General features: G+C 65.2%; 38 protein-coding genes (1 of these 38 running past the window's edge). 7 read left to right on the top strand and 31 right to left on the bottom strand.

What is annotated here, in order from left to right:
* The 16 genes from QRM89_RS03195 to QRM89_RS03120 form a co-directional block, all read right to left on the bottom strand.
* Positions 1-1,239, bottom strand: partial view of a methyl-accepting chemotaxis protein gene (locus QRM89_RS03195; protein WP_285447271.1) — the 5' portion only. 1,236 nt of this gene lie to the left of the window's left edge; 1,239 of the gene's 2,475 nt are visible here — the first part of the coding sequence; its start codon is at positions 1,237-1,239; its stop codon lies beyond the left edge, outside the window.
* Positions 1,240-1,327: 88 nt separating this feature from the next.
* Complete coding sequence (locus QRM89_RS03190) at positions 1,328-3,574, bottom strand: methyl-accepting chemotaxis protein (protein ID WP_115004621.1); 2,247 nt, start codon at positions 3,572-3,574, stop codon at positions 1,328-1,330.
* Positions 3,575-3,980: 406 nt separating this feature from the next.
* Complete coding sequence (locus tag QRM89_RS03185; protein WP_285447270.1) at positions 3,981-6,245, bottom strand: methyl-accepting chemotaxis protein; 2,265 nt, start codon at positions 6,243-6,245, stop codon at positions 3,981-3,983.
* Between the two features lie 229 nt (positions 6,246-6,474).
* Positions 6,475-8,847 (bottom strand): methyl-accepting chemotaxis protein, encoded by a 2,373-nt coding sequence (locus QRM89_RS03180; protein ID WP_343237667.1) that lies wholly within the window; start codon positions 8,845-8,847, stop codon positions 6,475-6,477.
* Between the two features lie 12 nt (positions 8,848-8,859).
* A complete protein-coding gene (locus tag QRM89_RS03175; RefSeq protein ID WP_274348838.1) occupies positions 8,860-9,621 on the bottom strand; it encodes a transporter in 762 nt (253 codons plus the stop codon).
* A 293-nt stretch (positions 9,622-9,914) separates the two neighbouring features.
* Positions 9,915-12,701 carry a methyl-accepting chemotaxis protein gene (locus tag QRM89_RS03170; protein WP_285447269.1) on the bottom strand — a complete coding sequence of 929 codons (2,787 nt, stop codon included), beginning with the start codon at positions 12,699-12,701 and terminating at the stop codon, positions 9,915-9,917.
* A 58-nt stretch (positions 12,702-12,759) separates the two neighbouring features.
* On the bottom strand, positions 12,760-14,931 hold the full coding sequence (locus QRM89_RS03165) for a methyl-accepting chemotaxis protein (protein ID WP_285447268.1): 2,172 nt from the start codon (positions 14,929-14,931) through the stop codon (positions 12,760-12,762).
* 740 nt (positions 14,932-15,671) lie between these two features.
* The gene (locus QRM89_RS03160) at positions 15,672-16,205 is read right to left on the bottom strand and encodes a hypothetical protein (RefSeq protein WP_285447267.1); all 534 of its coding nucleotides are present in this window, start codon (positions 16,203-16,205) and stop codon (positions 15,672-15,674) included.
* A gap of 237 nt (positions 16,206-16,442) precedes the next feature.
* Positions 16,443-18,713, bottom strand: coding sequence for a methyl-accepting chemotaxis protein (locus QRM89_RS03155; RefSeq protein ID WP_285447266.1), 2,271 nt, complete (start codon positions 18,711-18,713; stop codon positions 16,443-16,445).
* 228 nt (positions 18,714-18,941) lie between these two features.
* On the bottom strand, positions 18,942-20,954 hold the full coding sequence (locus QRM89_RS03150; protein ID WP_076036891.1) for a chemotaxis protein CheA: 2,013 nt from the start codon (positions 20,952-20,954) through the stop codon (positions 18,942-18,944).
* 33 nt (positions 20,955-20,987) lie between these two features.
* Complete coding sequence (locus QRM89_RS03145) at positions 20,988-21,353, bottom strand: response regulator (protein WP_002806565.1); 366 nt, start codon at positions 21,351-21,353, stop codon at positions 20,988-20,990.
* Positions 21,350-21,658, bottom strand: coding sequence for an STAS domain-containing protein (locus QRM89_RS03140; protein WP_011037055.1), 309 nt, complete (start codon positions 21,656-21,658; stop codon positions 21,350-21,352). Before QRM89_RS03140 ends, QRM89_RS03145 begins: the two co-directional genes overlap by 4 nt.
* A gap of 97 nt (positions 21,659-21,755) precedes the next feature.
* Positions 21,756-22,985: a chemotaxis protein CheW gene (locus QRM89_RS03135; protein ID WP_285447265.1), complete on the bottom strand. Its 1,230-nt coding sequence runs from the start codon at positions 22,983-22,985 to the stop codon at positions 21,756-21,758.
* The gene (locus tag QRM89_RS03130) at positions 22,982-23,764 is read right to left on the bottom strand and encodes a ParA family protein (RefSeq protein ID WP_011269794.1); all 783 of its coding nucleotides are present in this window, start codon (positions 23,762-23,764) and stop codon (positions 22,982-22,984) included. Before QRM89_RS03130 ends, QRM89_RS03135 begins: the two co-directional genes overlap by 4 nt.
* A 1-nt stretch (position 23,765) precedes the next feature.
* Positions 23,766-24,740: a flagellar motor protein MotD gene (gene motD / locus QRM89_RS03125; protein ID WP_012438310.1), complete on the bottom strand. Its 975-nt coding sequence runs from the start codon at positions 24,738-24,740 to the stop codon at positions 23,766-23,768.
* A gap of 7 nt (positions 24,741-24,747) precedes the next feature.
* Positions 24,748-25,488: a flagellar motor protein gene (locus QRM89_RS03120; protein WP_228427326.1), complete on the bottom strand. Its 741-nt coding sequence runs from the start codon at positions 25,486-25,488 to the stop codon at positions 24,748-24,750.
* Between the two features lie 859 nt (positions 25,489-26,347).
* Between QRM89_RS03120 and QRM89_RS03115 the strand changes: the two genes are divergently transcribed.
* On the top strand, positions 26,348-29,449 hold the full coding sequence (locus QRM89_RS03115) for a TonB-dependent receptor (RefSeq protein ID WP_285447264.1): 3,102 nt from the start codon (positions 26,348-26,350) through the stop codon (positions 29,447-29,449).
* 296 nt (positions 29,450-29,745) lie between these two features.
* A complete protein-coding gene (locus QRM89_RS03110; RefSeq protein ID WP_046345927.1) occupies positions 29,746-31,065 on the top strand; it encodes a hypothetical protein in 1,320 nt (439 codons plus the stop codon).
* A 54-nt stretch (positions 31,066-31,119) separates the two neighbouring features.
* Here QRM89_RS03110 and QRM89_RS03105 read toward each other — a convergent pair whose 3' ends face one another.
* Positions 31,120-31,899, bottom strand: coding sequence for a hypothetical protein (locus tag QRM89_RS03105; RefSeq protein ID WP_285447263.1), 780 nt, complete (start codon positions 31,897-31,899; stop codon positions 31,120-31,122).
* 452 nt (positions 31,900-32,351) lie between these two features.
* Here QRM89_RS03105 and QRM89_RS03100 point away from each other — a divergent pair, with 452 nt between their 5' ends.
* The 4 genes from QRM89_RS03100 (at position 32,352) to QRM89_RS03085 (ending at position 35,307) form a co-directional block, all read left to right on the top strand.
* The gene (locus QRM89_RS03100; protein ID WP_285447262.1) at positions 32,352-32,696 is read left to right on the top strand and encodes a hypothetical protein; all 345 of its coding nucleotides are present in this window, start codon (positions 32,352-32,354) and stop codon (positions 32,694-32,696) included.
* Positions 32,693-33,109, top strand: coding sequence for a SymE family type I addiction module toxin (locus QRM89_RS03095; protein WP_104564616.1), 417 nt, complete (start codon positions 32,693-32,695; stop codon positions 33,107-33,109). The genes QRM89_RS03100 and QRM89_RS03095 overlap by 4 nt, the downstream gene beginning before the upstream one ends.
* A gap of 86 nt (positions 33,110-33,195) precedes the next feature.
* The gene (locus QRM89_RS03090) at positions 33,196-33,813 is read left to right on the top strand and encodes a hypothetical protein (protein ID WP_285447261.1); all 618 of its coding nucleotides are present in this window, start codon (positions 33,196-33,198) and stop codon (positions 33,811-33,813) included.
* A 15-nt stretch (positions 33,814-33,828) separates the two neighbouring features.
* A complete protein-coding gene (locus QRM89_RS03085; protein ID WP_285447260.1) occupies positions 33,829-35,307 on the top strand; it encodes an XVIPCD domain-containing protein in 1,479 nt (492 codons plus the stop codon).
* A gap of 227 nt (positions 35,308-35,534) precedes the next feature.
* On the opposite strand, the gene QRM89_RS03080 is transcribed toward QRM89_RS03085, so the two are convergent.
* Complete coding sequence (locus tag QRM89_RS03080) at positions 35,535-35,657, bottom strand: hypothetical protein (RefSeq protein ID WP_285447565.1); 123 nt, start codon at positions 35,655-35,657, stop codon at positions 35,535-35,537.
* Between the two features lie 213 nt (positions 35,658-35,870).
* On the opposite strand from QRM89_RS03080, the gene QRM89_RS03075 reads away from it, so the two are divergent.
* Complete coding sequence (locus tag QRM89_RS03075; RefSeq protein ID WP_285447259.1) at positions 35,871-36,980, top strand: serine hydrolase domain-containing protein; 1,110 nt, start codon at positions 35,871-35,873, stop codon at positions 36,978-36,980.
* A 285-nt stretch (positions 36,981-37,265) separates the two neighbouring features.
* On the opposite strand, the gene QRM89_RS03070 is transcribed toward QRM89_RS03075, so the two are convergent.
* The 13 genes from QRM89_RS03070 to QRM89_RS03010 form a co-directional block, all read right to left on the bottom strand.
* Positions 37,266-38,921 (bottom strand): chemotaxis protein CheA, encoded by a 1,656-nt coding sequence (locus QRM89_RS03070; protein WP_012438327.1) that lies wholly within the window; start codon positions 38,919-38,921, stop codon positions 37,266-37,268.
* 2 nt (positions 38,922-38,923) lie between these two features.
* Positions 38,924-39,550: a protein phosphatase CheZ gene (locus tag QRM89_RS03065; RefSeq protein ID WP_042599019.1), complete on the bottom strand. Its 627-nt coding sequence runs from the start codon at positions 39,548-39,550 to the stop codon at positions 38,924-38,926.
* Positions 39,550-39,942 carry a chemotaxis response regulator CheY gene (cheY, locus tag QRM89_RS03060; RefSeq protein WP_014507662.1) on the bottom strand — a complete coding sequence of 131 codons (393 nt, stop codon included), beginning with the start codon at positions 39,940-39,942 and terminating at the stop codon, positions 39,550-39,552. The genes QRM89_RS03065 and cheY overlap by 1 nt, the downstream gene beginning before the upstream one ends.
* Positions 39,943-39,975: 33 nt before the next feature.
* Positions 39,976-40,743: an RNA polymerase sigma factor FliA gene (locus QRM89_RS03055; RefSeq protein ID WP_011037072.1), complete on the bottom strand. Its 768-nt coding sequence runs from the start codon at positions 40,741-40,743 to the stop codon at positions 39,976-39,978.
* Positions 40,740-41,624 carry a MinD/ParA family protein gene (locus QRM89_RS03050; protein WP_010374294.1) on the bottom strand — a complete coding sequence of 295 codons (885 nt, stop codon included), beginning with the start codon at positions 41,622-41,624 and terminating at the stop codon, positions 40,740-40,742. Before QRM89_RS03050 ends, QRM89_RS03055 begins: the two co-directional genes overlap by 4 nt.
* Entirely contained in the window at positions 41,611-43,278 is a 1,668-nt protein-coding gene (gene flhF / locus QRM89_RS03045) for a flagellar biosynthesis protein FlhF (protein ID WP_042599020.1), read from the bottom strand. Before flhF ends, QRM89_RS03050 begins: the two co-directional genes overlap by 14 nt.
* Before the next feature lie 1,014 nt (positions 43,279-44,292).
* Positions 44,293-46,365, bottom strand: a complete 2,073-nt coding sequence (gene flhA, locus QRM89_RS03040) for a flagellar biosynthesis protein FlhA (RefSeq protein ID WP_016945277.1) — start codon at positions 46,363-46,365, stop codon at positions 44,293-44,295.
* A 17-nt stretch (positions 46,366-46,382) separates the two neighbouring features.
* The gene (gene flhB, locus QRM89_RS03035) at positions 46,383-47,513 is read right to left on the bottom strand and encodes a flagellar biosynthesis protein FlhB (protein WP_012438331.1); all 1,131 of its coding nucleotides are present in this window, start codon (positions 47,511-47,513) and stop codon (positions 46,383-46,385) included.
* Positions 47,514-47,970: 457 nt separating this feature from the next.
* Positions 47,971-50,067 (bottom strand): EAL domain-containing protein, encoded by a 2,097-nt coding sequence (locus tag QRM89_RS03030; protein WP_285447258.1) that lies wholly within the window; start codon positions 50,065-50,067, stop codon positions 47,971-47,973.
* An 87-nt stretch (positions 50,068-50,154) separates the two neighbouring features.
* Positions 50,155-53,082: a ligand-binding sensor domain-containing diguanylate cyclase gene (locus QRM89_RS03025; protein ID WP_285447552.1), complete on the bottom strand. Its 2,928-nt coding sequence runs from the start codon at positions 53,080-53,082 to the stop codon at positions 50,155-50,157.
* A 130-nt stretch (positions 53,083-53,212) separates the two neighbouring features.
* Entirely contained in the window at positions 53,213-56,203 is a 2,991-nt protein-coding gene (locus tag QRM89_RS03020) for a ligand-binding sensor domain-containing diguanylate cyclase (RefSeq protein WP_285447257.1), read from the bottom strand.
* Positions 56,204-56,307: 104 nt separating this feature from the next.
* Positions 56,308-57,099 carry a flagellar biosynthetic protein FliR gene (gene fliR, locus QRM89_RS03015; RefSeq protein WP_011037080.1) on the bottom strand — a complete coding sequence of 264 codons (792 nt, stop codon included), beginning with the start codon at positions 57,097-57,099 and terminating at the stop codon, positions 56,308-56,310.
* Positions 57,100-57,111: 12 nt separating this feature from the next.
* On the bottom strand, positions 57,112-57,381 hold the full coding sequence (locus QRM89_RS03010) for a flagellar biosynthetic protein FliQ (protein WP_011037081.1): 270 nt from the start codon (positions 57,379-57,381) through the stop codon (positions 57,112-57,114).
* Between the last annotated feature and the right edge of the window lie 290 nt (positions 57,382-57,671).

Here is a 57,671-nt window from a genome sequence, read left to right as displayed (position 1 = left end):
GCGCACCATGGTGCCGTAGTCGCCGGGGAAGCTGTCGGCGTCCATGCGGTAGCTGATCTGGCCGGCGTCGTGGCGCTGCGCCATCTCCGATTGCGCTGCCAGCACGCGCTGCAGCTGCTCCTGCATCTTGCGCATGTTGTCCAGCAGCTGGCCGGTTTCATCCTGACTGGGCGGCACGATGTGTTCGTCCAGCTGGCCGCGGGCAATCTGCGCAGCCACGCTGGCGGCGCGCCGCACATTGCGGGTGAGGGCGGAGAGCGTGTACCAGCACAGGCCGGCGATCAGCAAGGCCAGCACCGACAAGCCGGCAATGGCTTGCCACATCGCATTGCGGGCGTCCTCCAGATGACGCTCGGATTGCCGCTGAAGGGCTTGCAGCGAAACGCTGCTGAGTTGCTGCAGCGCTTGGCCCACCGTATCCAGTGCCGCATTCCATTGCACATCGGCCTGGGCATCGTTGCCGTCCAGGGCAGCGCTCAATGCGGCGAGTGCAGTCTTGGCCTGGCTTGCCTCGGCCTGCGCTGCGGCTGCCAGCGCGGGGTCGGGTTGTTCCAGCAAGCCCATCGCCTTTTCCAGCTCATGGCGGAAACGGGCATGGTTGCGTTGCAGCTGGCCCAGCTGCTCACGCAGCATGGCGGTGCTTTCGCCGGCCTGCGACGGGTCGCTGGCGGCATCCAGGCGGGTCAGCGACTCGGTCGCGTCCGGGCTGTAGATCAGGGTGGCCACCACCAGGTGGTAGCTCTCGATATAGGGGGTGTAAACCAACTGGCTGTCATCGCGCATCGCATCCAGTGCGGCGAAGGCGTGTTCGCTCAGGCCGGTGTAGGCCGCTGCATCCTTGCCGGCGCTGCGCTGCTGCTGCAAGGCGGTGAGTGCCTTCTGGCTGCGCTCGAACCCTTCCAGCGTGGCGGTGGTGGTCAGCAAGGCCTGCAGATCGTTGTCTGCGCGTGTTGCGGCCGCGGTGGCGGCGTCGCCGCTGTCGACATGTTCGGCGTGCAGGTCGGTGATCAGCCCCAGCATCCTGGCCAATGGGCCATAGCTGCGCAGTTCGTTGCTGCTGATGGCGACGCTCTCATTGAGCTTGCCGCTATACAGCACTACCGGGATGACCAGACCGACCAGGGCCAGCACCCCGATCAAGCCGAGTTTGCGGCTGATGCCCAGGTCGTCCCATCGGTGCGTCCAGCGACGTGGGGATGAGAGAGCGGGCTTGGACGACAGCGCGGGCGACGTGGTCATGAAGAATTCTCGTAGGCGTACGCAGCGTATCGGCGGCGCCCGGTTGCCCTTGAGCCAGCCGGCCTGGAGGCCGGCTGGCTTCGTTCAGTCAGAATTCCTGCCAGCTGCCTTCGTTGCTGGCAGTGGTGACGACGGCGCGCGGCTTGGACGCCGGCGTGCGGCCGGCAGCGACGACTTTCGCCTTGACCGCCGAGGTGACCGCCGGGCGTGACGCCTGCGGCAGCGGTGCGGCCACATAGCCGGCGTCGGTCTTGAACACGGCCACTGCTTCGGTGAGCTGCACGGCCTGTTCTTCCAGCGAGCGCGCGGCGGCAGTGGCTTCTTCCACCAGCGCGGCGTTCTGTTGAGTGGTCTCGTCCATCTGGGTGATGGTCTGGTTGACCTGTTCGATACCTGCGGACTGCTCCTGCGAGGCCGCGGAGATCTCACCCATGATGTCGGTGACGCGCTGCACGCTGGCCACGACTTCGCCCATGGTCTTGCCGGCGGTGTGCACCAGTGCGGAGCCTTCGGCCACGCGTTGCACCGAGTCGTCGATGAGGTCCTTGATCTCCTTGGCGGCGCCCGAGGAGCGCTGCGCGAGCGTGCGCACTTCCGAGGCGACCACGGCAAAACCGCGACCTTGCTCGCCGGCACGCGCCGCTTCCACCGCAGCGTTCAACGCCAGGATGTTGGTCTGGAAGGCAATGCCGTCGATGACGGAAATGATGTCGGCGATCTTCTTCGACGAGGCTTCGATACCGGACATGGTCTCGACGACCTTGCCGACCACTTCGCCGCCCTGCACAGCCACGCTGGCCGCACCGATGGCCAGCTGATTAGCCTGGCGCGCACCTTCGGCATTCTGCTTGACGGTGGAGGTGAGCTCTTCCATCGAGGCCGCGGTTTCTTCCAGATTGGCGGCCTGCTGCTCGGTCCGCTGCGACAGGTCCTGGTTGCCGGCGGCGATTTCGCTGGCGGCGCCCTTGATCGACACGGCCGACTGCTTGATGCCGGTGACGATTTCGGCCAATTGGGTGGCGGTGGCATTGGCGTCGTCGCGCATCTGAGCGAACACGCCACGGAACTCGCCGCTCATCCGCGCGGTGAGATCGCCGGCGGCGATCGACTGCAACAAGCCCGACAGCGCCTGCAGATTGCCGTCGGCAGTGGACATCAGGTTGTTGAGGCTTTCGACCATCAGGCGGAAGTCGTACTGGAAGCGCTCTGCCTCGCCGCGGGCGCTGAAGTCGCCGTTGGCGGCGGCCTGTGCCAACTGTTTGATCTGGGTGTTCATTTCACCGAGGTTGACCTTGACCTGGGCCATGGTGTCGCTGAGCACGGCCTTTTCGCCGGGCAGCTTCTCCATATCCTCGGACAGGTCGCCGATCGCGTAGCGGCCCATGATCTGCGCCAGACGCATCTTTACCGCGATATGCGAGCCGACCAGAGTGTTGGTGTCGTGCGCCATGCGACCGTAGTCGCCGGGAAACGCCGCCGCGTCGATACGGAAGCTGATCTGACCTTCGTCGTGGCGCCTGGCCATGTCGGTCTGCGCGGCGAGCAGGTTGCGCAGCTGCAGCTGCATCTTGCTCATCGCCTTGAGCAGGCGGCCGGTTTCGTCGTTGAACGACGTATCGACATCGTTATCCAGCTTGCCGCCGGCAATCGCCTCGGCGGCGCGGGTGGCGCGGCCGAGCGGCTGGGTGAGGCTGCGCGTGATCAACAGGCCCAGTGCGGCGCTCAGCAGGACTACCAACACGGTGCCGGCCAGCAGCAGCTTGCGCGAATCGGCCATCGACTTCAGTGCGACGGCCGATGCATCGGCTGCCATCTTGTCCTGCAGTGTGATGTTTTCGGCAATCTTGTCCTGCCAGCCCTGCATCGCCGGCGCGGCCTTGGTGAGCAGCAAGGGCAGGGCCTCGTCGCTATGACCGGTCATCACCAGATCGATGACCTTGTCGTTCAACACCTTGACCTCGGCACGGCGGGCATCGATGTCCGCGCGCAGCGCCTTGCCCTGTTCCGACGGCGGCATGGCATACAGCGCTTCGCGGGCTTTTGTATAGTCGGCGCGCGCGGACTGGATCTGCGCGATGAACTTGCGATTTTCCTCGTCGGTGGTAGGCAGCACGACATTGCGCAACTGCATGCCAATGATGAAGTTGGCATTGATCATGTCGTTGGACAGGCGGATCTTGACCATATTCTGGTGCACGATGTCGTCGACCAGGGCGCGTGCCGAACTCAAGCCGCGATAGCCGATAAAAGCAATGCAACCGGACAACACGATCAGCACGGCGAAAGCCGCTGCCAAGCGCGGGCCGACGTTATAGCGTTGGAGAAGTGCGGTCATGACCGAATCCTGGAAGGCGTTATGCAGTGGAAGGGAGCGACGAAGGCAGCGCCAACCAGCTGCTGCGTCAGGTGTCGCTATGCGCAGTAACGGCTCATGACAGGTATCACTGAATACCCCGATATCAAAAAATATATAACTCGAGTCAGGCTTGTGAAACATATTGATAATAAATCTTGTCTGCCTGTTTCCATTCTTGCTCTTCTAATTGCTCGAGTCCGGTTTGTAGATAACAGGCTCATCAATACATAAAATAATACAAAAATAAAATATGATGTTTAAGTTGTTTTATCTTGAGTGTTATCGATAGTTTTCCTTGCGGAAACGATCAGTCCAAAAAAAAACCGCGCCCCCCGAAGGAGCGCGGTTTCGATGGCATCGGTCGCAGGGCGACCGATCGGGTCGCTCAGAACTCTGCCCAGTCCGATTCGTTGGACGACGCCGACGCCACCGCAGCGCGTGCGGCCGGCCTGGCGGCAGCTTGCCTGGGTTTGGTCGCCGGCGTGCTCGGCGCGGCGGGCCGCTTGGCAGCGATCTGGCGCACCACCGGCGTGGGCCGCGTCACCGCTTCCAGTTCTGCCGACAGGCGGAACAGCGCCACCGCTTCGGTCAATTGCTGGGCCTGATCTTCCATCGAGCGTGCGGCGGCAGTGGCCTCTTCCACAAGCGCTGCGTTTTGCTGGGTGGCTTCGTCCATGTGTGTGACGGTCTGGTTGACCTGCTCGATGCCGGCCGACTGTTCCTGCGAGGCGGCGGAGATCTCGCTCATGATGTCGGTCACGCGCTGCACCGAAGAGACAATTTCACTCATGGTGGTGCCGGCCTGGTGGACCAGCGCCGAGCCTTCGGCCACCTTGCTGACCGAGTCGTCGATCAAGCCCTTGATCTCCTTGGCGGCGCCAGCCGAGCGCTGTGCCAGCGTGCGCACTTCACTGGCCACCACGGCAAAGCCGCGGCCCTGTTCGCCGGCACGCGCCGCTTCCACCGCCGCGTTCAAGGCCAGGATGTTGGTCTGGAACGCGATACCGTCGATGACGCTGATGATCTCGGCGATCTTCTTCGACGAGGTTTCGATGCCGGACATGGTGGTGACCACCTGGCCGACAACGCTGCCGCCATGCGACGCCACATCGGCCGCACCGATCGCCAGCTGATTGGCCTGGCGGGCGTGTTCGGCGTTCTGCTTGACGGTGGAGGTGAGCTCTTCCATCGAGGCAGCGGTCTCTTCCAGGTTGGCGGCCTGCTGCTCGGTGCGCTGCGACAGGTCCTGGTTGCCGGCGGCGATCTCGCTGGCGGCAGTGTTGATGGTCAGCGTGGAATGCTTGATGCGGCCGACGATGTCGGTCAGGCGCTGCACGGTGGCGTTGGCGTCGTCGCGTAGACGTGCGAACACGCCGTGGAATTCACCATCCATGCGCGCAGTGAGGTCGCCATCGGCCACGGCGCCGAGCAGCTGCGACAGCTTGCCCAGGTTGCGGTCACTGACTTCCATCATCGAATTCAGATCGGCCACCATCACCGCGAAGTCGTACTTGAAGCGCGCCGCATCGCCACGTGCGCTGAAGTCGCCAGCTGCGGCGGCCTGTGCCAGCTGTTTGATTTCGGTGTTGATCGACAGCAGGCTGGCCTTGGCGGCGTCCATGGCTTCGTGCAGCACGGCGCGGCTGCCGGGCAGGCGGCGCGCGTCTTCGGTGAGGTCGCCCTGGGCGTACTGGTTGAGGATGCGCACCGAATCGATGATGGCGTCCAGATGCTCGAAGATCATCGTGTTGATGCCGCCGGCCAGCGTGCCGTACACGCCGGGGAAATCTTCCGGCATGCGGTGGGTGATGTCTTCGGCGGCATGCAGGTGCGACATGCGCGCGGTTTCGTCGGAGAAGCGGCGCAGCATCTGGGTCATGCGGCCCGTGGCCTCGAGCATCTGGCCGATTTCATCGTTGCTGGTCTTGCCGACCTGCACGCTCAAATCGCCACGCGAGACCGCCTGGATGGCGCCCAGCGCCTTGGACAGCGGGGTGGTGATGCTGCGGGCGATCAGCCAACCGAAGGTGACCGACAGTGCGGCCATCAGCAGCGTGCCGAGCAGCAGCACCGCACTGGTGAACTTGAACGACGCGGCGCTGGCGGTGACCATGTCGCCGAGTGCCTTGGACTGCTGCGCGTACATCTTGTCGACCGAGGCAAACAGTTCCTTGCGGATCTCGCCGGACTGCTTGCGCGAGAATTCCATCGCGGCGGCGCGGTCTGGGTCTGCATAGAGCTTGCGCAGCTGCTGGTTGGCCGCGAAGTAGCGTGCGCTGGCATCGGTCAGCTTGGCGTACTCGGCCTTCAACGGCGAGGCGGCGCCGATCTTGGTGTCCAGGATTTTTTGCGTTTCGACGTATTTGGCCTGGATCTCGTCCATGCGCTTGAAGAACATCGCATAGCGTTCCGGATCTTCCAGATTGACGAACTGGCCCACTTCATAGACGCGGAATTCGCCGGCGAAACCACGCAGCTCGGACAGGCGGCTCAGCACCGGCACCACGTCCTGATTGATCAGGTCGGTTTCCTGCTGCATCTGCTTCATGCGTGAAAAGCCCAGGCCACCCAGCAGGGCAGTCAGCACGGCGCTCAGGCAGAAGGCAAACATCAGCTTGCGGCGGATCGGCCAATCGTTGAACTTGTTCATTCCTTACTCCAGGGTGTTGCGCAGAGACAATGTCCTGGTTGCTAACGGCCCGTGCCCTGGATTCTTTACGCGCGGTGCCTGAACGCTCCATCGCAGCGGCGAGGGCTTCAGTTGGGGATGACGGGCCTTTGCGTGTCTTCAGTCACCGCGATGGCGGGGCAGGGCGAGGCCGGCCTCTTGCAGCAATGGTGACGTGCGCTGCTGCCGGCCGGCGTGAGCAGCCAGCCTGTCAGAAGTCCTGCCACTGCTCCTCGCTGCCGTGGCGTGCGGCCGCCACCGGTGCCGCTGTGGCGGTGCGCGTGCGCTTGACCGGTGCCGGTGGGCGTGCCGTAGCCGGTGATGAGGCCGTTACGCGGCGCGGCGAAGCACCCTGCGGTGCAGTCGCTGCCGTCGAACTCAGCGTAAACACCGCCACCGTCTCACGCAGCTGGCTGGCCTGGTCTTCCATTGCACGTGCGGCGGCGGTGGCTTCTTCCACCAGGGCAGCGTTCTGCTGGGTGGCTTCGTCCATCTGGGTGATGGTCTGGTTGACCTGCTCGATGCCTGCGGATTGTTCCTGTGAGGCGGCTGAAATCTCGCCCATGATGTCGGTGACGCGCTGCACGCTGGCCACGATCTCGGCCATGGTCTTGCCGGCCTGGTCCACCAATGCCGAGCCTTGTGTCACCTTGCTCACCGAATCGTCGATCAGGTGCTTGATCTCTTTGGCTGCACCGGCCGAGCGCTGGGCGAGGGTACGCACCTCGCTGGCCACCACCGCAAACCCGCGGCCCTGTTCGCCGGCACGCGCGGCTTCCACCGCGGCGTTCAGCGCCAGAATATTGGTCTGGAAGGCAATGCCATCGATGACGCTGATGATCTCGGCGATCTTCTTCGATGACACTTCGATGCCGGACATGGTGGTGACCACCTGCGCCACGACCGCGCCGCCGGTGGAGGCCACGCCCGCCGCACCAATCGCCAGCTGATTGGCCTGGCGTGCACTCTCCGCGTTCTGCTTGACGGTGGAGGTGAGCTCTTCCATCGAGGCGGCGGTTTCTTCCAGGTTGGCCGCCTGTTGTTCGGTGCGTTGTGACAGATCCTGATTGCCTGCCGCAATTTCGCTGGCGGCGGTGTTGATCGACACGGTGGCGTGCTGGATGCGGCCGACCACGCCGGCGAGCTGCTCGGCAGTGGCGTTGGCATCGTGCTGCATGGTGGCGAACACGCCATGGAAATCGCCCTGCATGCGCGCGGTGAGATCGCCGGTGGCCAGTGCGCCGAGCAGGCGTGAGACCTCGGCGATGCTGATCGCGTTGGCGTCCAGCAAGGCATTGAGTTGTTGCGCCAGCAGCAGGAAGAAGCCCTGCTTGCCGCTGCTGTCCAAGCGCTTGGACAAGTCGCCGGCCGCGGCGCTGCGCACCACATCGGCCACTTGCGCTTCGATCTTGGTTTCGGCAGTGCGGTCGCGCCACTCGCAGACAAAGCCCACATGCGCGCCGGCCTCGTTGCGGATTGCGGAGATCTGCTGGGCAATGCAGGCGTCGCGGTACTGCACTTCGCGCTGCGCCGCACTTTGGCGATCCAGGCGTTGATAAATTTCGGCGTCTTGCGTGTTGCCGACCTCCAGCAGCGAGACCGACTTGCCGACCAGATCGGTGTCGCGATCAAAGGCCGGCGCGCAGGCGCGGATGTCGTCTGCATAGGTGTGCAGCAAGGTCTGCAGCGCGGTGTTGGTGTAGACGATGGTCAGGTCCGGGTCGGCGATGTACATGCCGGTGGAGGCGTTATCCAGCGCGGTGCGGATGCGCAGGTTTTCCGCGGCTACCGCACGCTCGTGCTGCAGGCGTTCGCGCAGGTCGCGCTGCATGCGCGCCAGGGCGGCCATCAGGCTGTTGGCGTGTTTGGCCGCAACCGGAATCGGCTGATCCAGGCGGCCTTCGGCGATGTGCTGGGCGGCGGCCATCGCCAGGCGCGGTTCGCCCCCCAACAGACCGGAGACCGAGCGCAAGATCCAGCCTGCTGCCAACGCCAGGCACACGATCGCCAGTGCCACGGCGCCGCCTTGTTGCCACACCACCTGCCGGCTATACGCTTCGGCATGCGCGTGATTGGACTGGTTCAGTGCAGTGATGTGCTCGCTGATGGCGCCCATGCGCGTTTCCAGCGCTTCGAATTTTTGCGTGAAGTCCGCATAGGCTGCATCGGTCTCGGCGCCGGCTTCCACTAGCGTCATCAGCTGGTCGGCGGCGCCGATATACGCCTGCAGGGTGGGGGTGACGTCTTCCAGTTCCTTGCGTAGTGCCGGCTCCAGCGGCAGGGCGCGATTGGCCGCCAGCGACTGGCGGAAGTCGTCGGCGTGCTCGCCCAGCGAGGCGCGTGCGGCAGCGATCGCCTGGGCGTCCTTGCGCGAAGCGGCCAGCAGTGCAGTGGTGACGTCGCCACGCAGGGCGTCATGCATCATGTCCGCCTGCATGTGGTTGCGCAGCGCATCCGATGAAGTCACCTGCGCGGTGATCTCATCCAGCAGACCCCGTTGCCCGCCGTAGCCCACACCGCCCAGCGCGAGCAGTGCGATCACTGCCACCAGGACCAACACGCCCAACATGTGCATGATTTTCATTGGGTGGCCTGATCAGAAGCGAAGGGACAGGCCCACGCCGAGCGCGTGGTCCGGTGAGCGGTCATTGAGGCCGTAGCTGTACACCGCATCCAGTTGCACGTCGTTGCTGAGCAGCCAGGCCGAGCCGACATCGAGCAGCGCGACGGTGCCGCCATCTTCGCTGCGGGCGATCTGCGGCAGCGCCACTTCAACGAACGAGCGCACCTGATCGTTCCAGGATTTGCCGATCACCGCGCCGAAAATGCCGGCCGTATGGCGGTTGCCTTCACCGTCGTCATCCCAGATCACGCCTGGCATCACGCCGGCGGAAATGCTGTCGCTCAAGTCCCACTCGGCCACCAGGCGGAACGAGGGGCGTGCGCCATGCCCACGCAACGCGCGCGCACCGGTAGGCAGGTCCACGTGCAGCAACCAGGCCAGCGAGGCCTTGCCATCATCGGAACCGGCCAGGTGATGCTTCACGCCCAGCGCAACGTCGGACATGCCGGAGACCTTGGCGTCATTGTCCACGTCCAGCCGTTGCCAGCCGTCTGTTTCCAGGCGCAGTTCCCAGGTCGGGCCCAGCCCGTAACGAAACAACGTGGGTGTCGCGAATCCATCCAGGCCGTCATCACGTTCGCCGGCCACGCTGGTTTCAATTTGCAGCCGCTGATGGCCCACGGTGAGGCTGGACTCGACGAAATCCGGGCGGTCGGTGGCGATCGGATCTTCGGCGCGGGCAAGCCCGGCGACACCGAACATGGCAAGACAGCTGGCAAGCACACATGGCTTCATGGCGACCCCTGGAACGTTGAACGTCCTGACGCAGAGCGCTGGCACTGGCTGCCACGGCGGCGGTGCGCGTACCGATCGGCGATTGCGTGGGGCGCAGGCGACCGATGTTATTGACGCTAACGGCGGCGCCTGTCAGTTCTTGATGCGTGTCCGACAAGCGGAACGGGCAGGGCGTCGCGCCGGATGTTGCTGTGTGCGGCCGCGTTCGCTTGTGTGCCAGGCACGCTCAGTCGGGTGATGGCTGCCGCTTAGCTGGCCTGCGCAGGCATCGCCATGCGCAGGCTGGCGCAGGATCAGAAATCCTGCCACTGGCTGTCGTTGCCGCTGCTCTGGCTGGGCGCCGGCTTGGCGGCGGTGCGACGTACCGGCGCCACGCTGCGCTTGGCTGCCGCAGGCGGGCGCTTGATGTCTGGTGTCGCAGGCCTGGCGAGCGTTGCAACGGCCACCGGCGCGGTGGCGTGGCTGAGCTTGAACACCGCCACCGCATCGCTGAGCTGGCCGGCCTGTTCTTCCATTGCACGGGCGGCGGCGGTGGCTTCTTCCACCAGGGCGGCGTTCTGCTGGGTGGCCTCGTCCATCTGGGTGACGGTGAGGTTGACCTGCTCGATCCCCGCAGACTGTTCCTGCGAGGCGGCGGAAATCTCGCCCATGATGTCGGTGACGCGCTGCACGCTGGCCACGATCTCGGCCATGGTGGTGCCGGCCTGGTGCACCAGCGAGGAGCCCTGCGCCACCTTGCTCACCGAATCGTCGATCAGGTGCTTGATCTCCTTGGCCGCACCGGCCGAACGCTGGGCAAGCGTGCGCACTTCCGAGGCGACCACGGCAAACCCGCGGCCCTGTTCGCCGGCACGCGCGGCTTCCACCGCAGCGTTGAGCGCCAGGATATTGGTCTGAAACGCAATGCCGTCGATGACGCTGATGATCTCGGCGATCTTCTTCGAAGACACTTCGATGCCGGACATGGTGGTGACCACTTGCGCCACCACCTCGCCGCCATGCGAGGCGACGCTGGCCGCGCCGATTGCGAGCTGGTTGGCCTGGCGCGCGCTTTCTGCGTTCTGTTTGACGGTGGAAGTGAGCTCCTCCATCGAGGCAGCGGTTTCTTCCAGGTTGGCCGCCTGTTGTTCGGTGCGCTGCGACAGGTCGTTATTGCCGGCCGCAATTTCGCTGGCGGCTGCATTGATCTGCGTGGCCGAGGTCTGGATGCCGGAAACGATGCCGGTGAGCTGGGTCACGGTGGCATTGGCGTCATCGCGCATGCGGGCAAACACGCCCTGAAAGTCGCCGTCCATGCGCACGGTGAGGTCGCCCTCGGCCAGCGCGCTGAGCAGGCGCGAGATGCGTTCCAGCCCTTGCGCAGTGGTATCGACCAGGTCGTTGAGCTGGCGGCCGAATTCCAGATAGAAGCCGTGCTTGTCCTGCAGCGCCAGCCGCTGAGTGAAGTCGCCGAGCAACGCCGACTGCACCAGGGCGGCCACTTCGTTTTGCACGCTCACCTCGGCGCTGACATTGCGCCACAGCAGCATGCTGCCGCTGCGGCGGCCATCGCCGGCATACAGCGGGGTCATGGTGAGGTCCAGCGTCACCGGGCCGAAGGTGTAGCGCTCGGAGACGGTGGCGGTGAGTTGCTGCAGGCGCTGCGTGCGCGCCTTGCCGTCGGCATCGCTGCCGAACACGTACTCCAACGGCTGGCCGACCACCGCATCGGCGCTGAAGCCGGTCTGGCCCTTGGCGTGGAAGGCGGCTTCGCCGTGCTTGAAGGAGGTGTGCAACGCCTCGGTAATGAACACCGCAGTGTGGTGTTCGTCGGCCAGCAGCACTTCCATCTCCGAGTGCTCCAGCGCGGTGCGGATGCGCAGGTTCTCGTTGGCGATCTGGGTGTCGCGTTCGATGCGCTGGCGCAGATCGCTCTGCATGCGCTGCATGGCGCTCAACAGGCGGCCCACTTCGTCCTGGCGCTGCACGGTGATCTGGTTGTCCAGCTTGCCCGAGGCAATGGCATCGGCCACGCGTGCGGCGGCATCGAGCGGGCGCACCACCTGGCGGCGCAGCAGCGCAAACAACGCGATGCTGAGCACCAGCGCCGAGCCCAGGCCCACCAGCAGAATCGTCCACAGCAGGCGATGCGCCTGCTGCATGATGGTGGCGTACGGCACCACTACGCCCAGTGCGAAGCGTTCCTGCGCCTGGCCGATTTGCAGCGGTACATAGGCGCTCACCGCGCCGTTCTCATCCGGCACGAAATCGACCGCGTCCTTGCCGGCCCTGATGGCATCGAGCACGGCGCGATGACGCGCGTCGGTAAAGGTCTTGCCAATCCGCGCGGTGTCGCGCGAGGCCAGCACAATGCCACCGGGCGAGAGCAGCTCGACATAGCCGCTGTCCATCGGGCGCAGCGCACCCAGCCGCTGCTGCAAGGCAGCCAGCGCGATGTCTACGGTGACCACGCCCAGGAACGTGCCGTCTTGCTGGACCGGCGTGGACAAGGTGGTCATCAGCACGGTCTTGCCGCCGATCTGGTAGTTGTACGGTTCGGCCACGGTCTGGCGGCCAAGTTCGCGCGGCTTGAGGTTCCAGTCGCCCAGGCCCGGGGTGTCGTAATCGGTGAGCGGTTCGCGCACCAGTGACTGGCCGTCGCGTCCCCAGTAGGTCATGAAGCGGCCGCTGGCGTCGTGGCCCTTGGCGTTGACGAAGGCGCTGTCTTTCGCATCGAAGGCCTGCGCTTCCCACAAGGTGCCCATGCCGACCCACTCGGGATGGTCCTGCAGCTGGTCGTGCACCACCGCCGCAGCGGTGTCGCGGTCGATGCTGTTGTTGGCGCGCTGTACCAGCAACGTGGTGGCCACGGACTTGCCGGTGGTCAGGGCCTGCCCCAGCTCGCTGCCGATCTGCTCGGCCTGATAGCGTGCCGCGTTCTGCATGGTGGCTTGCGCCGAGGCCGTCAACGCGCGGCTGCTTTGCCAGTAGGTGATGGCGGCAGTCAGGCCGAAACACAGCAGTGCCACCACCGCCGTTCCCAGCATCAGACGATAGGCCAGGCTGGCGCCGCGACGTGGGGAAGAGAGCGTAGAGGTCATGGGCCGATCTGCATGGTGGGGAGAAAAGCCCGCCGTGCCGGCGGGCGTGACACGTCACTCAATAGCTGGCAAGCAGGGCATCGGTCTGCTGTGCGGCGCGTGCGCGCAGCGACTGCACCGTGGCGGTGACGCGGAACGAAGACACCGCATCGTCCAGCTGCTGCGCTTGCTGCTGCATCGCATTGGCCGCAGCGGTGGCTTCTTCCACCAGCGCCGCGTTCTGCTGGGTGCTTTCATCCATCTGGGTGATGGTGAGGTTGACCTGCTCGATGCCGGCGGACTGTTCCTGCGAGGCGGCGGAGATCTCGCCCATGATGTCGGTCACGCGCTGCACCGAAGACACGATGTCGGCCATGGTCTTGCCAGCCTGGTCGACCAGCGCCGCGCCCTGGGTGACCTTGCCCACCGAATCGTCGATGAGGTGCTTGATCTCCTTGGCTGCACCAGCTGAGCGCTGGGCGAGGGTGCGCACTTCCGAGGCGACCACCGCAAACCCACGGCCCTGTTCGCCGGCACGCGCGGCTTCCACCGCCGCGTTCAAGGCCAGGATGTTGGTCTGGAACGCGATACCGTCGATGACGCTGATGATCTCGGCGATCTTCTTCGACGAGGTCTGGATGCCGGACATGGTGTCCACCACCTGGCTCACCACATGGCCGCCCTGCGAGGCGACACCGGCCGCGCCGATGGCCAGCTGGTTGGCCTGGCGGGCGCTTTCGGCGTTCTGCTTGACGGTGGAGGTGAGTTCCTCCATCGAGGCAGCGGTTTCTTCCAGGTTGGCGGCCTGCTGCTCGGTGCGTTGCGACAGATCGTTGTTGCCGGCAGCGATCTCGCTGGCCGAGCCGGTGATCGATTGCGCGGCCTGCTGGATGCGCCCCACGATGCCCGACAACTGCAACGCGGTGGTGTTGGCATCGTCACGCATGCCTGCGAACACGCCGTGGAAATCGCCTTCCATGCGCGCGGTGAGGTCGCCTTCGGCCAGTGCGGCCAGCAGCTCGGACAGCTTGCCCAGGTTGCGGTCGCTGACCTCCATCATCGCGTTGAGGTCGTTGATCATGCGCGCGGAGTCGTGCTTGAAGCGGGTTGCATCGCCACGCTGGCTGAAGTCGCCATTGGCCGCGGCCTGCGCCAGGCGCTTGATCTCGGTGTTGATCGCCAACAGGCTGGCCTTGGCCGCATCCATGGCTTCGTGCAGCACCGCGCGGGTGCCGGGCAGGCGCGTGGCATCGCGCGACAAATCGCCCTGTGCGTATTCGTTGAGGATGCCAACCGCAGCGACGATGGCATCCAGGTGTTCGAAGATCATCGTGTTGATGCCACCGGCCAGTTCGCCGTACACGCCTGGGAAATCGGTCGGCATGCGGTGGCTGATGTCTTCGCCGGCATGCTTGTGCATCATCACCTTGGTCTGCGCGGAGAAGCGCTCCAGGGTGTGCACCATGTCGTCGGTGGCCTTGAGCATCTGGCCGATTTCGTCATTGCCGTGCTCGGCGGTGCGCACGCTCAAATCGCCGCGTGCCACGCCCTTGATCGCGGCCAATGCGCGCGCCACCGGCTCCAGGATCGAGTTGCCGATCAGCCAGCCCACCAGCAGGTTGACCAGGACCAGCACACCGCCGGCGAAAGCCACGATGCCGGTGAACACCAGCGCCTGCGACTGGGTGTCGTCCAGGTATACGCCGGTGCCGATCACCCAGCCCCACGGCTTGTACAACGACGCGTAAGAGGTCTTCTGCACCGGGTCCTTTTCACCGGGCTTGGCCCAGGTGTAGTCGACATACCCGCCGCCGGCCTGCGCGGCGGTGACGAAGGCCGGGAAGATGCGCTTGCCGTCCGGGCTCAGCACATCGTTCAGCGGCTTGCCGTTGAGGTCGGGGCGGGTGGGGTGCATCAGCATCAGCGGCGCCTGGTCGGTGACGTAGATGTAATCCACGCCGCCGCGCGCGCGCATGGTGGAGAGCGTCGCCAGTGCGCGGCTCTTGGCGGTGTCCACGTCCATCTCGCCCTTTTCGGCGCGTTCCTGGTAGCCGTTGACCACCGCCATGGCCATCTCGATCTGGCTCTTGAGGCCATCGCGACGGGTGTCGGTGAGATCCACGTATTGCATGCGCGCGGCGATCACCGCCAACGCAATGATGCCCAGCGCCACCAGCGCCGTTTGGGCGAGGAACTTGCGCTTGAGCGGTACGTTGGCCAGCGTTTTTGCAATCGTGGTCTTGAACGTCATGACGGGTATCCGACTAGGGAATGTGTGACAGGCTTAAGTCGGATAGCGACCAGATCGCAAAAATGTTGAGCGCGACTTGACACTCAATGTGCTAGCGCATTACGCATTCAGCGGCTGCGCGGTGCCAAACGGCCGGTGGTGCACCAATCGATTGCACGCAGCGCACTGAACATAGGCGCCGTGGCGGCCTCGGCCCTGGGAGGTGTGCAACACACTGGGCGTCGCGTTGGCATCGCTGGGTGGCTTGCTTGCTGCCGCGGCGAATGTGATGGGCGGGCAACTCAAGGAACTGAAACCCGGCGCGCGTTTGCATCATCAGGGCGCTGGACGATCGTTGCACGCATGCCAGCGCTGGCTACGGCAGACACTAATCTCGGAGCAGCGGTCTCGTGACGCACTGACGTCTTCGTGCGGCTGCTGCACGGCTGCTGCATTTCTCAGCGAAGCCACGCGTTACCCACTTGGCAAGCAGTAGCTGCCAGTGGCACGCGACATCTACGCGTCTGATCCACGAGGCGAGGGCGATCGGCAGGGCTAGAGGTGGCTCCGCCTGCGCTTTTGTTGATCGCAAGTCCTGCCGTGTGGTCGGCAACACCGTGAATGCATCGCTGGTTACGCTGCGCAACCGCAACCGCAACCGCGCACGTGCTTCGATCAAGCGCTGGCGTGGATCGGCAATGAGCGCTGCATGCATTGCGATGGCAGGGCCGCGCGCGATGCGCCGCGGCCTTGCCGCGACCTCAACGGCGCGGCGTGCTGCTCACGCTGGCGACCGATCGCTGCAGGCTCTGCAGTTCGGTCCACAGCAGGTGCCGCGTGTCACCGGCATAGCCCAGCGACAACGCCTGGGCGGCATGCAGATCGCCATCGTGCAAGGCGCGATTGGCTTGCCGGTGCTGCGCCAGGTACTGCCCCAGTTGCTGCTGCAGACGCGCGAACTGCTGTGCCTGTTCGCCTTGCGGCACGGTGGCCTGGACGTAGCCTGCGTGGCGCGCGATGCGTTGGCGCAGATTGCCCAGGCGTTCGTCGTAGGCGTCGATGCGGGCTGGGTCGTGCGCGGCGGCAAGCTGTGCACGCTGCGTGTTGCGCAGTTGCACCAGGTCGATCGCCAGCGACTGCAGCGCGCCCACCGGGACGTTATCCAGCAACACCGATGCCGGCGCCGCCGGCGTTGCCAGTGACGGCGGCAACGACACGCAGGCCGCCAGCATGGCCACGCCGAGCGCGCAGCCCAGCAGGTGGTGCGCAGAACGAATGGACTTGGTGGCGTGCATGCGGGCTTCCTCGACGTGGTGCGGGCCAGACAGCCCTCATTGCTGTCTGTATCGGCCGCAGGAGGGTGTGCTTGATCACCTTTCGACCAACGGCAGGGTCAAGGAATACCGGCTGCCGAGGCGCGGGCCATTGTCCGGTGGCCGACACATCGCAAAACGCCCCGACAGGATCGGGGCGTTGTGAGCTGTGCTAACAATCCCGTCTTGGCGACGGCCAGGCAGTTGCGCGGTTACCGCTTAGAACTCGTGCCAGCTCGAGTCGCCAGCGGCAGCCGTTACGGCGGCCACCGGACGTGCCGCAGCACGCGGCTTGGCAGATGCGGGCTTTGTGCTCGCAGCCTGCTTGCTGGCCGGCGCCTTGTCGGCAACGCGCGTGGACGCGGGCCGGCTGGCAATTGCCATCGGTGCTCCCTGCTGCTGCAGCTTGAAGATCGACACCGCATCGGACAGCTGGCCGGCCTGTTCTTCCATCGAACGCGCAGCCGCAGTGGCTTCTTCGACCAAAGCGGCGTTTTGCTGGGTGGCTTCGTCCATCTGGGTCACGGTGAGGTTGACCTGCTCGATGCCGGACGACTGCTCCTGCGAGGCAGCAGAAATCTCGCCCATGATGTCGGTCACACGCTGCACGCTGGCGACGATCTCGGCCATGGTGGTGCCGGCCTGGTCCACCAGCGCCGAGCCTTCGGCCACCTTGCTCACCGAGTCGTCGATCAGATGCTTGATCTCTTTCGCCGCACCGGCCGAGCGTTGGGCCAGCGTACGTACTTCCGAAGCGACCACGGCAAACCCACGGCCCTGTTCGCCGGCACGCGCGGCTTCGACCGCTGCGTTCAGCGCCAGGATATTGGTCTGGAACGCGATGCCGTCGATGACGCTGATGATCTCGGCGATCTTCTTCGATGACACTTCGATGCCGGACATGGTGGTGACGACCTGCGCCACCACCGCGCCGCCTTGCGAGGCGACCGATGCGGCGCCGATCGCCAGCTGGTTGGCCTGGCGCGCATGCTCGGCATTCTGCTTGACGGTAGAGGTGAGCTCTTCCATCGAGGCAGCGGTTTCTTCCAGATTCGCTGCCTGCTGCTCGGTGCGCTGCGAGAGATCGTTGTTGCCGGCCGCGATCTCGCTGGCGGCCGCATTGATCGATACCGTGGCGTGCTGGATGCGCCCAACAATGCCGGACAGCTGCTCGGTGGTGGCGTTGGCGTCGTCACGCATCTGCGCAAACACGCCGTGGAAGTCGCCGTGCATGCGTTCGGTCAGGTCACCGGCGGCGATCGCCTGCAGCACCTTCGACAAGGCGCTCAGGTTGCCATCGGCGGTGGCCATCAAGGTGTTGAGGCTCTCCACCATGGCGCGGAAGTCGTACTGGAAGCGCTGCGCATCGCCACGCACGCTGAAGTCGCCGTTGGCCGCGGCCTGCGCCAGCAATTTGATTTCAGAATTCATCGCCGAGAGGTTGGCCTTCACCGTGTCCATGGTGTCGGTGAGCACGGCCTTTTCGCCGGGCAGGCGCTGCATGTCCTGGCTCAAATCGCCGATGGCATAGCGCGACATGATCTGCGCCAGCTGCATCTTCACTGCGATATGCGAGCCGACCAAGGCGTTGGTGTCGCGCACCATGGTGCCGTAGTCGCCGGGGAAGCTGTCGGCGTCCATGCGGTAGCTGATCTGGCCGGCGTCGTGTCGCTGCGCCATCTCCGACTGCGCCGCCAGCACCGCCTGCAACTGCCGCTGCATGCCCTGCATGCTGTGCAGCAGCTGGCCGGTTTCGTCGCGGCTGTCCACGCTGATAGGGTTGTCCAGCTTGCCTTGGGCGATCGCGCCGGCCACGCGGGTGGCGCGGCCAAGCGGGCCGGCGATGCTGCGGGCGATGAACCAGCCGGCAAACGCGGCAAGCATCACCGCCAGGGTCATGGCGGCCAGCATGATCTTCCAGGAGCGTTGATAGCCCGCTTCGGCGCTGGCGATTTCTGCATCCATGTGCGCGGCGTTGAACTTGGTCAACTCCACCAACTTGGCGAACAGGTCGCGGCGCAGTGGGCGCGATTGTTCGTCGGACACCTTGCTGGCAGCGACGAAATCACCGGCACGTACCGCATCGCCCATCGCCGCGTTGGCCTGGTAGTAGGCGGCCAGCTTCTGTTTGACCGCGTCATACAACTCGGTCTCCTTGCCGGCGGTGGTGGTCTTGGCATACGCCAGCTGGGTGGCATCCACATCGGCACGCGTCTTGGCCATGCGCTCGAAGTAGTTGGTGACCGCTTCGGGATCATTCGCACGCGCCAGCTGGGCGAGCTCGTAGGTGCGGAATTCGCCGAGCAGGGCGCGCATCTCGCCCAGCTGCTGCACGGCAGGGGCCCAGGTCTGGCCGATATCGCGCAGCAACTGCGCATTGGCCTGCATGCGCAACAAGGCGAATGCGCCAAGGCACAGGGTGATCAAGGTGGTGAAAAAGAAGGCAACAGCGAGCTTGCGCGCGACGGCGAGATGACGGAACCAGTTCATGGGAGTTGTTTTTCGACAAGGTCCAATGGAAACCGTGGGCGTCGGCACAGTCGCAACGCTGAAGACGGTCGTTGGGATCAAACACTGGGGCAGTGCGGCCCGACGCATCGCCGCGTGCACAGGGGCAGGGCGGCAGCGCAAGCCGGCGGGCCCTAGACCGCCGACGGATGACACGTGTCCTTAGGGACTGACCACTGCGGCATCCTTGCCGCAGCGACGTGCGTTGACTCAGGCCGCCTGCGGCACTTTCAGCGAGCGCACCAGGCCACCGATGTCCACGATCAGCGAGACGCGACCGTCACCGAGGATGGTGGCGCCGGAGACGCCCGGAATCCGCCGGTAGTTGTTCTCGATGTTCTTGACCACCACCTGCTGCTGGCCGAGCAGTTCGTCCACTTCCAGCGCGATCTTCTGGCCGTCGCCTTCGACCACCACCACCAGCGATTCCTTGGAGGACTGTTGTCCGCCGAAACCGTAGTAATTGGTGAGCGACAGGATCGGCAGATACTCGCCCCGGACCCGCAGCACCCGGCCGTCACCGGCCATCGAGCGGACATCTTCCGGCGCCGGCTGCAGCGCTTCGAGCACGTAGGACAGCGGCAGGATCAGGGTTTCGCCGGCAACCGACACGGTCATGCCGTCCAGGATGGCCAGGGTCAGCGGCAGACGGATCAGCACGCGAGTCCCGCTGCCGGCGTTGCTTTCCAGCTGCACTTCGCCACCCAGGCCCTGGATGTTGCGGCGGACCACGTCCATGCCCACGCCACGCCCAGAGAGGTCGGTGACGGCATCGGCGGTGGAGAAGCCCGGTGCGAAGATCAAATCCCACACCTGCGAATCAGTCGGGTTGTCCGGCACGGCAATGCCGCGTTCGGCCGCTTTTTCCAGGATCTTGGCGCGATTGAGGCCACGGCCGTCGTCGCTGACTTCGATCACGATGTGACCGCCCTGGTGCGATGCCGCCAGGGTGATGGTGCCGGTTTCGTCCTTGCCGGAGGCGCGGCGCGCATCGGGCATTTCCAGACCATGGTCGATCGAGTTGCGCACCAAGTGCACCAACGGATCGGCAATCTTTTCGATCAAGCCCTTGTCCAGTTCCGTGCTTTCGCCAATCGTGCGCAGACGCACCTGCTTGCCGAGGCGGCTGGAGAGGTCGCGCACCAGACGCGGGAAGCGGCGGAACACCGCGTCCACGGGGAGCATGCGCACGCCGATGACTGCTTCCTGCAGATCGCGGGTATTGCGTTCGAGCAGATCCAGGCCGGCAAACAACTGTTCGGCATGCGCCGGGTCCAGGCCGGTGGAGACCTGCTTGAGCATGGCCTGCGTAATCACCAGTTCGCCGACCAGGTTGATCAGCGCATCGACCTTGTCGACGCTGACGCGGATGGAGCTTTCGGCTTCGGCAGCGGCGGCCTTGGCAGGCGTGGCGGCCGCAGCAGCAGGTTCGGCAGCGGCGGCAGCCGGAGCAGCGGCCACGGCGGTCGGTGCACTGCTTGCGGCAGCGTCCACGGCGAGGCTCGGCGGCGGGCCGGGCACCGCCATCGGGCGGATGTCCAGCTCGCAGTCGTCCACGACCCAGGCAAAGGTGTCTTCGATCTTGCTGCGCGGAATCTTGCCGATCAGGCCCAGATCCCAGGCCAGGTAGGCTTCCAGCGGGTCGATGTTCTCAAAGCCCGGCATGCGCTCCAGACGCGCGGCGATCTGCAGCGGGCCCAGGTGCTCGAGCTCACGGATGATGCGCAGCGGGTCGTTGCCGCTCATGAACAGCGACGGCGCCGGGGTGAAGCCGATGTGCCAGGCTTCGGGTTCTTCTTCCTTCGGCTTGGCGACGGCCACGGCGGCCGGCGCTTCGCCGGCGAGCACCGCGTTCAAGCGGGTGTGCACGGCCTTGACCGCAGCCGGGTCGGCCGGGGTGCCGTGTTCGGCTTCGCGCAACAGGGCGCGCAGCACGTCGACCGAGCCGAGCATGGCATCGACCGCATTGGGCTCAAGCTGGCGCTTGTTGGAGCGCAGCTCGTCCAGCAGCGTTTCCAGCACATGGGTCAGGCCGGCGACGGCTTCGAAGCCGAAGGTGGCCGCACCGCCCTTGATGGAGTGCGCGGCGCGGAACACCGAGTTGATGATTTCCGGGTCGCGGTTTCCCTCTTCCAGGGACAGCAGCCCGGCCTCCATCGCGTCGAGCCCTTCACGGCTTTCCTCGAAAAAGGTGGCGTGGAAACGTTGCAGGTCCATGCTCATGGGCGTGAAATCCGATCGTGAAACGAGGAAGGGTTAACCCAGGACTTTCTGGACGGTGGCAATCAGCTGTTCGGGATTGAACGGCTTGACCAGCCAACCGGTCGCACCGGCCGCCTTGCCTTCGGATTTCTTGTCGGCTGCCGACTCGGTGGTCAGCATCAGCATGGGAGTGAACTTGTAGTCCGGCAGCTGGCGCAGTTCGCGGATCAGCGAGATGCCATCCATGTTGGGCATGTTCACGTCGGTCACCACCGCATTGAAGCGCTGGCCCTTCGCGCGGCCCAGCGCCACGGCGCCGTCTTCGGCTTCTTCGACGGCAAAGCCGGCAGAGGTGAGGGCGAAAGAGACCATCTGGCGCATCGACGCCGAATCGTCCACCACCAAGATACGTGCGCTCATGCGGCGTTCTCCACAGATTTCAGGTTGTCATTGGATGCGGAAAGTCCGAGCGCGTCAGTGACGCCGAGCAGACGGGCCGCATCTCTAAAAGTGTCGTTGCAGCCATCGAATTCGGTCTGCAGCCCCGCACTGCGGCGGGCCTGCACGAAAGCGCAGAGCAGCTGCACGCTTGCGGTGTGGATGCGCCGGACTTCGCCGGCGTCAAGCACCAGCTCGCCGTCCTGCGTCAGGACTGCAGCCAGTTTTTGCTTGAGGTCGGCGCTGGTCTCGATGCCGAGATCCTCACCCAATATCACTGTGCTCATTGTTGCTCCGAACGGATGGTTCTATGCGTACTAACGGCGGCGGGCGGGAAAGCTTTAACGTTGAATCGGCGCATTGGTGCGCGGCACCATGCGCGCATTAATGCAGCAGGTGGGTGGCGTCGAGCAGGATCATCGGGTGATGGCCCAGGCGTGCCACGCCACGGAACAGGTTGTTGGAAATGCGGCACAGGCGGGCGTTGTCCGGCGGCTCGATCTGGTGATCGGTGAGGCTGGTGACGTCTTCCACCGCCGACACGCGCAGGCCCATGGTTTCGCCGTTCTCTTCCAGCACCACCACGCGGGTGTGCAGGTCCATGTCCACCGGCGATGAGCCCAGGTGGATGCCCAGGTCGATCACCGGCACCACCTGGCCACGCAGGTTCATGATGCCGAGCATGGCGCTGGGCGTACCGCGCAGCGGCAGCAGCGGCACCGGCAACACCACTTCCTGCACCTTGAGCAGTTCCAGCGCATAGGTCTGTTCGCCGCAGCGCAGACGCAGCCAGCGCGTACTGCGCTCGCTGGCGCGGCGCTCGGCGTGGATGTGTTCGGCCTGGCCCGGTGCCAGCAATGCCTGCAGGCCCTGCGGGTAGACCGGCGCAGGCGCAGCACGCGCGGGTGCGGGTGCCGGACGTGCAGGTGCGGGGACGGCCACCGGCGCGGCGTCCAGCCCGAAGGCCGGGTCCGAATCCAGTTCTGCCAGCAGGTCGGCGGCGATCATGTCGGCGCTGGGTTCTGCGCTGGCGAATGCCGGGTCGGCATCCATCTCGGCCATCAGATCTGCAGTGCTCATGAATGGGCTGGGCGCGGCCGTGGCAAAGGCGGGGTCCGCATCCATCTCGGCGAGGAAATCCGCCGCGATATCTGCGGCGCTCGGTGCAGCCACCACCGGCGGGCCGAAGGCGGGGTCGGCATCCATTTCGGCCAGGAAATCGGCGGCGATGTCGGCAGCGCTGGGTGCCACCACGCGCGGCGCGAATGCCGGGTCGGCATCCATCTCGGCCAGGAAATCCGCCGCGATGTCGTCGGCGCTCGGCGCGGCCACTACCGGCGGCCCGAACGCCGGGTCGGCATCCATTTCGGCGAGGAAATCGGCGGCGATCGCTTCGGCGCTGAGCACCGGGGCGCTCACCTGCGCTGCTGCAGTGGCCTGCACGGGCGGTTCCGCCAGTGCCAGGTCATCGGCCTGCGCGAGGTCTGCCTCGGCAGCCAGCGGCGCTGCGCTGGCGACGGCGGTGACCGTGGCCACGTCGATCTCGACGCCGGCATCGTGCAGCAGGCCTTCCAGATAATCGTCCAGCTCACCATTGGCGGTGTGGTTGCTCATGCCGCTTGCTCCATCCGCATCGCGTCATCGGCCAGCACCCATTCCAGCGCGCGGCGATACGCGGACAAGCCGCGGCCCTGGTAATCGGTGGTGGTGGCCGGCACGGTGAGGGCGGCGGCGTTGCAGATGCGTGTATCCATCGGCACCGCGTCTTCCCACACCACCGGGCCGTAGGTGGTCTGCATTTCTTTCAGTGTTTCGTTGCCGGCGCGGGTGCGGCGGTCGAACAGGGTGGGCAGGATCGATACCGGCAAATCGCGCCGGCGCGAGCGCTGCACCATGTCGGCGGTGCGCACCATGCTGGCCAGGCCGTGCAAGGCGAGCGGTTCGGCCTGGGTCGGCACCACCACGCGGTCGCAGGCGGCCAGCGCGTTGATCATCAACAGGCCCAGCGTGGGCGGGCAATCGAGCAGGATGTAGTCGTGCTGGCCGGCATGCCGGGCCATGGCGTTCTGCAGGGCCAGGCCCAGGCCAGGCTGGTTGGCGCTGCGGCGCTCCAGCGTGGCCAGGGCGGCCTGTGCGCACACGTAGGACAGGCCGGGGATGGCGCTTTCGTGCGCCAGGCTGGCCAGGTCGCTCGGCGGGGTGCCGAACAGGTCCAGCACGCCGCGCGGCGGCGGGTCCACGGCCACGCCGAACGCGCGGGTGAGTGACGAGTGCGGATCGAGGTCGATCAACAGCACCCGGTGCCCGAGCGCGGCCAGGCCGCGACCCAGTGCCAGCGTCGTGGTGGTCTTGCCCACGCCGCCCTTTTGGTTGGCGATTGCCCAGATACGCATCTCAGTGCACTCCTTCAATTACGGCGGGGACGGAACTTGTGCCGCTTTCGGTGGTGACGGCCGTTTGGCCGCCGTCAGACTTGGGAAGCTTCGGCGCCCCGGCGGCGGTCGCATGGATCTGCGATGGCGGATCGGGTGCGAGTGAGCCAGCCGAGTCAGCGAGGATGATCAACACCACACGCCGGTTCGCATTCCGTCCCGCCTCGGTGCTGTTATCGGCACGTGCGCGGAATTCTCCATAGCCAACCATCGCCAATCGTTGCGGGGCGACGCCTTCATCGGCGAACAGGTGCACCACGCTGGCGGCACGCGCCGCCGACAGTTCCCAGTTGGAGGGGAACTGCGCGGTGGCAATGGGCTGGTTGTCCGTATAGCCCTCCACGCGCACGCCGTTGGGGGCATCGCGCAACACTGCCGCCAGGGTGGACAGGGTGCCGCGCGCGCTCCCGGCCAGCAGCGCAGAGCCGGTGACGAACAGGATGTCGCTGTTGATCTCCACCTCGATCCACAGATCGCGGCGGCGGATGGTGATGAGTTGCTTGTCGATCAGCGGCGACAGGGTCTTGTTCAACTGCTGCGCCACTGCATCCATCTGCCGCTGCGCGCGTGCCAGCTGCGCCTGATTGCGCAGCGACACCGGCATGCGCATCTGCGCGGCCATCGACGGCAGGATGGTGGGGTCGGTCGGCCCGTTGGAGGCGGCCATCGGTGCGCCGGCCTTGATTACCGAAGGGCGGTCGTAGTCGGCGCCCAGGCTCTGGGTGTTGCCCAGCTGCACGGGGCTTGCGGCCTTGGACGAGCCACCGAAGGCGGTGGTCAGCGCCTGCGCCATCACCTTGTACTTGCCTTCGTTGAGCGAGGAGATGGCGTACATGACCACGAAGAACGCCAGCAGCAGCGTCATCAGATCGGCATACGGAATCGCCCACGCTTCGTGGTTGCCATGGTCTTCGTGATGTTTGCGACGGCGGGCCATGACGGGGCTAATGCAAGTAGCCTGCCAATTTCGACTCGATGTTGCGCGGGTTCTCGCCCTGGGCGATGGCGATCAGCCCTTCGATAGCCATTTCGCGCTCGTTGGTGCTGCAGTGGATGACGCTCTTGAGCTTGGCGGCCACCGGCAGGAACAGCAGATTGGCCGAGGCGATGCCATAGATGGTGGCGGTGAACGCGGCAGCGATGCCGTGGCCGAGCATGGAGGGGTCGGCCAGGTTCTTCATTACCGCCATCAACCCCAGGACCGCACCGATGATGCCCAGCGTGGGCGCATAGATGCCCATGCCCTCGAACACCTTGGCGGCGGCAAGATCCTGGCGCTCCTGGTTGTCGACTTCGATCTCCAGCATGTGGCGCATGGATTCGGGCTCCACGCCATCCACCAGCATCTGCAGCCCTTTGCGCAGGAAGGCATCGTCCTGGCGGCCGAGCTGATCTTCCAGGCCCAGCAGGCCCTGGCGGCGGGCGATATTGCTCCACTCCACGATGCGCCCCAGCAGCCGCTCGCGGTCGCTGGCCGGCGGCTGGATCACCCAGCGCACAATCTTGAAGGCGCGCCGGAAAACCGCCGGCGAGGTGTGCAGCAGGATCGCGGCCACGGTGCCGACGATGACGATCACGAAGGCGGCCGGCGACCACAGCGACGAAATGCCGGCACCTTTCAACACGCTGCCGCCCACGATCGCCACGATCGCAAGCACCAGTCCAATGAGGCTGAGTCTGTCCATGGAAGCGGTATCGGCCCAGGCCGGGCGGACTTGATAGGTGCGCCCGGTCCAGTGCGCCAGAAAGTTGTCGTTCTGGGGGATGGTCTTCAATTGCCGACTGCGCTGAGAGCGGTAGCGCGGCGGGGGACCGGTCTCTCGGTCGTAACAGGTCTCGATGAACTCAGTGGTGCCTCAGGTCAGCCCTTGCGTTACCGAGGCGGACATAGAAGACACGACTCGGCACTCAAGCCCCTCTCCCGCCGGGAGAGGGGTTGGGGTGAGGGGACGTCCAGGCGCGGACTGTCGATTGTAGGTTTCGGTGAGGGCGCCATGCGGCCGGGAATCGAATCTTCGGCGCTACAGACATTGCTTATGACGCGTCATCACGGCACATCCCTGTGATGGCGATAGCAGCCAAGCGTCGTGCGGTTGCCATGTGCTGGAGTGTGCCAACACGCATGTCGATCCTGCTTCTCGCTGAGCTCGGTTGCAAATGATGGAGAGAGTGCAGGCGTTTTGGTGAGCCGTTTGCGCCTGGTTGCGGGCGAGGGCGTTTGGCAGGCTGCGATCAAGTTGCTGCAGCAGGCAGGCTCTACCTTGCCGCGTGCAAGCGTGGCGAGCCCGGCCGCCATCGTGGCGCTTGCAACGCCGCGGGCCTGCTGCGCGGCAGAATGCGCTGGCGCATGAGCTGTGCTACTTAGGCGTCCACGGCATTAGAACGATCTAATCGCATCCGCGCAGAGGGGAGAGAAGAGCAGGGAAACCGGACGCCGCAATGGCGCCGGATATTTTTGCATGACTTCGCGCGGTGTTCTTGTCCGGTCGTTGGATCGATACAAAGCCGCCGAGGCCGATCAATCTTTGGGAGAGCACGATCGAAATGAACTGCATGCCATTCGCACGCAACCACAGCACGCTGTCCGCCGGTATCGCCATCGCCTTGTTCGCGAGCGCTGCCTCCACCAGCGTTTCCGCCCAGCAGGCTGACGGCACGCCGGCGCCTACGGGCCAGGCCACGTTGCAGGCCACGGACCTGGACGCGGTGAAGGTGACCGGCTACCGCTACGCGATCGAAAAAAGTCTGGAGCAAAAGCGCAACGCCAACGCCGTGGTCGATGTGATCACCGCCGAGGACGTGGGCAAGTTCCCCGACAAGAACGTGGCCGATGCGCTGCAGCGCGTGCCCGGCGTGGTCATCAGCCGCGACGGCGGCGAAGGCAAGAACGTCAGTGTGCGCGGCCTGTCCTCGGAGTTGGTGCTGACCGAATTGAACGGCAACTACATCGCCACCGCCGAGTCCAACGGCGACCCGACGCGCTCGTTCAACTACACGCTGCTGCCATCGAACCTGCTGGGCAGCGCGGAGCTCTACAAGACCCCGGAAGCGCGCATCGACGAAGGCGGCATCGGCGGCACGGTGATCCTGCAGACGCGGCGCCCGCTGGAACTGGAGCCACATTCCGGCTTCGTCTCGGCCGAGGGCACCTGGTCGGATACCAGCAAGAAGACCGACGGCCAGTTCTCCGGTTCGTACTCGTGGCACGACAAGGACAACCGCTTCGGTGTCTTCGTTGGCTACACGCAGCAGAAGCGTACCGCGCGCACGCTCAATGCCAGTACCGAGAGCTGGCAGTGGTACGGCCGCGACGAAGTCGGCCCGGCGGTCGACGTGAACGGAAATCCGTCGGACTTCAACGCCAACTGGTGGGGCGGTACCGGTTTCTGGAACCAGGACGGCAATTACTCCACCGGTTTCATGATGCCGACAGCGGTCAGCCTGGACGCCAAACGCGAGGAGCGCGAACGCAAGGGCGGGCAACTGACCTTGCAGTTCAAGCCGACCGACGACCTGACGCTGACCGCGAACTACTTCCGCTTCGACCTGTCGCAGGACTCGCAGACCAATACCATCAAGATTCCCGAGTGGAACATTGCCCGCTATAACGGCGACGGCAACTGGCGCGGCGGCCGTCTGCTCGACGGTCTGCAGTTCGATCCCAGCGGCACCATCGTCACTGGCGCCGCCTACAGCCTGCGTCCGGGCAAGACCTACTATTGCAGCGAGGCGCAGGCCGCCGCGGCCGGCCTGCCACCGGGCGGCTGGGGCTCGGACGATTGCACCGTGCCGACCCCGCAGATCACCGGCAGCTACAACATCGAGAAATCGCAGTCGCAGACGGTGGACCTGGGCGGCGAATGGCGTGGCGAGCAGGTGGACGTGGCGTTCAAGGCGGGCCGCACCTGGGCCAAGGGCGGGCCGGAGCTGCAGTTCTCCCTGCCAATCAAGCCGCGCCTGCAGAACGCCGACGGCAGCTGGACCAACGGCAACTTCGCCAGCGCCTGGGACCTGACCGGCACGCCGTCCATGACATTCTCGCCGCAGCTGATGCAGAACCTGCGCGACGGCATCCTGCAGGTCGACCTGGGCTCGACCGGCTCGTCCTGGACCCGTAACACCAATCAGCAGCAGTACGCGCAGATCGATACCACCTGGCATTTCGATGGCGAGGTCGTCGACTCGCTGCAGTTCGGCCTCAAGCGTCGCGACGGCGGCATCCACCGCAGTACCGGCAACAACTACTGGGTGTGCCCAGGCACCGACCCGAGCGACTACGACAACCGCTACTGGAACGGGCGCTGCAATGCCATCGCCACCCGGTTCTCGCCGGGCCTGCTGTTCGCGCAGGACAACCTGGCCGGTGGCGTCAACGCCAGCGCGTTCCCGGCGATCAACTTCCCGGGCTACATCGGCTACTTGAACCAGACCTACGGCGCGATGCAGACCCGCAGCGAAGACAACTTCGTCTACAACGTCGACGAAGAGATCTATTCCAGCTATCTGCAGCTCAACTTCCACACCGAGCGGCTGCGTGGCAACGTCGGCGTGCGGGTGGCGCGTACCGGCCAGCGTGCCGAGTCCACCGACAAGGTGACCGCCTACAACGACTACTTCTTCGACGGCGCCGACGGCAATCCGCTGGCCTGCCAGCAGGGCGCCGCCACGCCCGGCGGCGCGCCGGCCGACACCTATTGCGGCACCGAAGGCTACTGGCGCTTGGCCGACAGCGTGCAACGCACCGAGTCGTTCGTGGTCAGCGGGCTGGACCGCAACTACACCGACGTGCTGCCGAGTTTCAACCTGGCCTACGATCTGACCGAAAACCTGTTGCTACGCGCGGCAGCCGCCAAGGTGATCGCACGCCCAAGCTACAACGACATCGCCGCGCCCGGCAGCCTGGAGTTTTACAGCCCCGAGTACGTTGCCGACCGGCGCCTGACCGGCGGTGCCAGCGAGCAGGGCTGGTACGGCTCGGGCAGCAACAAGAACCTGGAGCCGTACAAGGCCAACCAGTTCGACCTGGGGCTGGAATGGTATTTCCAGCCGGGCTCGGTGGCAGGTGTGGGGCTGTTCCGCAAGAACGTGGAGAACTTCGCGGTCGACGTGATCAGCGACGTGAACATGATGGTCGACGGGCAACCGGTCACCGTGCAGAACTACAGCACCCAGGCCGGCGGCCAGGACGCGGTCTCGCAGGGTGTGGAGCTGTACGCGCAGCACACCCTGCCGTTCGGACTTGGTATGCAGTTCAACTACACCTACAACGATGCCAGCAAGGCGGCGGTGCGGTTGGAGGACGGCACCGAGGCCGGCAAGACCTCCATGCCGGGCAGCGCCAGGAACCAGACCAACCTCACCGTGTTCTACGAGACCGACAGCCTGCTGCTGCGCGCCTCGTACAACCGTCGCGGCGAGCTGGTGCAAGGCCTGGTCAACGGGTTGAACGTCTTTGAGGAGCCGTACTACCAGATCGACGTGAACGCGGCATACAACATCACCCCGGCGCTCAGCCTCACCGCCTCGGTGCTGAACCTGACCAAGCAGGAGTCCCGCTCGCACCTGGGCGACGACACCCGCGCCCGCTTCTATACCGGCGGATACGCAGGCCGGCTGGCGTACCTCGGGCTGACCTACAAGTTCTAGCGCCAACGTGTCGCGCCCATGCCTGCCGCGTGGCGGTATGGGCGCGATGGTTTGGCGATAGCCGGGCTCTAGTGGAAGTGAACCTGGAACCGTTATTTCCTACCGTTATTTCGGAGCCGTTATTTCACCAGGCTTGATGGAAGGCCCACCGGGGAAACGTCGCACCAAGACAATCGCCTACAGTGGCGTAGCAAGCCATCCTGGCCTAGGATGAAGGGAGAAGTTCGACTATTTCTTGTTGGGCCCGCGCACGGTTAGCATGCATGTGGGTCATTACGCAAAGGAGCTTAAAAAGGATGCGCCAACTAGCTGCATATAGTTTCACATCTCCTGCTAGTGACGTTGCGAGCGCCCAAAAGCGTCACGCTGAGGCGATTGGAATCATTGAGGAGTGGCTGGTAAAGAAAGGGGCTGAAGCGCCATTAGAAACCGAGGGTTTTTTCCGTTCCAAGACTCAGATGGACAACACCGGCGTCTATACCATCACAAAGCATGACCACGACGGGGATGAGTTGGTCGCATACAGCCTAGACGAGAAATCCAGTTCGGGGCTAGATTTTTCAACCAACATTTTCGCCCTCTGCTCCGGAGGATCCAGCACAATCTTCTGCGCGCTCTCCGCATCGAGCTCCGAAGAAGCTATCCTCAATGCCTACACAGACGCCCGCTGCCCATCAGTTATTCGTGATCTTTTAGCCTCTAAGGATGACTGGAAATATGCAGGCATAGATGTTTCTAGGGACGCGACGGCCATAGACAGCGAAGCGGACATTTCCGCTTTCGTCGACCATATCAGGGACCCTCAACTTAGGAAGGTGCCGCTTGTATTGGTTTCTGAATATAAGGGTGAAGAGGCATGGCCAGGCATTTCCGAGAAGCTTGCACGAGATCTGATCGGCGCGGCCGAAGTCGTCCGTATCACGGACGCGGGATCAAAGCTACTAAGTTCCAAGGTGGGGAAAAGGCACTCTTGTTACTTGGGGGCCATCCGCCTCTATTGGCCTGCGACCGGCGAGCAGGAGATGCCCAAATCTTTTGTCTGGACCGAAGAGGCCCTGCTTCCTCAGGATGAGGATGAGGATGCCCTCTACGCAAAGCGCTTTCAGAACAAGCTGCGCAACCTGATCTTATCTGCAACCGCTGTCTCAATCGCGCCACCAAAAAGGATCAAGGAACTTACCCAGCTCACAGCCTCCAAGGAGCTTCACGATGTCCGAAAGAGCTCCGAAGAGCGCATTGAGCAACTTCAGGCTTCCATTGATGATCTGAAGCAAAAGCTCGAGGAAGCCGAATACCGCAATCGCATCCTTTCATATCAGCTGCAGCAGTCGGCCATGCTTGCCGAAATTGGGCAAGGTAACGAAGGGGCTTCGAACGATGAAGATAACGATGCTCCCGCGAAGGGAGAGGTTCGCTTCTACAAGAAGATTGCCAATGCGGGAAAGGCAGACAAGATGGTGCAGACCAAGGATTGCAGCCATACTTCTTGGCAGTCCTCCAACGGCGCTGACAAGGCAAAAAAAGGTCTTGCCCGCGTCATCGGATCGGAGGATTGGAAGTCCGTCTTGCATTGTGGAACTTGCACAGGGGGCGGCGTTTGGAGGGTCGAATGGTGATTCGCTATCGCTTGAGTTGAACACTCAAACCTCCTTGCTGACGCCGGCTATGTCCTAATCAGCCAGCGTCATCCACAACGCTTTGCCGCTCTCGGCACTGATGTCCGAGAACTGATCCGGCTCCCAGTGGGTGTGGGTCAGCAGGACGCCCAGGTCTGCGAGCAGTTGCTGGCATCGCTGACCGAAGCCAAAAACGCCGCTGAAGGTCAGCCCCAGCGAACCGATGTCAAACGGCTTTGGCTCCATCCCCATGGGCTGCATTTCCATGTGCGCATGGTGCTTGTCGCGAAACGTCTTGATTTTTAGCGCAAGCGGGTCGACGTCCAAGTCGGCCATGGCCTGAGAAATTGCTGCCCACTTCTCGTCGAACTGGGCAGCGTTCGCGTCGCGATCCCGCTGGCGCCATGCTTCAACGGTTGCTTCACTGATGCCCTCAATCGGCGCCGCCTGAAGCTCATCGAACATCCGGCTGTAACTGTCTCGGTAGTGCTCGCGCATGCCAGGCACCTGGAGCTTCTTCCAGATGTTGGTCAGGCTGCCCGTCTTCCCTCCCTTGTCCAGGAACAACCGAGACAAGTCTCGGATGTAGTCCTGACCCAGCAATGGGGCCAGGTGATTCCAAAGCATCACACCCCTCGTCTTGTCCAGCTTGGCTTTCATGGCCGCCTGGACATCGGCGTCCAACACCAAAGGCTTGAGCAGGTGGACTCGCTCGTCCTGAAAATGCGCTTCGCTGGTCAGAGCCCGGATCCACCCATCGATCCGCTCGATGTGCTTCTCGGGGGTGTCCACCTCTTCCATTGCATCGCTCATGCGTTCTCCAAAGATTTTCATCATCACTCTATCGCCCGCACGCCTGTCCCGGTTCACTTCCAGCAAAACTTCAGTTCCAGGTTCACTTCCACTGCAGCCTGGCATTCGCCAAATCACCCCTTCATGCCTGCCACGCGGCGGTATGGGCGCGACGCTCCGGCTCTCGGATCATCGAATAACCGTGATGGAGTCAGGTGCACTTATCAGACGACGGCGTTCGGCTTGCGTGGCCCGTATGGAACTGCGCCAGCGGCGCACACAGCCGCGCGAGACCCGCCAGCGTGGATTGACACGCCAGGCCGTGTACTTGCAATCTAGGCCCAAGGAGCGTCGAAACTCCTCTCATAGCGGTACCCACCTCCGTCAAACCGGTGGGTTTTTTGTGCCTGCATCCTGCAGGTGCAAGCCGACGCAATGCCTGTGTCGGGAGGGCGGCTAATACAACACCCGCAAGGGGAATACGCCCGCCGGCTATGAGCGGTTTCGAACCTCCCGACATCCCGTCGCCGTTGGCGGCGGTTCTTGGGTTGTTCCAGGAGGGCGTTGCCATGTCTACCGCACCATCCATGCCGGCATCTGTGCCGGTTGATCTGTTGCCAGCTTCCGCTCACCACCTGCGGTGGGATGTGGGCGAGGTGCTGCGCCGGCTCGTCGCACGCGCAGCTGTTGAGCAGGCGAGCGACCATCCGGCGTATCCGCTAAGTCGCCAGCTCGCTGTGTTGCTGCACACCTCGCGCCGCCGGTTCGTACGCAGTGCTTTGGGGATGCAGCAGTGCGTCGCCGCATCCATCACCCGCCACCAGCCGGAGGCGCTATGACACGCCGCCGCCCACCCACGGCATCTGCCAGCGCACGGCCCACCCGCACGCGTGCGCGCCCCGCGCCGCCCAAGCGGGTGCAGTGGGTCGTGGTGGAACCCGACCGCACCAAGCTGCCACCGATGCTGCCGCCCGACCCGGACGCCTCCCCGCAAGGCCCCGGCACGCTACGCGCACCCCGCCGCGCCCGCCGCCCGCGCCAATGCACCGTCAGCTACACCCATTACCCCGGTGCCCACGACCACGCCGGCGACCAGCACGTGCCCCACGTCCGCCTCAGCGGCCTATGGCTGGAACAACTGGGCTTTGCCATCGGTACCAAGCTGCGCATCACCGCCAGCGAAGGGCAACTGCTGATGGAGGTGTTGCCGCCGGTGGAAGTGCCGGCCAAGGCGCGTAGCGTGCGGCGATGATGCGGCGGCTGCCAGAAGCCTTGCGATTGACCTCGGTGCCCGATACCACTAGCGTCGCAGCCACACCAGCGCACAACGGACGCTTCATGATCGCGCGCCCCCTCTACGCCTTGCTCGCCACCCTCGCTCTGGGCGCATGTGCCCATACCGCGGCCACCCCAGCACCGGCAACCGTCACGGAGACATCTGCCATGAATTCATCCAGTCCTACCACTGTGCCGCCTAACAAGCCCACTGCGGAAGGCTTGCTTGGTCAGCTGCTTATGTTGATCAAGGGCAGCCAGAACATCTCCGACTTCACTCCCGAGCGTCTGAGTTCCACGATGGGGCAGGCGGTTCAGTTCGTGAAAGGCGACGAACGCCGATATCGGGCCTTCGGCCCGCTCACTAAGGATTGGAGTTATGGATTTGGAGTCGATGAAACCAAGCTTGATGGCAGATGGTTCGAATTCCGCTTCGATCGCAATGTGGCCGGTGCATCGCCTGCGATGACCGAAATTTGTCGCCTGGACTTTGATCGTTTTACCCAGCAGCTTGAGCAGATGGGATTTGCGCGTGAGCGCAACATCGTCGAAGACGGGCGCTGGATGAGTGATTTCTTTACGCGCCCAGGAATGCGAGTAGAGGTCTTTCCGCGAGGTGAGGCGGCGGAACCGCAAGAGTTAGTGGCGCACAAATGCGTCGAATGGGTCTACATCCGTTAAGTCCAAGGAGCGGACATGTCACTCAGTCCTGATGCTTTGAAAGTTTTGAATGATTTCGGCAATGAGCCTGGAGTTACCAAACCTCACGTCGATCAACTGAGGCGGCTTCTAACCGATTCGCCGGAACTTACGCGTCAGCTGAACGAAGCAGTTGATCAAAAGCTGGTGACCAGCTTCAAGCCTCTCACTGATCCGCATGCTGGAGGCTCGTTTGATCCCATTGGCCATTCAATCCAGTTGCCGCTGACAAAGCTGGTGGGCCCCAATGGAGTTGCTCCCCCATCTCCGGGGGATCTGACTTTTGTCCTTGGGCACGAGTTGCAGCACAGCACCTTCAGTCCGGATGCGGAGGCTGCAAGGCAGCAATTCATGACTGAGGCTCGTACGATTGCACGTACCACCCACGACTATACGTCCGCTGCTGAAAAGGTCATTGCGAACAACCGCGAGGATGAATCACGCGCAGAGATCGCGGGTTGGAACGCCACCCTCAGCAGGGTGAAGGGCAGTACACCTCAGCCGACCTTGGAGGATATCTATCGTGCGGCCCCAGGACGGATGCGTGACTTCATCGATACCGCTGCAGGAAGCCAGGGCCTTGTCTATACCTTAAAGCCAAATCTTTCCTTGAACCAAGACTTGTCAATGCCAGCCACGCCTTCAAATGTCGAGGCCATGGGTGTCAACTATTTCGATAAGCCGGCACAGGATACGCAGATCGGTTATGGCGGCCTATCTGACTATCACAACCACTACGGACCCTGGGTCATCGGCACCGCAGCCATCTTTGAGCGTCACTACAACAAGGCGCAGCCTGGCACGCCTGAACAACCGATGATCTTTAACCTGCAACGGCTTGGCTTCAAAGAGGATGCGCTGGAACGTAATGGTATTGATCTGGGCAGCACCACGCGCCCGATGCCTTACCTGGACAGCAGCACCCAGCCCCCGACGCCGGGCTTGTTCCAGCACAGCAAGAACACGCATCTGCATGTCTCGCCGATCTCTGCACAAGAGCTGGAGCAGGAGCTCCGTGCACGTGAATCCCAATCGCAAGGGACCTCAGCTCAGCGTCTTCCGTCAGACCCAGGCCATGCGGATCACCCGCTTTACCAGCAGATCAGAGGCGGGGTGCAAAAGCTCGATAGCGCACATGGCAGGCAGTGGGATGCATCGAGCGAACGCATGACAGCCAGCTTGCTTGCGCTGGCAAAAGAGGAAGGGTTGTCGCGGGTGGATCATGTGGTGCTCAACAACCCAACGGCTCAGCTGGCGGGCGGCGAGAAGGTCTTCGTCGTTCAGGGCGCCCTCAACGACCCGGCTCACCAGCGTGCCCATATGTCGACCATGGACGCCGTGCAGACACCAGAGACCCAGTCGTTCGATCGCCTGCAGGCAATCAACCAGACTCAGGCCCAGGCGCGCGAACAGCAGCAGGCGCTCGAGCAGTCCCAGCAAGCCGTCAGCCAGGCTGGTCCGTCGATGACGCGCTGAGTGTTTCGCAACGAGATAACGGGGTCCAAATAACGGTCCGAAATAACGGTTCCAGGTTCAGTTCCACGGCAGCCTGGCCGTTGCCAAACCATCGCGCCCATGCCTGCGCGCGTAGCGACATAGATCGGCAGCGATGCTGGTAATGACACGACAATGGCCACAATACGCGGCCGTTGTCGTTAGATCAGGCAGCCAGGATCGTCTTGACGATTCCCGATTCCCGAAAATCAATGATCGCTAGAGCGCAATCCATCCACATCCAGAATCAGCGCCATCCGGCCCTCGCCGATCAGGGTGGCACCGGCGTAGCCGGGTAGGCCGCGCAGGGCGTGGGGTAGGGGTTTGATCACGAAGAAGTAAATCTGGAGCTGTTATTGAACTGTTATTTCGAAGCAGCTAAAGCGATTCCCGCCCCTTAGCCGTATCACCAAACCGGCGAGAGATTTCTGTCTTTCGAGGTGGCGACACCATACGACGTCGCGTATGCGGACAGGAAGCATCTGTCCGAATAGGGTGATACCCTCTGCATGGCTCAAACGCTGATGTTGGAGTGAGGAGTAAAAATGGTCGCCTCAATTAAACGCCGCACTGTTTTGGCTGCGGCATTATCCATGGCCCTGCCGATGCGTAGCTTTGCCAAACCCGGAATTGCAGCTGATAGCGTGTCCTCGGCCCTTCGCCGTCGCGTAGCCGAGGAAAAGCAGGGCACCGGGGCCGTATTGGGGGTGGTGCGCGCAGGCGAATTGAAGACCTTCCACTACGGAACGGTTGGCCTAGGTAAACTCCAACAGCCGAATGATCGGTCAGTATTTCAGATCGCCTCGCTAACCAAGATATTCACGGCACTATTACTTGCTGATTGCGTTCAGCGGGGTGAAGTGAATCTCGTCGATCCACTATCAAAGTACATTGCAGTTCCTCCCGCCACCTTCGACGGGAATGAGATCACGCTTCTCGATTTAGCCACTCATACGAGTGGGCTACCACTTCGGCCATCCAGTCGCACCGGCCTCAGTCAAGACAACCCCTACGCCGGTTACACCGAGAGCGATCTTTGTGCTGATTTAGGTCGTGTCCATCTCACGCGCTTACCGGGGTCGAGTTTTGAATACTCGAATTTTGACTACGCGTTATTGGGTTACGCGTTGTCACAGCGCCTTGGCAAAACGTATGCTGAGCTCTTGCGAGCTCGCATTCTTGAACCGCTTCGTATGGACGAGACTACGCTTACTCTATCAACGGCGATGCAGCACCGCGAAATTTGGGGTTACGATGCGGACTTCCACTCGGCTCAACCCTGGGAATTTGGTGCGCTTGCGCCGGCAGGCGGCCTTTTTTCGACGGTGAAGGACCTGTCGAAATTCATGACACTTTGGACAAACAAAGAAAGCGGTCCCCTCTCGCGGGCGGCTTCAATGATGCTGACCGTAGATAGGCCCGGCGATAATGCCGATACCAGAATGGGTATCGGCTGGCGGAAGGTCCACCCGGATGGCCAGAGCATAGCTTGGAGCAATGGAAATGGCGGCGGCGTTCGTAGCTTCATGGGCTTCAACGCCGACACGCGCGTCGCCGCAATCGCGTTTATCAACAAAACATCGGGTTTTGGAGTTGACGATATCGCGCTTGGGACGCTTGCGCCAGCTGGCTCGCATGTTCCCCCGTTTTTCTAAAACCCGGGCTGGTTTAAGATGCTTAAATATTAGCTGGATGGGAAATAACGTTTCCAGGTTCACTTCCACGGCAGCCCGACCGTCGCCAAACGATCGCGCCCATGCTTGCGCGCGTAGCGGCTTAAATCGGCAGCGATGCTGCTAGTGAAACGACAACGGCCGCAGTACGCGGCCGTTGTCGTTTCATCAGGCAGCCAGGATCGTCTTGACGATTCCCGATTCCCAATTCCCGATTCCCGATTCCCGATTCCCGATTCCCCAATCCCCAATTCCCAATCCCGAAAATCAATGATCGCTGGAACGCAGCCCATCCACATCCAGGATCAGCGCCATGCGGCCGTCGCCGATCAGGGTGGCGCCGGCGTAGCCGGGCAGGCCGCGTAGGGCGCGGGGCAGGGGCTTGATCACCACTTCCTCGCGGCCGCGGACCTGGTCCACCACCAGGCCGAAGCGGGTCTCGCCGGCCTGCAGCAGCACCACGGTCAGCAGCGGCGGTTGTTCGGCGGGCACGCCCAGCCAGCGTCGCAGATCGATCAGCGGCAAGGTGTGCGAGCGGCGATCGAGCACGGCGCGGCCGTCGAACCAGCCCAGCGAGGACTGCGGGGCATGCAGCACCTCGACCACGCGAGCGAGTGGCAGGGCGTAGACCGCTTCGCCGGCCTGCACCAGCAGGGTGGGCAGGATCGCCAGGGTCAGCGGCACGCGGATCATGAAGCGGCTGCCGCGGCCCAGTTCGGACTGGATCTGGATCTGCCCGCTGAGCTCGCGGATACGCGATTGCACCACGTCCATGCCGACGCCGCGGCCGGAGATGTCGGTCACCTCGGCCTTGGTCGAGAAGCCGGGCATGAAGATCAGATGCAAGCACTCGTCGGTGCTCAGGCGCGCGGCGGCTTCTGCATCGATCAGGCCCTTGTTGCGGGCGATTTCGCGCAGGCGCTCGGGGTCGATGCCGGCACCGTCGTCCTGGATTTCGATACTGACGTAGTCGCCTTCCTGCTGTGCGGACAGGCGCACGTGGCCACTACGCGGCTTGCCGGTGGCTTCGCGCAATGCCGGTGATTCGATGCCGTGGTCGATCGCATTGCGCACCAGGTGCACCAGCGGGTCGGCCAGGGCTTCGACCAGGTTGCGATCCAGCTCGGTTTCGGCGCCAATCAGTTCCAGTTCCACTTCCTTGGACAGGGTGCGCGCCACATCGCGGGCCACCTTGGGAAAGCGCGAGAACACCTTGCTCACCGGTTGCATGCGGGTGCGCATGACCGCGGTCTGCAGGCGGGCGGTGGCGATGTCGAGCGTGCTCACCGCGCGGTCGAGTTCTTCGTCGCGCAAGCGGGTACGCAAGGTCTTGAGCCGGTTGCGCGAGAGCACCAGTTCGCCGATCAGGTTGACGATGGCGTCCAGGCGCTTGGTATCCACGCGCACGGTCTGTTCGGCTTCGGCGCCACCGCTCTTGGCCGCGGCTTTGGGCGCGGCCTTGGCACCGGCGGCAGCCGGTGCCTGGCCGGCGGGCACCGCGGCGAGCGCCGCGGCCTTGGGCGCGGATTTCACCGCCGGCGGGCCGCTCTTGGCATCGAACTGCGCAATCAGCGAGGCCGGTGCATGCGGCACCGGGTCACCCGAGCCCATCGCATCGAGCATGGCCTGCAGATAATCCAGCGACTGCTGCGCGGCATCGAAGTGATGCGCCTGCAGCACCGCCTGGCCGGAGCGCGCCATGCCGAGGGTTTCTTCGGCGGCGTGGCACAGCTCCACCATGGGCTTGATCGCCAGAAAGCCGGCGCCGCCCTTGAGCGTGTGGAAGCCGCGGAACACCGCGTTGAGCTGGTCGGCTTCGTCTGGCGCCTGTTCCAGCGACACCAGCTGTTCGCCGAGGCGATCCAGGATTTCCTGGGCCTCGACGATGAAATCGGCAGCAATATCGTCTGGAACAGCACTCATGGTTACAACCCCAATCCGGACAGCAGGTCGTCGGCGTCGTCTTGCGACACCGCGTGACGGTCCAGGCCCTTGACTGCAGGACCGGCAAGACCGCCGTCGTCTTTTTTCGGCTCGGTGCTTTTCGGCGGCAGGCCGAGGGCACCAAAGCCTTCATGCACGCGCCGCACGATGCCGGCCACGCGCCGGATGATCTGGCCGCTCAGGTCCTGGTAGCTCTGCGCCAGCGACAGCTCGGTCAGGTTGTGGCGCATCTTGTCCATCAGCGCGCCCTGGTCCTCGTTAAGACCACCATCGCGCAGCTGGTTTGCCAGCAAACGGCATTCTTCGACCAGATCCAGCGTGCGATGGCTGGCCTTTTCGGTCATTTCCACCACGTGGTCCAACCGCGAGCAGGCGTCGTCGAGCTCGCCGGCTTCTTCGGGCAGGGTGGGCAGTTCGCCCAGGGCCTGGCCCAGTTCGCGTGCAAGCCGGCTCAGGCCCTGCATCATCGGACGGGTGCGCAAGGCGGCGAGGTGGTCGACCTCGCGCTTCCAGGCGGCTTCGTCACCGCTTTCCAACGCATCGAGCGCGCCCTGCAGGCGGTCGATCAGCGCGGCGCGTTCGGCATTGGTGTCCACGGTGGCGTTCATCAGGCGGTCGCCGCCAGACGTTCGAACACCTTGCCCAGCTTTTCTTCCAAGGTCTGGGCGGTAAACGGCTTGATGATGTAGCCGTTCACGCCGCACTGGGCGGCTTCGATGATCTGTTCGCGCTTGGCCTCGGCGGTCACCATCATCACCGGCAGGTGCTTGAGCTTGGCGTCGGCGCGGATGTTGCGCAGCAGGTCGATGCCGGTCATGCCGGGCATGTTCCAGTCGGTGACCACGAAATCGAACGGGCCCGCGCGCAACGCAGCCAGTGCGCTGTTGCCGTCTTCGGCCTCTGCGGTATTGGTGAAGCCGAGATCCGCCAACAGATTCTTGACGATACGGCGCATCGTCGAGAAGTCGTCCACGATCAGGATCCGCATGTTCTTATTCACATCAAGCTCCTAACACGAAAAATACGCGAAAAATTAGTCGTCAATTTCGACACCGGCATCGGCCAGTTCGAAGACTTTGAGGCGGCCGCGCAGACGCACCACGGCTTGGCCATGGATCTGGCAGACGCGCGACTCGCTGACACCGAGCACGGCGCCGATTTCCTTCAGGTTCAATTCCTGTTCGTAGTACAGCGACAGCACCAGCTGCTCGCGCTCGGGCAACTGGCCAATCGCCTTGCCCAGCTCGCGACCAAACTCGCCGCGCTCCATCATCTGCTGCGGATTGGGGCCACCCTTGGCGGTGGTGTCCAGTTCGCCGTGATCTTCGATGCGCGATTCCAGGCTCAGCACCTGGCCGCGTGCGGCGTCTTCCATCAGGCGCAGGTAGTCGGGCAGCGGCATCTCCATCGCGGCGGCCACTTCGGTGGCGGCGGCGGCGCGGCCGGTGTTCTGTTCGATCTTGCGCACGGCGGCGGCGGCGTCGCGGGCCCGGCGATGCACCGAGCGCGGCACCCAGTCGCCACGGCGAATCTCGTCGATCATCGAGCCGCGGATACGGATCGAGGCATAGGTTTCGAACGAGGCGCCCTGGTCGGAGTCGTAGCTGCGCGAGGCTTCGATCAGGCCGATCATGCCGGCCTGGATCAAATCGTCCACTTCCACGCTCGCCGGCAGGCGCGCGGCCAGATGGTGGGCGATCCGGCGCACCAGGTCGGCGTGCTGGGTGACCACATCGTTGGCGTTATTGCGTTGCACCGCACGGTACTGGGCCGTGGCGGTCGTTGCGGTGGCGGTACTCATGCGGCCACTCCCCGTTGGATGATGCGTTCGACGAAGAACTCGACGTTGCCGCGCGGCACGGTGGGGGCCTGCCAGCGCGAGGTACGGCGTGCGATTTCGGCAATGGCCTGTGCCGAGGGACTGGCCGGGTAGGCCTTGATGACCGGTTGCTGGCGCTGCACCGACAGGCGCAGCCAATCGTCCTGCGGCACGTGGCCGAGGTAGTTCAGCGAGACATCGCCGAGGAACTTTTCGCACACCCGCGAGAGCTTGTCGTACAGCAGGCGGCCTTCGTTGGGGTCGCGCACCATGTTGGCGATGATCTGCAGGCGGTCCACGCCGCGTTCGCGCGAGAGCACCTTGATCAGCGCGTAGGCGTCGGTGATCGAGGCCGGTTCGTCGCAGACCACCACCACGGTGTCCTGGGCGGCCTGGCAGAAGGTCAGCACGCTGTCGGTGATGCCGGCGGCGGTATCGATGACCATCACGTCCAGGTCGCGCTCCAGTTCGGAGAACACGTTGACCAGGCCGATGTGCTGGGCCGGGGCCAGTTCGGCCATGTGGCGGCGACCGGAGGCGGCCGGCACCACGAGCACGCCGCCGGGGCCTTCGATGATCACTTCGTCCAGCGTGCAGCGGCCGGCGATCAGGTCGGCCAGGGTGTACTTGGGCGACAGGCCCAGCACCACGTCCAGATTGGCCAGGCCCAGGTCGGCGTCGAGCAGCAGGGTGCGCTTGCCCATGTCGGCCAGGGCCACCGCCAGGTTGGCGGAGATGTTGGTTTTACCCACGCCACCCTTGCCACCGGTCACGGCAATGGTGCGCACCGGGCCCAAAGGCTCGGGACGGGTCGCCGACAGGGGGAAGGCGTTGGTCAGCTTTGCGTATTCACGCGACTGCATGGTTGTGCTCCGGAGTACAGGGCTTATCGGCAGCGCGCCGCAAATCTTCAAGGCGAAGAACGAGACTGGCGGCATTGGCACGGTGCAGGTCATCGGGGACGCGTTGTCCGTCGGTGACCCAGGTGATCGGCATCTGGTGATCGACGACCACCGACAGGGCGCTGCCGAAGCGCCCGGTCTCGTCGAGTTTGGTCAGCACCACGCCCTGGGGCTTGGCATGGGCGAAGCGGCGCACGACCTCGTCGAGGTCGGAAAAATGGGCGTTGGCGGGCAGCACCAGCAGCGAAGTGACCTGGCGGGCGGCGCGCAGCCAGTTGAGCTGGGCGGCCAGGGCGCGGTCGCGCTGGCCCATGCCGGCGGTGTCGATCAACACCAGCTTGTAGTCGCGCAGGCGCTCGAGCAGCTCCAGCAGGCTTTCGGCGCTGTCGGCCTCGTGCACGGCGATGCCGAGCTGGCGGCCGTAGCTGTGCAGCTGTTCGCGGCCGCCGACACGCTGGGTGTCGGTGGTGACCAGGGCCACGTCGCGCGGGGCGTGCTGGGCGGCGAAGCGCTGGGCAAGCTTGGCGATGGTGGTGGTCTTGCCGGCGCCGGTCGGGCCGACCAGGGCGATGACGCCGCCCAGTTCCAGCGGGTCGACCGGGGCCACCGGCAGGCGCTTGGACAGCAGGCCCAGCATCAGCCCACGGCCGCGGTGCAATTCGGTGTCGGCCGGGATCTGCAGGGCGACATCGCGGATCAGGCCGGCGTCGAAGCCGTAGTCGTCCATCAGCTCCAGCGCCTGGGCACGCACCGGCGAGCCGCGCAGGCGTTCGTCGGTGAGGCGGTTCATTTCGCGCTCGATCATCTGGCGCATCAGCGCCAGCTCGCCGCGCAGCTGCTTGAGTTCTTCGTCGTTCTGCGGCGCCGGGGCGGCGGCCTGCACGGCGGCCAGGGCGACCGGCGCCACCGGGGCGACGACCAGCGGCGGCAGCGCGGCCGGCGGCAGGATCTGCGGCAGCGCGTCGTCCAGGTCGAAGCCGTCGTCGGCCAGTTCGTCATCGTGGTGGTGTGCGATCGCGACCGGTGAGGCAACAGCGGCCGGCATCGCCGGGACCGGCGCGGTGGCGACGACCGGGGCCTGCAGCGGTGCACGCGGCACCGGCGGGGTGGTCAGGAATTCGGCGAACAGCTGCTCGGGCAGTTCCGACAGGGCGTGCTCGGGCTGCTGGCGCATGGCGGCAGCCGGTGCGCTCTGCACGGCAACCGGCATCGGCGCCGCAGCGCGGACCGGTGCAGCCGCCGGGGCGGGGCGCGGCACGCTGACCGGCTGGCGCAGGGCCATGGCGGCGATCATTTCTTCGGCGGCACTGGCCACGCGCTGGCGCTGGGTCATGCCGGCTTCGGCGGTGTCGCGACGCGGCACGTGCACAGGAGCAGGCTGGATGGCCGGCGCCTGCTGGACCGGAGCCGGCGCCGCAGCGGCGGCCGGCACGTCGGAGCGGGCGGTTTCCAGGGCGCGCTGCACCAGTTCTTCGTCGTAGTTGCTGGCGGCGACGATCTCGACGCCTTCGGCGGTGCGGCGGTTGGACAGGATCACCGCGTCCGGGCCGTGCTCTTCGCGCACCATGCGGAATGCGGTGCGCATGTCCGGGGCAACAAAGCGTTTGATCTTCATGCGAAGTGCCTCCAGGAACAGGACCCGACGGACGCCGTACGGGTGCGGGTGAAATGTGGGTGTGTTGCCAGCGTCATGAGGTGCCTGTCCCGTTCGTTCGTCCAAGTGCTGCGTCCCGCCCCGCAGCGGTGTGGCTGTCTGCGGTCTCGCCAGAGCTAATGCATGCGGTGTGCCAAAACGCGGCGCCGGGGTTTCGGCGCGTGGGTTTATGGGATTGGGACGGGGCGGGGTTGGGTGTTTGGCCTGGGCGGAAGTGGTCAAGTCGTTGGATTGATTGACGTTTTTTCGGGGCGGCGATGCGGTGGCGACGCCTTGCGGGCAGAGCCGCTGGTGGGCTGGGTGACGAACGTGGATCGATTGGAGCGCCTGGAAACGGCCAGCGCCCTGCAATCGATTGGAGGTTCGGAGCGGTGGCGGGTTTCCGACGCCGGGTTTTGGCAGTCGATTACCGGGCTTCAGCATTCGCTCGCCGGTCGGCAGGCAGTGCCGACGCCGAGGCGCGGGGCGCCGGTCAATGCGTAGGAGCGCACTTGTGCGCGATGGGCGTTCCCGATGAAGCCCTATGGGCGTTCCCGGTAAAGCCCTCGCGACCGAGGTCGCTCCTACACAAGCGGTGTCAGCGAGATTGTTGGCCGATCGCGCGTGGTCGGGTCGCCGGTATTCCGTAGGAGCGCCCTTGGGCGCGATGGGCGTTCCCGGTGAAGCCCTATGTGCGTTCTCGGTAAAGCCCTCGCGACCGAGGTCGCTCCTACACAAGCGGTGTCAGCGAGATTGTTGGCCGATCGCACGTGGTCGGGTCGCCGGTATTCCGTAGGAGCGCACTTGTGCGCGAGGGCATTCCCGATAACGCCCGTCGCGCCCGGGTGCGCTCCTACGCGGTGGCCAATCGACGAACCCGCCTCATCAGTCACCACGGCGAAGGCCGTCTGACCACAAACCCGTCTTATCAATCGACGGGCCTGGGTCAGCTAATGGTGCCCGCCAGCTTCAGCCGCGTGATTCGAAGCGCCCGGCTCAGCTAATCGTGCCGACCAGCTTCAAACGCTTGTCTTCCGGCACTTCGCTATACGCCAGCACCGACAGGCTCGGCACGCTGTGGCGAACCAGGCGGGCCAGGGCGGCGCGCACCTGGCCGGGCACCAGCACCACCGCCGGTTCGTTGCGGGCTTCCTGCTTGCCGACGCACTCGGCCAGGCTCTGGTGCAGGCGTTCGGCCAGGCCCGGTTCCAGCGCCACGCCGTTGCCATGGGTGGATTCCTGCAGCACGCGCTCCAACTGCGGGGCCAGGGTGAACACCGGCAGCTCGGCCGACATGCCGGCGATTTCCTGCACGATGAACCGGCCCAGCGAGGTGCGCACCGCGGCGGTGAGGGCGGCCGGGTCCTGGCTGTGCGGGGCGTGCTCGACCAGGGCTTCGACGATCTTGCGCAGCTGGCGTACCGGGATGCGTTCGATCAGCAGGTTTTGCAGCACGCGCACCACCACCGACAGCGGCAGCGCCTTTGGAGTGAGGTCTTCGACCATCTTCGGCGCGGTCTTGCCCAGGGTGGCCAGCAACTGCTGCACTTCTTCGTGGCCGAGCAGCTCCGGGGCGTGTTCGCGGATCAGGTGCGACAGGTGGGTGGCCACCACGGTGGCCGGGTCGACCACGGTGTAGCCCATCGATTCGGCATAGGCGCGCTGATGCGGCTGGATCCAGGTGGCATCCAGGCCGAACGCCGGGTCCTTGCCGGGAATGCCGTCCAGCTGGCCGAGCGCACCACCCGGGTCCAGGGCCAGTTCGCGGTCGGGGTAGATCTCGGCGGTGGCCACCGGCACGCCGTGCACCAGCAGCCGGTAGGCGTTGGCTGAGAGCTCCAGGTTGTCGCGGATGTGCACCGGCGGCACCAGGAAGCCGATGTCCTGGGTGAGCTTGCGGCGCACGCCCTTGATGCGCGCCATCAATTCGCCGCCCTGGTTCTTGTCCACCAGCGGAATCAGGCGGTAGCCCACTTCCAGGCCCAGCGGGTCGATCGGGCGCAATTCGTCCCAGCTCAGCTCGGCGCTGGCGGCGGCGGCCGTTGCGGCAGCGGCGGCCTTCGGGTCGGTCGCGGCTTCGCCGGTGGGGGCCACCACCAGGCTGCGCTTGTACATTTTCCAGGCGATCACGCCCAGGATCAGGCCGAGCGTCAAAAACGCGACGTTCGGCATGCCGGGCACCAGGCCGACCAGGCCCAGGATGGCCGCGGCCACCGCCAATGCGCGGTGCTGGCCGAAGACCTGGCTGATCATGGCGCCGCGCATGTCCTGCGCCCGCGAGGCGCGGGTCACCAGCAGGGCGACCGAGGACGAGACCAGCAAGGCCGGCAGCTGCGCCACCAGACCGTCACCGATGGACAGCAGTGTGTAGGTGGACGCCGCATCGATGAAGGACATGTTGTGCTGGAGCATGCCCACCGCCATGCCGCCGATGAGGTTGATGAACAGGATCAGGATGGCGGCGATGGCGTCGCCGCGGATGAACTTGTTGGCACCGTCCATTGCGCCGTAGAAGTCGGCTTCCTCGCGGACCTCTTCGCGGCGGGCCTTGGCTTCCTCACGCGTCAGCAAACCGGCGTTGAGGTCGGCGTCGATGGCCATCTGCTTGCCGGGCATGGCGTCCAGGATGAAGCGGGCGGTCACTTCCGACACGCGCCCGGCACCCTTGGTGATGACCACGAAGTTGATGATGGTCAGGATCGCGAACACCACGATGCCCACGGCGTAGTTGCCGCCGATCACGAACTGGCCGAAGGCCTCGATCACCTTGCCGGCCGCAGCGTGGCCGTCCTGGCCGTTGATCAGGATCACGCGGCTGGAGGCGACGTTCAGCGCCAGCCGCAGCATCGTGGTCATCAGCAGCACGATTGGGAAAATGGTGAATTCCAGCGGGCGCTGCACGTAGACCACCGCCAGCAGCACCATCAGCGAGATGGCAATGTTGAAGGTGAACAGCGCATCCAGCACCGGCGCGGCCAGCGGCACCATCAGCATGGCCAGCATGGCCATCAGCGCGAGCGGGGCGCCCAGGCCGTTGCGCAGCAGCTCCATCACGCGGCGGGCGTTCATCGGGGCGGGTTGGGCGCTCATGCACTGGCCCCCTTGCCGAACTCATCCACCTCGAGCGGCGGCAGATCGGGCATCGGGCCGCCATTCCAGCCGCGTAGCTGGTAGACGTAGGACAACACCTGTGCCACCACCGAATAGAGTCTCACGGGAATTTCCTTGCCGAGTTGGGCTTCCCTATACAAGGCGCGTGCCAAAGGCGGCGCGGTGACGATCGCCACCCGGTGCTGCTCGCAGGCTTCGCGGATGCGGAAGGCCATTTCGTCCACACCCTTGGCCACCACGACCGGGGCGCGCATCTTGCCGCCTTCGTACTTCAGCGCCACCGCGTAGTGGGTGGGATTCATCAGCACCACGTCGGCGGTGGGCAGCGCTTCCATCATCCGGCGCTGCGACATCTGCATCTGCATCTGGCGGATGCGGCCCTTCACTTCCGGGCTGCCTTCGCTTTCCTTCATCTCGCGCTTGATCTCCTCGCGCGTCATCTTCAGCTTCCGCAGCCAGTTCCACTTCTGGTACGGCGCGTCGAAGGCGGCCAGCAGCACCAAGGCGCCTGCGGTGTAGAACAGCAGGCTCTTGGTGAAGTCCAGCCCGTTGCCCACGGCCTGTTCCAGCGGCTGGTTCACCAGCGAGCGCAGCCCGTGCAGGCCCTTGGAGATACAGAGGCTGGCCGCCAGGCCCACGAACAGCAGGCGCAGGATCGACTTGACCAGCTCGGCCAGGCTGTTGCTGCCCCACATGCGCTTGATCCCGTTCATGGGATTGAGCTTGTTGAGGTCGGGCATGATCGCCTTGCCGGAAAAGTGCAGGCCGCTCATCAGCAGCGGGCCGACCAGCCCGGCCGCCAGGCAGATGCCGATCAGCGGCACCATCACCCACAGCAGTTGCAGCAGCAGGTCGCCGAAGTGGCCGAACAAGGCCATCGGGTTCTCGCGCATCTTCGGGTCGGGGCTCAGCGCGGTCTTCATCCAGACACTGGCGCCGTCGCCGATGCCGCGCGCCATCAGCATCAGCGCGAACACGCCGGTACCGAACACCGCGGCAGTGGACAACTCGCGCGATTGCGGGATGTTGCCTTGCTCGCGTGCTTCGCGCAGGCGTTTTTCGGTCGGTAGTTCGGTGCGTTCGCCGCCGTCTTCGGACTCGGACATTGGGGGGCCGTTGACTGGATTGGCCTTGCGTCATGCAAGTGGTGTTCCTTAAAACGGGAATGGGGAATCGGGATTCGGGAATCGCAAGGGCGGGGGGCTGCGCGCTGGGCGATTGCGGGGGCGCGGGAATAGGCAAAGCCAGGTAGCACATGCCCTGCAGGTTGCGATGACCGGGCAAGCGGCGGTGGTGCGTTTTACGCCGTATGGCTGGGAGCGTGCATGGTCTAGATCGGGGCGCCTGGCGATGCCAACCATGTGGGTGCGCTGTTGGGTGGTTCGGTGTGTGTTGGCAGCCAGCTGCTGGGAGCGCGAACGATTGGGCTGGGCCACGGGATCGATTGGCCTGCATGGGGCTGATGGGGCTGACGGAGGGAGGGCGTCAGGTTGCCGGCGTTGGGCTGCGTACGCGCAAGGTGCGGGCTTGCGCCTGCGGAACTTTCATCTGCAGCCTTGGGGCTCAGCTGGCGCGGCGGCGTTCGCCATCGCGTTGGGCGACGACCAGGGCGATGAAGCGGTCCGGTTCCATCGGCCGGCCCAGCAGGTAGCCCTGCAGTTGGTCGCAGCCCAGGCGTTCTAGCGTGTTGCGCTGGGCGGCGGTCTCTACGCCTTCGGCCACCACCTGCAGGCGCATGGTGTGGGCCAGGGCGACCACCGCGGCGACGATGGCGATGTCTTCCGGGCCGCTGTCCATGGCCTGTACGAAGCTGCGGTCGATCTTGAGCTCGTGGGCGGGCAGCTTGCGCAGGTAGAGCAGGTTGGAATAGCCGGTACCGAAGTCGTCGATGGCGATCCGCACGCCCAGGTCGGTGAGCTGGCCCAGCGTGCGCAAGCAGGCATCGGCATCGCGCATGGCCATGGTTTCGGTGATCTCCAGGGTCAGCTGGCCGGGCGCGATGGCGTGCGCGGCCAGGGTGGCGGCCACTTCCGCCGGCAGGCTGGGCGAGGCCAGCTGGGTGGCGGAGAGGTTCACTGCCACGCGCCAGTCGCCGTGCCCGGCATCGCGCCAGGCGCGCATCTGCCGGCAGGCTTCTTCCAGCACCCATTTGCCGAGCGGGCCGATCATGCCGCTGCGCTCGGCCAAGGGGATGAAGCTGTCCGGCGGCACCATGCCGCGTTCGGGATGCAGCCAGCGGATCAATGCCTCCGCACCCAGGGGGCGGCCGTCTTCGGCGCAGTACTTGGGCTGGTAGTGCAGGGCGAACTGGCCCAGCTCCAGCGCGCGCGGCAGATCCTGCAGCAATTGCAGGCGCTCGCGGGTGGTGCCGGTCATCGAACGGTCGAAGAAACTGTAGCGGTTGCGGCCGGCCTGCTTGGCGTGGCCCATGGCGGCGTCGGCGTGGGTCATCAGCTGGTGCTCGCTACCGGCATCTTCCGGATACAACGCAATGCCCACGCTGCTGCTGAGACGCAGCTCGTGGTCGCCCACCAAAAACGGCAGCGCCAGCGCCTGCACCAAGTGCCCGGCGATGGCGGCTGCGTCTTCCGGGTCGGCGATGTCGGCCACCAGCACGAATTCGTCCGCGCCCAGCCGTGCCAGGCTGCCATGCGCGCGCCGATGCGCGCCCAGCCGCTGTGCCACGGCGATCAGCAACTGGTCGCCGAGCTGATGCCCGTAGCCGTCGTTGACCGCCTTGAAGCCGTCCAGGTCGATCAGCATCACCGCAAAGCGCTGCCCGTCGCGCTGGCCGCGCTCGATGCTTTGCAGCACGTGCTCATGCAGCAGCACGCGGTTGGGCAGGCGCGTCAGCGGGTCGTGCAGGGCGGCCAGCACCAGTTCTTCATTGGCCTGTGCCAGCGATTGCGCCAGCACGTCGGTGCGTTGCTGGAAGCGGCGCGACAGCACCGAGATCACCAGCGCCAGCCCCAGCAGGCCCAAGGTGACCGCCGCCACCACCGAGGCCAGCCACGACAGCGGCAGCTGCGCGCCGATCCCGGCCGCGCCGCACATGCTGCCGGGCGCAAATTGCGCGGCAGCCATGCCGGTGTAGTGCATGCCCACGATGGCCACGCCCATGATCATGGCGGCGACCACGCGCAGGCTGTAGCGGCGGCCGTCGTGGCGCAGCTGGAAGGCGATCCACAACGCTGCAGCCGAGGCGCCGATGGCGATCGCCACCGAGACCGCGAACAGCAGCGGGTCATAGGTGATCTCCGGATCCATGCGCATCGCCGCCATGCCCATGTAGTGCATCAGCGCGATGCCCAGGCCCATCAGCAGCGCGCCCAGGCTCAAGCGGCGCCAGGGCAGGTCGGCGCGCGAGGTCAGCCACAGCGCCAACGCCGACGCCGACGCCAGGATCGCCACCAGCATCGAGTACGCGGTCAATGCCAGGTCGTAGCCCAGCGGAATCGGCAGCTGGAATGCCAGCATGCCGACGAAGTGCATCGACCAGATGCCGAACCCCATCGCAATGGCGCCGCCTACCAGCCAGGCGGCCGCAATGCCGCCACGGCTGGCGGTCATGCGCGCGGCCAAGTGCAGCGCGGTATACGAGGCCAGCACGGCCACCGCCAGCGACAGCAGCACCAGCGAAAGATTGTAAGTACCGACCACCCGTCCACATCCCGCGCCGACACAAGCGCTTGCCCTGTGAGCTAACGACCCGCCGCGCCGCTTCTTGAGTGGGTGCGGCGGCGGGGTTCATGCAACCGAGCAGGCCGGGGTTTCCGGTTCGATCCGGTTGCGCCCCTGGCCCTTGGCGCGATACAGCGCCTCGTCGGCACGCGCCAGCAGGGTCGGGGTGCTGTCGCCGCTGCGGAACCAGGCCACGCCGACCGAGCAGGTAACCCGCAACGGCCGCGCAATGCCGACCTCGTACGGCGTGGCGCCGATCGCCTCATGGATGGCGCGCAGGCGGTGCTGGCTTTGTTGGGTCATGCCCGGCAGCAGCAGCAGCAGTTCTTCGCCGCCATAGCGGCCCACCTTGTCGGAGTCGCGCAGGCAGTTGGTGAGCCGCGCGCCGACCTGCGCCAGCACGGCGTCGCCCACCAAGTGCCCGTGTTCGTCGTTGACCAGCTTGAAGTGGTCCAGATCGATCAGCACCACCGCCAACGGGTGACCGGCGCTGGCGCACTGCTGCAGTTCTTCGGCCATGGCCTCCAGCACACCGGAGCGGTTGAGCAGCCCGGTCAGCGCGTCATGGCTGGCCTTCAAGGCCAGAGCGGCGCGTGCGGTTTCCAGTTCGCGCTTCTCGCGCTCGAGTTGGTAGGTCCGTTCGGCCACCAGCTCGGCCAGCATGCGTTCGCGCGCCACCAGATGGCGGTGACGCCAGCGCCACAGGCCGGCCAGCACGGCGGCGCCCATCAGCACATACAGCGCGATAGCCGGCGGGCTGCGCCACCACAGCGGTGCCACCGCAAACGGCCAGTCGACGATGGGCGAGGCGGTGCGCCGGTAGCGGTCGAGCACCTGCACCTGCAGGCGGAAATGGCCCGAAGGCAGCGGCGGCTGGTCGATGGCCAGGTCGTTGGTCTGGATCCATTCGTCGTGCAGGCCGAGCAGGCGATAACGCACGCTCAGACGGCTGGGGTCGTCGTAGACCTGCAGGCTGGACAACGCCAGATGCAGTGGCTTGTCGTTCCAGGCCAGCAGCTGGCCGCGCTGCACCGGCACACCGCCACGGGTGACGCTGTCGATACGCACGCTGGGCTGCTGCTGGTCGAACAGCCGCGCCGGCGTGCGCACATGGCTGACACCACGCGCGGTGCCGATCCACACCGAGCCATCGGGCTCTTCCAGGAACGCGGCTTCGGAGACATCGTCCCAGAGCAGGCCTTGCGACTGCGACAGATGCGACCAGCGCTGGCCGTCGTAGACCTCCACGCCACCGGCGTGGCCGACCCAGATCCGCCCGGCGCTGTCCTCGCGCAGCAGGTACACGCCCGCTTCGCCCAGGGCCTCGTCGCTGACCGCCTGCAGGTCCAGCCCGGAGGGCTGCAACACGCCATGCCACACCCCGGGGCGATAGAAGGCCAGCCAGACTTCGCCGCTGTCGGTGACGTGGAATTTGCTCACCCAAGGCTCGCCCGGCGCGCCGTTGACGCGGATCGGAATCTTGCTCCAGTGCGCTCCCTGCAGGCGGAACAGGCCATTGGCGCTGGACACCCACACACTGCCGTCGCCGCTCTGCTGGACATCGGTATAGGCAATCGCCGGCAAGTCGGCCACCCGGTGCAGGGGGCCGCCCTGCAAGGCCGTGTCGATGACGAACAGCCCGGCCACGCTCAGCGCCCAGAGCCGCCCCTGGCGGTCGAGCAGCAGGCGGCGCCCGGTGCGCGGCAGCTTGCCGACCTGGGCGCTGCGCCCATCCGGCCAGTCGCGCCGCACCGCGCCGGCGGAATTGAGGGTCCACACACTGCCGTCGGCAGAGCGCACCATGCTCACCACCTGGATGCCCGAACCCGGCAGCGCCGGGGCAAAGCGGCCATGCGGCACGGCCTGCCGGCCAACGCCGTGTTCGTTGCCGACCAGCAATGCGCCGTGCGCGTCGCGGGTGATCGCCCAGGTGGGTGTCAGTGGCATGCCCTGCGAGGCGTCCCAGTTTTCGATCCATTCGTAGCCGGCCCAGCGCACCAGGCCTTCGCCATCGACGCTCATCCACACGTCGCCTTCGCCGTCGACCACCACCGCGTGGCTGCTGCCCTGCGGCAGCCCGTTGCCGGCATCGAAACTGCGCCAGTGGTCGGACTCCCAGCGCACCAGCCCGGCGTGGCTGCGCACCAGCACGCGGCCGCTGCGGTCCAGCACCAGTGGCGCTGGCTGGCCGACGGCGCGGCCATCGAGCACCGGCAGTGGCCGAACCGTGAAGTTGTGTGCGCCCGGTGCGCGGTACACGATCGTGCCCACGCCGCGGGCCCACAGCCCACCTGCGCGGTCGCGCAACACGCTGTACCAGCGATCGTCCGGCACGCCTTGCTGCGGGCCGTAGACCTGCACCTTGCGCTGCGCATCGATCGCACACAGCTGGCGTCCGCAGCCGGCCCACAAGGTGTCGCCATCCACCGACAGGCTCAGCACCTTGGACAGGTCCGGCACGCGCACCCGGGTGGCGGTGTCCAGCAGCGGTTCGCTATGCCAGCGTTCGCGCGCACGTGGCAACAGCCGCAGCAGGGTGCCGTTATTGGCCAGCACAGTGCCCCACGGCAGGCTGGCCAGCAGCACGCCGTCTTGCAGGTGGTTGACTTCAGTGGTGTCGAGCTTGCGAAAGCCGCGCTCGTCGCCGACGAACAGGCTCTGGAAACCGGCCACCCACAAGCGCCCGTCGGGCGCTTCGCTCATCGACGAAATGGGTTCGTTGCGCAGGCCATCCAGTGGCGACTGCTGAAAATTGCGGCCATTGAAGCGATACAGCCCGGTTTCTGTGCACGCCCACAGCAGTGTGTTGCGGGTCTGCAGCAAGCAGGTGCCAGCCAGCCCGAGCAGGCCTTGATCGTGTGCGTAGCGACGGATGGTGGCGGTCTGCGCACCGGCCAGTTCGGCAAACGCCAGCCACAGCATTACCAACAGCAGCGCCACGCCTTTCGACGGACGCCGGCTTGGCGAAGTGCACTGGCGGTTCTCGAACCCCACGGGCGTTGCGCTCTCCCACGCAGCGGCAGGCGTCAAGGCCGGTGCATCATGCGCCGTACCTCACGGGTGCCATGGACGGCCGGTCGTGCAAGCCGCGTTACCACGCTAACGGCTGCAGTGACGGCTTTCTTTAACCGGTGTTGTCGGCGTTGCGTGCTGCGTCACTGGCATGCAGCTGCGGCGCAGCGTCGTAGGCGATGCGGTTGCGTCCGTTGCGCTTGGCCAGATACAGCGCTGCGTCGGCGCGTGCGAGCAACTGTTCGACGCTGTCGCCGGGGTGCCGCCAGGCCACGCCGATCGAACAGGTGATCGGCAGCACGACCTCGCCGGTGGGGTAATCGCCGCAGATGCCGGCGTGCAACGCGTCCAGGCGATGGGTTGCATCAGCACCAAGGCCGGGCAGCAGCGCCAGCAATTCTTCGCCGCCATAGCGGCCGATCCGGTCGTTGCCACGCACCAGCGCATTCAAACGCTTGCCGACGCCCGCCAGCACCGCATCGCCGGCCAGATGGCCGTGCTGGTCGTTGACCTGCTTGAAGTAGTCCAGGTCGATCAGCACCACCGCCAGCGGTTGCTCGCGCAGCGGCGCGCTGTCGAGCATGCCGCGGAGCGCTTCCAGGATGCCGGCGCGGTTGAGCAGGCCGGTCAATTCGTCATGCGTGGCCTTGTGCGTCAATGCCGCGCGCGCGGCTTCCAGATCGCGCTTGTCCTGCTCGAGCTCGGCGGTGCGTTCGGCGATGAGATGTTCCAGTTCCTGCTTGCGCGCCAGCAACTTGCGCGTGCGCCAACGCAGCAGCGCCACCACGCCGCCGATGCCGGCGAGCACGTACGTCACGATGGCCAGCGCGCTGCGCCACCACGGCGGTCGCAGTGCGAAGGCGAACTGTGCAATGGGGCTGGCGCTGCGTTGGTAGGCGTCCAGCGCCTGCACTTCCAGCGTGTAGTTGCCCGGTGGCAGCAAGGGGTAGGTAATGTGGCTGAGCGAGGTGGTGGTCCAGCGTGCCTGGCGGCCTTCCACCCGGTAGCGGAAGCTGATGCGCTCCGGCCCGCCCTCCACACCGGGGGTGCGCAGGTCGATCTCCAGCGGCGTCTCCGACCAGCCCACCGATGTGTCCGCGCGCAGGCTGCGCTCGCCGCGCTGCACCTGGGCGATTTCCACCCGCAATGGCGGTGCCGCAAACAGGCGGTCGGGCTGGAGCAGATGGCTCAGGCCGCGGCTGCTGCCGATCCAGATGCTGCCGTCGGTGTCTTCGAAAAACGCATTGGCCGACATGTCGTCCCACAGCAGCCCCTCGGCGCGGGTGATCCGCGACCAGTGGCCGTGCTGATACAGATCCAGCCCCTGGCTGCTGCCCACCCACAGCCGGCCCTTGCGGTCGTGACGCAGGATGAAGGGCATCACCTTTGAGACCAGCGGGTCGGTCACTGCCTGCAGCGCCACGCTGCCGTCGGGTTGCACACGCCCGTGCCACAGGCCGACCTCGCGCAGCGACACCCAGAGGTCGCCATTGGCGGCGAAGTCGAGCTGGAACATGTCCTGGCTGGGCAGATCGCCATGCACCGGCACCTGCACCCAGCGGTTGCCATCGTGGCGATACAGGCCATCGGCGGTGGCCGCCCACAGCCGGCCCTGCGCGTCGAGATCGAGATCGCCGATAAAGGTACCGGCCAGCGCGACATCGGGTGCCAGCGGGTAGGGTGCCTGGCTGCTGCCGTGGTAGATGCCGCGCGGGGTGGCCATCCACAGCGTGCCGCTGCGGTCGAAGACCAGTTTGTAGACCGGGCTTGGCAGGTCCATCACCCGGCGCGTCTGCCCGGTGATTGGGTCGCGGCGCGCAATGGCTCCGGAAAAGAACGACACCCAGCCCGCGCCATCGGGCGCCACCGCAATGGCCAGCGCCTGCGGCAACGGCTGGCCGTCGTGTTGCAGCCAGGGCTGCGCGCGCTGCGCCTGTACCGGCAGCAGGCTGCCGCCGCCGTCCGCACCCACCGCCAGGGTGCCGTCGGGTAGCCGCTGGATGGCCCAGGTGGGCGCGGCGGCCATGCCCTGTGCTTCGGTCAGGTGTTCGATGCTGCCGTAGCCGAGCCAGCGCTGGATTCCCATGCCGCGCGTGCCAATCCACAAGGTGCCGGTGGATTGCTGCAGCAGCGGGCCCACCATCGCATCCAGGTGCAGGCCCTGGTCGGCACCGATCGCCGTCCAGTGGCCGTCCTGCCAACGCACCAGGCCATGGTCGGCACGCGTCAGCAGCCGGCCTTGCGGGTCTTCCACCATGGTGGTGGCGCCTGACAGCGTGTTGAAGGTGGCGTGCGCGCTGGACGGATGCGAACGGAAACGCGCCTCGCCTGGCCCGCGCGAGATGATCAGGCCACCGCCACGCAACCACAGCCGGCCGGCACGGTCGCGAAAGATCACCCGCCAGCGCTTGGCCGGTACGCCTTCCTCATCCGAGAGCACCTCCAGCAGCGTGCCGTGCGCATCCAGCCGGCACACGGTTGCCGCGCAGGCCACCCACAAATCATTGTCATCGGCCAGCAAGGCGCGGCGCGGCGGCAGCACCGTGCCATCGGCGGCGCGCAGCGGCAGCGGCTGCACCTGCCAGCCGGTGACTGCGGCAGGGGTCAGCGCCAGCAGTGTGTTGTCGCTCACCACCGCCACACCGTTGCGGTAGGCCTCGATCACGTTGCCGGCGTCGGCGCGGATCCGCTTGCCGTTGTACTGCACCTGCTCGAAGCGCTCGCCGATGCGGACGAACACGCCGTTGGCGGTGGCCACCCACAGCCGCCCGGCGCGGTCCAGGGTCAGTGCACGGGTGTAGCGGGCATCGAGGCCTTGCTCGGCACCGACCGTGACAAAGCGATCGCGCTCGAAGCGGTGCAGCGCGGTTTCGGTGGCCACCCAGACCGCGCCGTTGCGGTCTTCGAGGATGCCGTTGACCGACATCCCCTGCAGGCCATCGGCCTGGTCGTATTCGCGAAAGCTGAAGGTCTGCGCATGCGCCGCACCTGCGGTGCCCAGCAGGGCAACCACCAGCATGCAGAGCGCCCGCAGCCACGGCCAAGCCTGCAGCGAACCGCGGCACGGGAGCAGCAGGGCGAGCAGGGCAGGCAGCGTGGGCATCGGTTCCCGTCGACGGAGGAAGGGCAGTGAACACTGGCGATTGCCGCCATCAATCGTCCACCAGCATTGTCGGCCATGGCACCTAAAGCTTGAGGCCGGTCACGCTATCCTGTCAGCGCGCGCGCCGCATCGAACGCGCTGTCGAACAGCCGTTGCACTGGCGGTGCGAATTCGCTGGCGAAACTGGACAGCAGGAACAGCCCCAGCAACACCGTCAGCGGCAAGCCCAGCTGCATCGGGTTCAACGCGGGCGCGGCCTTGGCGAGCGCACCAAAGGCCAGGTTCACCGCCAGCATCGCCACCATCATCGGCAAGGCCAGGGTCAGCCCACCGCGCAGCACCTGCAGCAGCAAGGTGGGGGCCACTTCGGCAAACGCGGCCGCATCCGGCACCGCGGTGCCGATCGGCAAGGCCTTGTAGCTGTCCACCAGCAACGCGATCACCGCCAGGTGCCCATTGGCCGCGAAGAACAACAGCCCGAAGCCGATGTAGAACCACTGCGCGATCACACCGGAGGTCACCCCGCGCAGCGGGTCGGACATCTGCGCGAACGACAGACCGGTGGCCTGCGACACCAGCTCGCCGGCCAGCGCACCGGCCTCGAAGATCAGCCGCAGCATGAAGCCCATGCTGGCCCCCACGGCCAACTCGCGCGCAATGCTCAGCACCGCGGTGGCATTGAACCCGTCCCACTCCGGCACCGGCGGCAGGATCGGCGCCAGCGCCATCGCCAGGGTCCCGGTCAGCATGACCCGCACCCGCCCCGGCACCGCCCGCGTCCCGATCAACGGCATCGCAGTCAGCAGCGCACCGGTGCGCAGCATCGTCCACATGATCGCCCCGACCATCGCAAACGCGCGCTGGCCATCGATCACCATCTGGGTGGCGGCATCCATCAGCGCGTCCCGCTACCCGATCAGATGCGGAATGCGGTGGAACAACTCGATGGTGAACTCCACCAGATGTCCCAGCAGCATGCTGCCAGTGGCAAACAGGGTTGCGGTCAAGGCCACCGCCTTGGCGACAAAGCCGATGGTGGGCTCGTTCAACTGGGTGGCAGCCTGCACCACACCAATCACGACACCAACGACCAGCACCGCCAGCAGCATCGGTCCGGCAATCCACAAGACGGTGACCAGGCCACCACGCAATTCGGTCAGGGCGATTTCAGGGCTCATGGGAGTGCTGATGCAAGTGCGGTGCCAAAGGAGGGGATTGGGGAGGTGGGATTGAGGATTCGTTTGAAGCAGGGGCTGAAGTGCTCGGTCGGGGCCAGGTTGCAGTGGCGCACTGGGTAAGGGGTGGCCGTGCCCCTCACCTCGTCGCTGTTGCTCGGCCGTTGCTTAGCTTTGCTGTTGCCTGGCTTTTGCTGTTCTGCTTCGGGGTCCCCCATACCGCAGCGGCAAGCCAGGTAGATACAACCCGCAGGGCGGCGCGCATGGATGCGCGACGTTTTTGTAAGGGACAT

Origin of the sequence: Xanthomonas sp. LMC-A-07, assembly GCF_030208825.1 — a bacterium.
In the GTDB taxonomy this organism is placed as follows: Bacteria; Pseudomonadota; Gammaproteobacteria; order Xanthomonadales; family Xanthomonadaceae; genus Xanthomonas; species Xanthomonas campestris.
Note: the sequence above shows the minus strand (reverse complement) of the source record. Positions and strands in the feature narration are given on the sequence as shown.

Excerpts from the sequence above, each read along its gene's own strand:
- QRM89_RS03190 (WP_115004621.1), bottom strand. The coding sequence starts at position 3,574 with ATGACCGCACTTCTCCAACGCTATAACGTCGGCCCGCGCTTGGCAGCG.
- QRM89_RS03185 (WP_285447270.1), bottom strand. The coding sequence starts at position 6,245 with ATGAACAAGTTCAACGATTGGCCGATCCGCCGCAAGCTGATGTTTGCC.
- QRM89_RS03180 (WP_343237667.1), bottom strand. The coding sequence starts at position 8,847 with ATGAAAATCATGCACATGTTGGGCGTGTTGGTCCTGGTGGCAGTGATC.
- QRM89_RS03175 (WP_274348838.1), bottom strand. The coding sequence starts at position 9,621 with ATGAAGCCATGTGTGCTTGCCAGCTGTCTTGCCATGTTCGGTGTCGCC.
- QRM89_RS03170 (WP_285447269.1), bottom strand. The coding sequence starts at position 12,701 with ATGACCTCTACGCTCTCTTCCCCACGTCGCGGCGCCAGCCTGGCCTAT.
- QRM89_RS03165 (WP_285447268.1), bottom strand. The coding sequence starts at position 14,931 with ATGACGTTCAAGACCACGATTGCAAAAACGCTGGCCAACGTACCGCTC.
- QRM89_RS03160 (WP_285447267.1), bottom strand. The coding sequence starts at position 16,205 with ATGCACGCCACCAAGTCCATTCGTTCTGCGCACCACCTGCTGGGCTGC.
- QRM89_RS03155 (WP_285447266.1), bottom strand. The coding sequence starts at position 18,713 with ATGAACTGGTTCCGTCATCTCGCCGTCGCGCGCAAGCTCGCTGTTGCC.
- QRM89_RS03150 (WP_076036891.1), bottom strand. The coding sequence starts at position 20,954 with ATGAGCATGGACCTGCAACGTTTCCACGCCACCTTTTTCGAGGAAAGC.
- QRM89_RS03145 (WP_002806565.1), bottom strand. The coding sequence starts at position 21,353 with ATGAGCGCACGTATCTTGGTGGTGGACGATTCGGCGTCGATGCGCCAG.
- QRM89_RS03140 (WP_011037055.1), bottom strand. The coding sequence starts at position 21,658 with ATGAGCACAGTGATATTGGGTGAGGATCTCGGCATCGAGACCAGCGCC.
- QRM89_RS03135 (WP_285447265.1), bottom strand. The coding sequence starts at position 22,985 with ATGAGCAACCACACCGCCAATGGTGAGCTGGACGATTATCTGGAAGGC.
- QRM89_RS03130 (WP_011269794.1), bottom strand. The coding sequence starts at position 23,764 with ATGCGTATCTGGGCAATCGCCAACCAAAAGGGCGGCGTGGGCAAGACC.
- motD (WP_012438310.1), bottom strand. The coding sequence starts at position 24,740 with ATGGCCCGCCGTCGCAAACATCACGAAGACCATGGCAACCACGAAGCG.
- QRM89_RS03120 (WP_228427326.1), bottom strand. The coding sequence starts at position 25,488 with ATGGACAGACTCAGCCTCATTGGACTGGTGCTTGCGATCGTGGCGATC.
- QRM89_RS03115 (WP_285447264.1), top strand. The coding sequence starts at position 26,348 with ATGAACTGCATGCCATTCGCACGCAACCACAGCACGCTGTCCGCCGGT.
- QRM89_RS03110 (WP_046345927.1), top strand. The coding sequence starts at position 29,746 with ATGCGCCAACTAGCTGCATATAGTTTCACATCTCCTGCTAGTGACGTT.
- QRM89_RS03105 (WP_285447263.1), bottom strand. The coding sequence starts at position 31,899 with ATGAAAATCTTTGGAGAACGCATGAGCGATGCAATGGAAGAGGTGGAC.
- QRM89_RS03100 (WP_285447262.1), top strand. The coding sequence starts at position 32,352 with ATGAGCGGTTTCGAACCTCCCGACATCCCGTCGCCGTTGGCGGCGGTT.
- QRM89_RS03095 (WP_104564616.1), top strand. The coding sequence starts at position 32,693 with ATGACACGCCGCCGCCCACCCACGGCATCTGCCAGCGCACGGCCCACC.
- QRM89_RS03090 (WP_285447261.1), top strand. The coding sequence starts at position 33,196 with ATGATCGCGCGCCCCCTCTACGCCTTGCTCGCCACCCTCGCTCTGGGC.
- QRM89_RS03085 (WP_285447260.1), top strand. The coding sequence starts at position 33,829 with ATGTCACTCAGTCCTGATGCTTTGAAAGTTTTGAATGATTTCGGCAAT.
- QRM89_RS03075 (WP_285447259.1), top strand. The coding sequence starts at position 35,871 with ATGGTCGCCTCAATTAAACGCCGCACTGTTTTGGCTGCGGCATTATCC.
- QRM89_RS03070 (WP_012438327.1), bottom strand. The coding sequence starts at position 38,921 with ATGAGTGCTGTTCCAGACGATATTGCTGCCGATTTCATCGTCGAGGCC.
- QRM89_RS03065 (WP_042599019.1), bottom strand. The coding sequence starts at position 39,550 with ATGAACGCCACCGTGGACACCAATGCCGAACGCGCCGCGCTGATCGAC.
- QRM89_RS03055 (WP_011037072.1), bottom strand. The coding sequence starts at position 40,743 with ATGAGTACCGCCACCGCAACGACCGCCACGGCCCAGTACCGTGCGGTG.
- QRM89_RS03050 (WP_010374294.1), bottom strand. The coding sequence starts at position 41,624 with ATGCAGTCGCGTGAATACGCAAAGCTGACCAACGCCTTCCCCCTGTCG.
- flhF (WP_042599020.1), bottom strand. The coding sequence starts at position 43,278 with ATGAAGATCAAACGCTTTGTTGCCCCGGACATGCGCACCGCATTCCGC.
- flhA (WP_016945277.1), bottom strand. The coding sequence starts at position 46,365 with ATGAACGCCCGCCGCGTGATGGAGCTGCTGCGCAACGGCCTGGGCGCC.
- flhB (WP_012438331.1), bottom strand. The coding sequence starts at position 47,513 with ATGTCCGAGTCCGAAGACGGCGGCGAACGCACCGAACTACCGACCGAA.
- QRM89_RS03020 (WP_285447257.1), bottom strand. The coding sequence starts at position 56,203 with ATGCCCACGCTGCCTGCCCTGCTCGCCCTGCTGCTCCCGTGCCGCGGT.
- fliR (WP_011037080.1), bottom strand. The coding sequence starts at position 57,099 with ATGGATGCCGCCACCCAGATGGTGATCGATGGCCAGCGCGCGTTTGCG.
- QRM89_RS03010 (WP_011037081.1), bottom strand. The coding sequence starts at position 57,381 with ATGAGCCCTGAAATCGCCCTGACCGAATTGCGTGGTGGCCTGGTCACC.